Raw genomic sequence first — 40,782 nt, 5'->3', positions numbered from 1 at the left:
GGCGGCGTCGCGGCGGGCCTGCTCCTTCAGCTCCGCCTCGCGCTGCTTCGCCTCGACCTTGGCTTGGGCAGCGGCGGCCTTGTCGGCTTCCTCCTTCGCCTTGGCGGCCTGCGCAGCGGCGGCCGCGGCCTGTCCGCGCGCGGCCAGGATTTCCTGCGCCGACTCCCGGTTGACGGCGGTGTCGTACTTGTCCGCGCAGGGCGAGATCGACTGGATGATTGCCCGCTCCTTGGGCTCGACCGGCCCGACGCGCGATCGCGGCGGGGCGATCAGCGTGCGCTGGACTATGCCGGGCGACCCGTCCTCCTGCAGCAGCGATACCAGCGCCTCGCCGACCTTCAGCTCGGTAATGGCGGTCTCGACGTCGAGCTCGGGATTGACGCGGAAGGTCTCTGCCGCCGCCTTGATCGCGCGCTGGTCGCGCGGCGTAAAGGCGCGCAGCGCGTGCTGCACCCGGTTGCCCAGCTGCCCCGCGACATCCTCGGGAATGTCGATCGGATTCTGCGTCACGAAATAGACGCCCACGCCCTTCGACCGGATCAGGCGGACGACCTGCTCGATCTTGTCGGTCAGCGCCTTGGGCGCATCGTCGAACAGCAGATGCGCCTCGTCGAAGAAGAAGACCAGCACCGGCTTGTCGGGATCGCCCACCTCCGGCAGCGTCTCGAACAGTTCGGACAGCAGCCACAGCAGGAAGGTGGCGTAGAGCTTGGGGCTCTGCATCAGCTTGTCGGCGGCGAGGATGTTGACATATCCGCGCCCCTTTTCGTCCAGCTTCAGCATGTCGTGGATGTCGAGCGCGGGCTCGCCGAAGAAATGGTCGCCGCCTTGGGCTTCGAGCTGGAGCAGCTGGCGCTGGATCGCGCCGACGCTCGCCTTGGTGACGTTGCCGTAGCGGGCCGACAGGTCGTCGGCATTCTCGGCGCAATAGGCGAGCATCGACTGGAGATCGCCGAGGTCGAGCAGCAGCAGCCCTTCCTCGTCGGCATATTTGAAGGCGATGGACAGGACGCCTTCCTGCGTTTCATTGAGCCCCATCAGCCGCGCGAGCAGCAGCGGCCCCATCTCGCTGACGGTTGTGCGGATCGGATGGCCCTGCTCGCCGTAGAGATCCCAGAAGATCGCCGGATTGTCGGCATAGACGTAGTTCTCGACGCCGATCTCCTTGGCGCGCGCGGCCAGCTTGTCGGCGTTCTTCGCGGTGGGGGATCCGGCCATGGCGATGCCCGACAGGTCGCCCTTCACGTCGGCCATGAACACGGGAACGCCGAGCGCGGAGAAGCTTTCGGCGATGCCCTGAAGCGTGACGGTCTTGCCCGTGCCTGTCGCGCCCGCGATCAGGCCGTGGCGGTTCGCCCGGCGCAGGTTCAGCGTCTGCGGGATGCCGCCGTCCTTGTCCGGCGCGCCCAGCCCGATGAAGATGCCGTCGCTCATCTGCGTCCCCCCCAAAAGAAAACCCGTCCGTCCCGAGCCTGCCGAAGCCTGGTCCTTCTTTCAAGGACGAACGGGGCTTCGGCAGGCGCAGGCCGAACGGGCGTCATGTCGCGGAAACCGCGCCTTATTTGTCGCGCAGGCGTACCGGCAGGAAGATCGCCGGCTGGCCGCGCCGCAGCACCTGCAGCAGGATGGCGTTGCGGCCCTGGGCGGCGACCGCCTTCACCTGCGCGTCGAGGTCCGCCTGGCTGGCGACCGGGCGGTTGTTGGCGGTGATGATCACGTCGCCGCGACGCAGGCCCTTGGCGCCCGCATCGGTCGATCCGTCGACGGACGTGATGACGATGCCGCGCGTGTCATTCGGCACGCCCAGCTGGCGGATGATGCCGGGGGTCAGCGGGATCGCCGCGATGCCCAGCGACTGCTGGTTCGCCGCACCGCCATTGCCCGGCGCCTGCTGGCTGAAGTCCTCGTCGGGCTGCTGCGCGAAATTGGTGAGCTCATCCTCGGACGGGCGCTCGCCGACCACGGCATTCACGGTCTGGCGCTGACCGTTGCGGATGATGACGATCGGAACGCGCGCGCCGATCGGCTGACTGGCGACGATCGACGACAGGTTCTGCTCGGGCGTCACGTTCTGGCCGTTGACGCTGGCGATCACGTCGCCCGCCTTGATGCCGGCCTTGTCGGCGCCCTTGCCGGGCTCGACGCCCTGAACGAACTCACCCTGGTTCTTGGCGAGGCCGAGCGAATCGGCCATGTCCTCGCCCAGCGGCGTGATCTGGATGCCCAGATAGCCGCGACGTACCTTCTCGCCCTTGCGCAGCGTGTCCACGATCGGCGCCGCCTGCTCGGACGGAATGGCGAAACCGATGCCGACATTGCCGCCCGAAGGCGACAGGATCTGGCTGTTGATGCCGATCACATTGCCATGCATGTCGAACATCGGGCCACCCGAATTGCCCTGGTTGATCGAGGCGTCGGTCTGGATGAACTTGTCGTAGGCGGCGCCGGTCGAACGGTGGACGGCCGAGATGATGCCGGCGGTGACGGTACCCGACAGGGCGAAGGGATTGCCGATCGCGACCACCCAGTCGCCCACGCGCGCCTTGGTGCTGTCGCCGAACTTCACATAGGGCAGGGCCTTTTTCGGCTCGATCTTCAGCACAGCGATGTCGGTCGCCGCGTCGCGCCCGACCAGCTTGGCCGGATATTCCTCGCGGTTGGTGAGCGTCACGGTGATAGAATCCACCGTTGCGCCTTCGGCGCCGGCGGAGACCACGTGGTTATTGGTGACGATGTAGCCGTCGGCCGAAATCAGGAAGCCCGATCCCAGCGACTGCGCCTGCCGGGTCTGCGGTTGGCCACCGCCGCCTTGGCCGAAGCCGAACAGGTCGCCGAAGGGTGTGCCGGCGAAGGGGTTCTGCACCTGCACGCGCTGCTTGGTGGAGATGTTGACCACGGCGGGCTGCAGCTTTTCCACCATGTCGGCCAGGCTGGCGGGCGCGCCGGCCGGAGCGGCGGCCTGCATCCCCTCATTCTGTGCGGTCTGCGCGCCGACATTGCTGCTGGTGGTGACGGCGATGGCGGTGCCGCCGAGCAGCAGGGCGCCGGTAATGGCATAAGCGTAACGCACTCGTGACGGTCCTCTCATGATCTTCAGGAAATGGAAGGCGGGACTCTAAAGGAGAGCCCAAGATTGCGCCGCCGTCCCTTAACCCTCATTGAATGGCGCTGGTTCCGTAATGATCCCCGCGCAAAATGACTCATTGTTAACGTCGTCCCTGGAACTGGCGCAGGAATTCATTGTCCGGCGACAGGATGATCGACGTCTGCCCGCTCCGCTCCGGCGCGAAAGTATAGCGATAGCTCTGCATGGCCCGGTAGAAATCGTAGAAATCCGGATCCTTGCCGTAGCTTTCGGCATAGATGCGCGCGGCGTTCGCGTCGGCCTCGGCGCGGATGATCTGCGCCTGCTTGGCGCCCTGCGCGCGGATGGTGAGCGCCTCCTGCTCGCGCGCGGTGCGCATGCGGGTGAAGGCGCTTTCCAGTGGCGCGCCGTCGGGCAGGTCGGCGCGCTTGATCCGCACGTCGACGATCTGCGCGCCGTACTGGCGGGCGACGCGGTTCAGGCCCGCCTCGATATTGTCCATCACCTGCCCGCGCTCGGGGGAGAGCAGCGCGGCGAAGGGCCGCTTGCCCAGCTCGTTGCGCAGCGCCGAACCCAGGATCGGGCGCAGCGCGTCCGACACGCGCTCCTCGCTGCCCGCCGCGATGTACATGCGCAGCGGATCGACGATGCGATAACGGGCGAAGGCGTCGACCTGCAGCCGCAGCTGGTCGGTCGACAGCACCTGCTGCCGCTCCATCTCGACCGACAGCACGCGCTTGTCGATCCAGACGATCTGGTCGATGAACGGCCAGCGCCAGATGATGCCCGCGCCGGTCCTGCCGAAATCCTCATTGGGCTGATATCGGTTGAGGATCGTCTGCGGCTCGCCGAAGCGGACGATGACGCCCTGCTTGGTTTCCGGCACGATCGCGATGGTGCTGCCCAAGATCAGCAGCACGAAGATCGCGGCGAGGGCGAGGAGGATGGGATTGCGCATCACTGGCCCTCCGCCGTGGCCGAAGGCGTGGCCTGGGCTCGCTTCTTCATTTCGGGCAGCGGCAGATAGGGCGTGACGTTGTTGCCCTCGACGATGGTCTTGTCGACCGTGGACAGGACGCCCTCCATGGTTTCGTAATACATGCGGCGACGCGTCACATCGGGGGACAGGCGGTACTGCTCGTACACCTTGTCGAACGCGGCGGCCTCACCCTGCGCCTTGGCCGTCACCTGCTGCGCGGCGGCGCGGGCTTCGTTGAGATAGGTCTGCGCCGTCTGCTGCGCGGCCGACACCGCCTTGAAGGCGTCGTTGACGGCGGTCGGCGGATCGGCCTGCTTGATCGCGACGCCCTGGATGCGGATGCCCGATCGGTATCCGTCCAGTATCTCCTGCATCCGCTGCTCGACCTGCTGCTCGATCGCGGTGCGGCCGGCGCCCAGCGCATCGTCCAGGCTGACGCTGGCGAGCACGGAACGCATTGCGCTCTCGGCGACCTCACGCACGGTGGCGTCGGGGTCGGACAGCTGGAACAGGTAGAGTTCGGGATTGCGGATGTTCCAGCGCACCGAATAGGCGAGGTCGATGATGTTCTGGTCGCCGGTCAGCACCAGATTTTCGCTCTCCGCGCTCGCCGACCCGATGTCGATCGTGCGGATCTCCTCGACGTCCACCGTGGTCACGGTTTCGAACGGCGCGGGCAGCGTCAGGCTGATGCCCGGCGTGAGCGTGCGGCTGTACTTGCCCACGAAGGTCACGACGCCGCGCTCCTGCGGGCCAACCCGGTGGAAACAGGTGAGGACCAGCCACAGCACGATCAGGATGGCGATGGCCGCCGGCCACAGCGCCTTGCCCGACGGCCGGGGCGGCAGGTTGCCGAAGCCGCCACCGCCGCGATTGCCGAAGCTTTCCCGCCCGCGGCGCAGCAGTTCCTCGATCGTGGAGGGGCCCTTCTGCCCGGCCGGCCGACCCGGCTGGGTCCAGGGATTGCGCGGCCCGCCGCCGTCACTGCCCTTGCCCGGCCCGTCGTTTCCGTCCGGCCCGTCGCCTTTTCCGCCCCAGGGACCCTGGGCCATTGCGCTCGCGATGCCGGGTACCCACCCGAAAATTCTCTTCATGGGGTCTCTATAGGAAGCCCTGCGCGCGAAAAACAGTGCCCTTGTCGGGGAAACTTGCCTAAGGGGCCGCCATGACCGACATCGACAGCTTCGCCGCCCGCCTTCACGCCCTGACCGACGGGCGCGCCAGCCCCCCCCGGGTGAAGGATGGGGTGATGACGATCGCGCTCGACGTCGGCGGTCTGGGCGAGGCGCAGCGCGAGGGAGTTTCGGCCGCCATTCGCGAAGGCGCCTTGACGGTGGAGGGGGTGGAGGACGTGCGGATCGTCATGACCGCCGAGCGCCGCGCGCCACGCATCATAGCCGTCGCCTCCGGCAAGGGTGGGGTGGGGAAATCCACCCTCTCGGCCAATCTCGCGATCGCGCTGCAGCGCGCGGGCATGCGCGTCGGGCTGGTGGATGCCGACATCTACGGTCCCTCGCAGGCGAAGCTGATGGCGAGCGAAGGCAGGAAGCCCCAGGCGCGCGAGAAGAAGATGATCCCGGTGGAAAGCCTCCATGGCGTGCCGATGCTGTCGATGGCGCATCTGGTGGAACCGGGCAAGGCGCTCGCCTGGCGCGGGCCGATGGCGGGCAATGCCCTGGGGCAGCTGGTCGATGCCGAGTGGGGCGATGTCGACGTGCTGGTGGTGGACATGCCGCCCGGCACTGGCGACATCCAGCTTTCCATGGTCCAGAAGCACAAGCCGATGGGCGCGCTGATCGTCTCCACGCCGCAGGATCTGGCCTTGATCGACGCCGCCCGCGCCATCAGCCTGTTCGAACAGGCACAGGTCCCCGTGATCGGGCTGGTCGAGAACATGGCCGGCTATGTCTGCCCGCATTGCGGCGAGGCGTCCGATCCCTTCGGCCATGGCGGCGCGGAGATCGCGGCGGCGGAAATGGGCCTGCCTTTCCTCGGCCGCATCCCGCTCGCCATCGACATCCGCCGCCAGTCCGACGCGGGCGATCCCCCTGCGGCCGGGGATGGCCCCCATGCCAATGCCTTCCGCGCGATCGGAGAGCAGGTTGCTGCCTGGATAAGGGATCGGGCCGCCTGACCGATCAGCAGCGCCGGTGCAGGAACTGGTTGAAGGCGCTGGCCGTATAATCCCCGAACGCCGGTCCGTTCTCGAACCCGTGCGCCCTGTAGAGCGCCAGCGCCGGTTCGAACGCCGCCCCGCTCCCGGTCTCCAGGCTGAGCCGGGCCATGCCGCGCCCGCTCGCCTGCGCGACGATGTGCCGCAGCAACGCCGCGGCTACGCCCTTGCGCAGATGGTCGGGATGGGTGCGCATCGACTTGATCTCGCCATGGTTCGGGGCGAGTGCCCGCAGCGCCGCCACACCCGCGATGTTATCGCCGATCCATGCGGTCCAAACCGTGATGTCGGGCGCCCGCAACCCGGACAAGTCCAACGCGAACACGCTTTCCGCAGGCGAAGTGGTCCGCATCCCCCTAAGGTGCAGCGCCAGCAGCGCACGGGTCTGCGGATGGGTGAGGTCGTCTTCGCGAATGTCGAGCATCCGCGCCCTATAGGGCGGAGGTGAGCAGCCGGTCCAGCACGGCCCCCAGAACATGGTTCAGAAAGGGCTTCTCGATCCGGGAATGTCGGCGAAGCGTTCCGGCAAAGCCCGGTCGTCATAGCCGGTGGTGAAAGCGAAGGGAATGCCGCGCTCCCGCAGCAGGGCCGCGAGCGCGTTGTTCGTCGCGCCGTGGCTCGGCCCGGACGAGGAACCGGCGGTAGTCGCCGCCGCAGCCGCGCATGCGCTGTTCATGGTCATGGGATTTGCCTTCCGACATGGCCTCGGCCCAGGCGGCTGCGGACGCCGGCTGATCGACTGGATGAACAAGATCCATCCAGCCGGTCCCCATCGGCTCTTGCTGGGTCGATCGACCAAAGAGCAGGTAAAGCGAGGCAGGCTGCCCGATTGCGGGATTCCGGCGCCTGCGGGCTTTTCCGGGGCACCGGGGATGCCCTATTGCGTTTCATGCTCATGCCCGGCGAGTCCCTTCCCTGCCCAGGCGGCTTTCCCATGACGGACGAACTGGCGCGCCGGACCGCGCGCCTGTCGGACCATGCCTTGGAAAACAGGATGCTCTCCATCCTCGCGCGGCAGCTTGCCGAGCAGCCCGGCGAAGTGCTCCAGACGCTCACCGATCTCCTCGTCGCGAACGGCCTTGCCCAGTCCGCAGGCATCGGGATTGTGATGATGCAGCAAGGCGATGACCTTTTCCGATGGGACGCACTCTCCGGCGGCATCGCGCGCTTGAAAGGCGTCACGACGCCCGTCGATAAGGGCCCTTGCGGTGACGTGGTGCGGCAGAACCAGCTGCTGCTGCTCAGGCGCGCGGACGGCTCCGCGCAGGATGGCGCAAAAGGGGAGATGATGCTGGTCCCGCTCCAGATCGACGGCGTTCCGGTCGGTATGCTCTGGATGGCGCATGACCGCGCCTTCGACCAAGAAGATGCGCGGTTGCTGACGAGCCTTTCGGTGTTCGCCTCGGCGGCGTTGCGATGGCGCCATCATGCGCGGGACAACAGCGTAGCGGTCGACGCTCTAGTCGCGCGCGGCCTGCAGGAAAGGCAGCGACTGCTGCTCGCCGAGCTTCAGAACCGGGTCCGCAATATCCTGACGGTCGTGCGCTCCGTGTTCAGCCGCACGGTGGAGCATGGCGGGACACTCGAAGAGGTCGGCAGCCATTTTCGCGGCCGGCTGGATGCGCTCGCGCGTACGCAGCTCGGCATGACGCACAGCCTGGCGGGAAACATCGACCTGGAGAACCTGATCCGCGACGAACTGGTCAGCGTAGGCATTGGGGACGGGCCGCTTGTAGGGATCGAAGGACCCGATGTGGCGTTGGACCCCAATCAGGCGGAGTTGCTTGGCCTCGCCTTTCATGAGTTGACGATCAATGCCTTGAAATATGGCGCCTTGAGGGTGCCCGGTGCATCGCTGAAAATAAGCTGGGCAGTCAACATGGAACAGGGCGGCGGCAGGCGACTTGACCTTATATGGCAGGAACAGGGGGTTCCGGCCGTTTCGGTCCAGCCGCATCATGAAGGGTTCGGTCGCGAACTGATCGAGGATGCCCTGCCGTACCAGCTGGGAGCGACGACCCGCCTGGATATCGGGAGTGGCGGGATCCGCTGCTCGATCTCGGTGCCGCTTCGATCCGGCGCTGCAGGCGACAAGGAGTGACGACGATGGCCGGAGCATTGCAGGGCAAACGCATCCTCGTCGTGGAGGACGAATATTTCATCGCGGCCGACCTCAAGCGCGCGTTGTGTGGGACCGGCGCGGAGGTAATCGGACCGGCAGGCAATCTGGCCGAAGCGCAGCATCTCGCCGGGACCACCCGGCTCGACGCTGCGGTGCTCGACGTCAATCTGGGTGGCACGCCTTCCTTTTCCCTTGCCGAACAGCTCCGCAGCGACGCCGTACCGCACCTGTTCCTCACCGGCTACGACAGCTGGTCCATTCCCGCGGGACACCGCACCACGCCCCGCCTGCCCAAGCCCTTTGCCATGCCCGTCGTCATGGAGGCCATAGCGAAGCTCTTCGGCGGGGACCATGAGCCGCCCTTGCCCTTTTCCTCTTGATGCCCGGGTAGAGCGGCCGGGAAAAATGTCGACCCGCCGTCAGGCGGAGATCTTCTGTCACGGCCTGGAACGACTGGCAGCGGCGATGGTTGGTCGGCGTACAGCCCGGAGAAGACCATGCAGAAAATCCTTCCTCTCGCCGCGGGCGCTGCCCTTCTGGCCGCGTGCGCACCCACGGACCAAGCCGATTCCGGCGACTCCACTTTCGCCCCGAGCAACACCACGTCAGGTACCGTGCCGGACGGTATCCCCGGCGAAGGCGCGGGCAGCGCGAGAACGGATGGAGAGACCAGCACCCGCGGGGCCGTGTCGACCGACGACAGTCCGACCTCTGCTCCAGGGTCTTCCGCTGCGGGATCGGCGACCCAGAATGGATCGGGGCGTTAGGCGTGAGCAACGGCCCGAGCCCTCATGGATAAGGTCGGGGCCACCAACGGCTGGCGCGCCAGCCGTTGCAGAAGTCATGTTGGGTGGCCGATCCTATGCTGCACCTGCGCATGATAATGTCCAGAAGTATTCCGGAAACGATTTGGAATAATAGCGGGCGTTGGCTCCAGTCGCGAATGCATAATCCTTGAATTGATCGCAATATTGGCGGACAATCGTTCCGTTAACGACTCGGTTCATGGGAGGATGCCGTGAAGCTGAAGGTTAATGGCAAGGTTCACGAGATCGACTCCGAACCGGATACGCCGCTCCTCTGGGTGCTCCGCGACATCATTGGACTGACAGGGACCAAATTCGGCTGCGGCGTCGCGTTGTGCGGCGCCTGCACCGTCCATGTGGGCGGCGAGCCGCGTCGGTCCTGCATCCTGCCGGTATCCATGGTGGGGGATGCCGATGTTCTGACAATAGAGGCCGTGGGCGGAACGCCGGTCGGCAAGGCGGTCCAGGACGCCTGGCTGAAGGTCGAGGTCGTCCAGTGCGGCTATTGCCAGGCGGGGCAGATCATGCAGGCCGCCGCGCTGCTCACGGCCAATCCTGCCCCTGACGACGGCGCGATCGATCGCGCGATGTCTGGCAATATCTGCCGATGTGGAACTTATCCACGCATACGGGCGGCGATCCACGCCGCGGCGAAGCAGGGAGCCGTTTGACATGGCGACCCACGAACTGGACCGTCGCAGCTTCGTTGCGGTGTGCCTCGCCGGCACCGCAGGTCTCGCGCTCGGCTTTCCGCTGGGGGAGGGGAACCAGGCGCTGGCGGCGGAGGCGGCCTTCCGGCCCAATGCCATCCTCGCAATCGGCAGCGACGGCGCGATTACCGCCACCGTGCCCTATGCGGAGATGGGGCAGGGCGCGATGACGTCGATCGCGATGCTGGTGGCGGAGGAACTGGAAGTGGCGCCCGGCATGGTGAAGACCGTACTCGCGCCGGGCGAAAACAAACTCTACGCGCATCCTGTCCTTGCGGAACAGATCACCGGCGGATCGGCCAGCCTGCGCGGATCCTGGGCCCCGATCCGCAAGGCCGCCGCATCGGCCAGGATCATGATGATCGAGGCGGCAGCGCGCCAATGGGGCGTGAAAGCCGGCGACTGTACGCTTGCGGACGGCCGGGTGGTCCATGCGGCGAGCAAGCGGAGCGCCTCTTTCGGCGATCTCGCGCTCGCGGCGTCGAAAATGCCGGTCCCTGCCGATCCGCCGATCAAAACGGGCGGCTTCAAGGTCATCGGAACCAGCGCGCCGCGCGTCGATGCAGCGGCGAAAGTGGACGGCTCCGCGCTGTTCGGACTGGACGTGCGGCTGCCCGGCATGGTCTATGCCGCCGTTCAGGCGAGCCCGGTCATTGGCGGGAAATTGGCAGGCGTCGACCCGAAGCCGGCGCTGGCCGTGGGCGGCGTGACACAGGTGGTGACGCTGCCCAATGCCGTTGCGGTGGTGGGACGGCATACCGGCGCCGCGCGGAAGGGCTTGGCGGCGATCCAGCCGCAATGGGAAGGCGGTCTATCCTCCCTCTCGACCGCCGATCTGGTCAGCAAGGCCGATGCCGCCCTCGCTCAAAAGGGAGCCACCGCCTATACGAAGGGCGACGTCGCGAAGGCCTTTGCGGGCGCGGCGAGTACCTTTGAAGCCGACTATCGCATGCCGATGCTCGCGCATGCGGCCATGGAACCCCTCAATTGCACCGTCGAGGTGCGCAACGGCGCCTGCGAAATCTGGGTGGGAAGCCAGGTGCCCGGAAGGGCGCGGATCGACGTTGCCAAGGCGCTGGGGCTGGGCGAGGACCAGGTGAAGGTCAACAGCTATCTGATCGGCGGCGGCTTCGGGCGGCGGTTGCAATCCGAATGGATCGTCCAGGCCGCGCTGATCGCCCGTGATGTGAAGGCACCCGTCAAGGTCGTGTGGAGCCGCGAGGAAGACACGCGGCAGGACGCCTATCGATACCACAATCATAGCCGCGTGAAGGTCGCGCTCGACGCGCAGGGCAATCCGGTGGCGTTCGACCATCGCGTCGTCGCGCCGGCGATCATGCAGTGGTTCCTGCCATCGCTGCTGTGGAAGGACGGCGTCGACCTCGACGCCACCAACGCGGCGAGCGGGCCCTATGAATTTCCCAACCTGTTGGTCGACTATGTGCGCAACGATCCGCCCGAAGGCCTCTTGGTCGGCAACTGGCGCGGCGTGGGCGAAACGCGCAACGGCTTCGTCGTCGAAACGGTCATGGACCAGCTGGCGGCCAGGGCCGGTGTCGATCCCGTCGCCTATCGCCGGCGGCTATTGCCCCCGAACTCGCGCATCATGACGCTGCTGGACCGCCTCGCGCGGGAATCGGGATGGGGATCGCCGCTGCCGGCGGGAACGGCGCGCGGCATCGCCATCCAGTCCGGGTTCGGCAGTCATATGGGGTTGGTGGCGCAGGTCCGCATGGACGCCGGGAAGGTGCGGGTCGAGCGGATGACGGCGGTGATCGACTGCGGCATCGCGGTCAACCCCAATGTCGTCCGCCAGCAGATAGAAGGCGGCCTGCTGTTCGGCCTGACCGCCACGCTCTATTCGAACATCACGATCAAGGACGGTCGCGTCGTCCAATCCAATTTTCACGACAATCCCGTCGTCCGCATGGTCAACACACCGAAGATCGACGTGGTGATCATCGACAGCAAGGAGGATCCGGGCGGCGTCGGCGAGCCGGGCACCGCGATCGTCGCGCCGGCGATCGTCAACGCCGTTTTCGCGGCGACCGGAAAGCCGCTTCATGAACTCCCGCTCCCTCCTTCGATGGTGGAACGCGTATGAGCATGTCACCCAGCATGGCGCTTGGCGCCGCCGCCTTCGTCTTCGCCGCCAGTGCGGCCTGGTCCGCAGGAATATCGGCACCGGGCGCGCCGGAGAGGCCGCTCCGATCCGTCGCGAGTTTTGAGGGCATTCGGAACCAGGCGGAGCGTTCCGCGGCGCTGTTCACCGAGGCCGGGAAGGTTATCCAGAGCCCCCGCTGTCTCAATTGTCATCCCGCCACGCGCACGCCCACCCAGGGCGACGACATGCGCCAGCATGTGCCGCTGATGGTCGCTAACGACGGCAATCACGGCCCCAAGGGGCTTCCCTGCGCCGCATGCCACGGTAGCGACAATGCGCGAACCTTCGCTGCGGGTATTGCGAGCGTGCCGGGCAACGCCCATTGGCAATTGGCGCCGATCGAAATGGCATGGCAGGGACTGACACTGCCGCAGATTTGCGCGCAATTGAAAGACCCCAGGCGCAATGGATCGCGCAGCCTGGACCAGATCGTCACCCATATGAACACCGATCATCTGGTCGGCTGGGCCTGGGATCCCGGGGAGGGACGTACGAAGGCGCCCGGCACGCAGAAGGACTTCGGTGCCCTGATCGAAGCCTGGGTGAAGACCGGGGCGCATTGCCCGACCGCCTGACTGTGGCGTGGAGCGTGGTCGCGATCAATGCGCTGCGACTCGGACGGAAATCGGGCGCCCGGGCATCCTTTCCGGGATGACCGAAAAGGATGTAGAGGCGACCCGCGTCCATCTTCCGAAGACATATGGACCGCGCTGATCTGCCGAGAGTTCTGATCGCCGGCCACAGCGACGCACCGATTGCGTCGCTCATTTGTCCGACTATAAGGCCAGGGTCATTCGCGGCTGCCACGCGAGAACCTCAGGGGAGTGGGTCATCATGAAAAACGCAATCGCCACACTCGGCGCGGCCCTCGCCGCGATCGCGCTTAGCCCGGCCGTCGCGCAGGATGCGCCGATCGCCGTCAGGGTGGAGGCGAGCAAGCCCGGCGCGAAAGTCGACCGTCACATCTTCGGGCAGTTCGCGGAGCATCTGGGCACCGGCATCTATGGCGGCGTCTGGGTGGGCAAGGATTCGCCCATTCCAAATGTGCGCGGCATCCGCAGCGACGTCGTGGCCGCGCTCAAGGCGATCAGGGTTCCCAATGTCCGCTGGCCCGGCGGCTGCTTCGCCGACGAATATCACTGGCGCGACGGCATCGGCGATCCCAAGAAGCGCCGAGTCACGGTCAACGCCAACTGGGGCGGGTCGATCGAGGACAATGCGTTCGGCACCCACGAGTTTTTCGACTTTGCCGAGCAGATCGGGGCCGAGGCCTATGTCTCGGTCAATGTCGGATCGGGCACCTATCAGGAAGCGTCCGACTGGGTCGCCTATATGACGGCCGACACCCGCAACACCGCCGGGCAGGAACGCGCCGCCAACGGCCGGAAGGAACCGTGGAAGGTCGCCTTCCTGGGGATCGGCAACGAAAGCTGGGGCTGCGGCGGCAACATGCGGCCGGAAACCTATATCGACGAACTGAAGCGTTTCGGCCGCTTCTCGCGCAACTACAACCCGGCGCAGCAGGGGGAGAACAACCCGCTCGCCATGCGCCGCATCGCCGTCGGCCCGGACGACAAGGATACCCGCTATACCGAAGCGGTGATGAAGGCGTGGAAGGAGCGCGACTGGACCTGGAGCATCGAGGGCCTGTCGATGCATAGCTATACGGTTATCAAATTTCCGGCGTCCTACGACAGTGTGAACTTTGGCGAGAAGGAATATGCGGAGATCACCAAGGCGACGCTGCGGATGGAGGATCTCATCAACACCCACTCGGCGATCATGGACAAATATGATCCCGAGAAGAAGGTGCCGCTGATCGTCGACGAATGGGGCACCTGGTATGCGAAGCTGCCCGGCAGCCCGGAAGGCTTCCTGCAGCAGCAGAACTCGATGCGCGACGCGATCGTCGCCGCGCTCAACTTCAACATCTTCGCGCGGCACGCCGATCGCGTCCGTGGCGCCAACATCGCGCAGATGGTCAATGTCCTCCAGGCGATGATCCTGACCGACAAGGAGAAGATGGTCCTTACCCCGACCTATTACATCCACAAGATGTACCTGCCGTTCCAGGACGCGACCTTCGTGCCCGTTGCCTATGATGCGGGCCAGTATCGCCAGGGCGACATCGAACTGCCCCGCGTGGACGCGGTCGCGGTGCGCGATTCCGCTGGCAAATTGTGGGTGTCGCTGGTCAATGTCGATCCAAACCGTCCCGCCACGATGCGCCTGCAGATACCGGGCGTGCGGGTAAAGGGGGCCACCGGACAGCTGTTGACGGCGCCCAAGGTCAATTCCGTCAACACTTTCGATGCGCCGGATACGGTCTCACCCCGTCCCTTCCAAGGCCGTGTCGGCGGCGAGGGCGTGACGGTCGAACTGCCCGCAAAATCCGTGGCGATGCTGGCGATCGACGAACGGTGAGGAAACTGTCTCAAGGCGTGAAGCGGGCGCTGACTTCGGACGGGGCGCACCGCGATTGGCACGACCTTGCCAATGCCACAGATGCAAGCTGATCGCGGAAAGGGCGGCGGCGCCGCAAAGCGCCCCGAACTGCCGCCGTTCCTGAAACCAATGCGTCGATGGTCGGGGGCGGCTAACAGAGAGTGAAGGCTCGCCGACGCGCCAGTTTGCCCGCGCGGACATCTCGTGCGTCGGGGGAGACCTCGTCTTCGCTATGAGTGGCGCGGGTTGTTCCGCCTCCGCACGTTATTCCTCAGGCGATCCTGAGCCCGGCTCCGCCAAGCCGCGATGCTGCTCGGCCATGACGGCGGCAGGCGTCACATGGGCGGCCGTGGCTTGCAGCTTGTTCTTCCATCCCGACACGATATGCGGGCGGCCGGCCATCAGCGCGTCCCAGCCATCTTTCGCGACCTTGGCCGGATCATCCTTCTTCTGCGTGCCGACCTTGGTGTCGAGCATGTCCGCGCGATCGAAAAACTCCGTTTCTGTCGGGCCGGGCATGAGCGTCGTAACGCTAACCCCGTCCGCCTCCTTGATCTCGTTCCGGATCGCGTCGGCGAAACTGTCGATGAACGCCTTGGTGCCGTTGTAGACCGCCTGAAAGCTGCCGGGGATGAAGCCCGCGATCGATCCGGTGACAAGGACCTTGCCTTCGTTCCGTGCGACCATCGGCCGCAGCACCTTCTGGAGCAGATAGAGCGTTCCGGTGATGTTGGTATCGATCACCCGGCGCCAGTCCGCCACCTCCTGATCCAGAAAGCCGTGGCCCAGGCCGCGCCCTGCATTGGCGCAGAGCAGGTCGATCTGCCGCCCGCCCGCGGCTGCCAACAGCGCGTCCACGCCTTCCAACGTCGCCAGATCGGCTTCGACAGACTCCACCACGACGCCATGTCGCCGAAAGTCGCTGGCGGAAGCATCGATCAGTGGTTCGTCCGCAACGACAAGAAGGTCGTATCCGTCTCTAGCAGCGAGATGGGCCAGTTCAAAGCCGATGCCGGTGGATGCGCCGGTCACGATCGCGAATTTGCTGGAAGCCATGGGTTTTTCCTTCCGATCAGGCGGCCCGTGCCAGGTCCATGCCGGGCTTGAGCACCACCTTCGTCACTTCGTCCTGTTGGTCGTGGAACATGCGGTAGCCTTCCGCCGCCTGTTCGAGCGGCAGGCGGTTGCTGATCAGGAAGGTGGTGTCGATCTTCCCTTCCAGCACCGCGTTCAGCAGCCCGGGCATATAGTGCTGCACATGCGTCTGACCGGTTTTGAGGGTCAGGCCCTTCTCCATCAGGGCGCCGAGCGGGAACTTGTCGATGAAGCCGCCATAGACCGCCGGCATGGAAACGCGCCCGCCCTTGCGGCAGGCAAGGATCGCCTGGCGGATGGAATGGGCGCGGTCGGTGCCCAGGAAGGTGGATGCCTTGATCTGGTCGATGACATTGTCGGCGAAGAAGCCGTGCGCTTCCAGGCCGACGGCGTCGATGCAGGCGTCCGGGCCAATCCCGCCGGTCATTTCCAGCAACGCTTCATAGGTCTTGCTGTCCTCGAAATTGATGGTCTCCGCGCCGAACCGCCGGGCCAGTTCAAGCCGGTGCGGGAAATGGTCGATGGCGATGACCCGCTCGGCTCCCATCAGAAAGGCCGACTGGACGGAAAACAGGCCGACCGGGCCGCAGCCCCAGACGGCGACCGTGTCGCCCGGCTCGATCTGCGCATATTCCGCCGCCTGCCAGCCGGTCGGCAGGATGTCGGACAGGAACAGCACCTTGTCGTCGTCCACCCCCTCGGGAATCACGATCGGCCCCACATCGGAAAAGGGAACGCGGACATATTCGGCCTGGCCCCCGGCATAGCCGCCGGTCATGTGGCTGTAGCCGAACAGCCCGGCCATCGGATGACCATAGATGGTCTGCGCGATATCCTGATTGTCCGCCGGCAAGCCATTGTCGCAGGCTGAATATTGATGCTTGCCGCAGTGAAAGCAGGAACCGCAGGCAATGGTGAAGGGCACCACCACGCGCTGCCCCTTCTTCAGCGTGGAACCGGACCCGACTTCCACCACCTCGCCCATGAATTCATGGCCCAATATGTCGCCCGCCTTCATGGTCGGGATATAGCCGTCATAGAGGTGGAGGTCCGACCCGCAGATGGCGGTGGAGGTTACGCGGATGATCGCATCGCGGGGATTGATGATCTCGGGGTCGTCCACGGTGTCGACGCGAACATCGTGCTTTCCGTGCCAGGTGAGCGCCCGCATCAGTCGATCTCCTCTTCATATTGGCGGCGGGTCCATGCGGACGTCGCGATCTCGCCTGTTTCCATCAGTTGCTTGAAGCGGCGCAGGTCGCGCCGGGCCTGGATCGCGGGTTCCCGCTGGAACATCTTGGCGATCACCTTGCCGATGAATCCGCCGGGTGGATCGTAAGCGATGGTCGCCGTGACCCAGGTGCCACGACCGCCCGGTGCGTCGCGAAAATCGATCCGCCCGCTATTGGGCACGTCCGCCCCGTCTTCCGATGCCCAGGCGATCAGTTCGCCCGGCCGATCCTCCGTGATGGTCGACGTCCACTCCACCGTTTTTCCGGCCGGGGCCTTCACGGTCCAGCGGGACCGGCCTTCGTCCACCGGTTCCACGGACACCACATTGTCCAGAAAGGCGGGAAGATTGCTGAAGTCGCGCCAAAAGCGATAGAGTTGCTCCCGCGGCCGGTTGATGGTGACCGTCTTGCCCACCAGGCTGTCGCCCTTCGGCTTACCCAGGGGGCCGGTCGCGTCGGTCGGCTCCAGGTCCTTGGCGGTGGTAAGCGGCGCGTCATCGCCCCGGAAGGTCCGGATATCCGACATGCTGTGCCTCCTTGAATGGGAATGGCCTAAGCAACCCTGTCGAGGGCGCAGCCGTTCCCCGACATGACGCGAAAGCCGGTCAAAGCGTCTTCCCGCTAACATAGGTAAATGCCCGTCGCCCTCGCTCCAGCGGCCACGGAACGCGACCGAAGGGCGCATCGTTGAGCCCCCATCATTCTCGGGAGGACGCCATGGCAACACACGCACATATGTCCCGTTTCAAGGCCGCGACCGGCGGCAATGCGCTGGTCGGCGCGGGTGTCGGCGCCACGCTGGCCCTGCTCGCCGCCTTCGGGCGCAAGCTTGCGGTGCAGGCGCCCACGGCGCTGGCGGGCGACTGGGACAAGGCGCTGGCGCTGGAGCACAAGATGACCCTCGCCCTGTTCGACAAGCTGCGCGATACCGAGCCGGGCGCGAGCGGCAGGCGGACGGTTCTGCTGACGCAACTGAAGCATGCGCTCGGCAAGCATGCGCTGGAAGAAGAGAACGCCATCTATCCCGCGCTGCGCCTCGCCGGGATGGACGCGGAGGCCGACGCCCTCAACGACGATCACGGCTATGTGAAGCAATATCTCTACGAGCTCCCCGACCTGGTGAAGGACGACGAGACGTTCAGGGAAAAGCTTGCCGCGTTCCGCGCCGATATCGAGCGCCATATGCGGCAGGAGGAAAACGATCTCTTCCCCCGGCTCAAGGCGGCACTCGACGAGGCGGGGACAAGCCGCCTCACCCGGCGGATGAACCAGGAGGGCCTGAAGCTGGCCTGACAGAACGGCCCGCATAGGGCTTGGAGAGACATGATGAGCGAACAGTTCCGCAGCGAGCGTCCGCTTCCCACGGAACGGACGCGCGACCCCAACCTGTCGACCGAGAACCAGCCCGAAGGTGGGGCGCGGCGTCCCAGCGACACGCTGGATCGCGAACCGGCCCGTGACCCGGAAAGCGGCGGGTCGATCCCATCCAACTATAATCCCGAGACGATGACCCGTCGCGGCGAGGAGCAGGATAGCCGGGCGGGCCAGGAAAAGGCCGGCGAACGCAGTCGGGAGGCCGGCGATGAGTAGGCCATCTTCTTCGGGCAACAAACCCTTCTCCGCGCCCATCTACCAAGGCGACGAGGATGAGAATATCGAGAGCGCCAGGCCCACGCCCCTCGCGCAGGGCAGCGACCACAACCGGGGCCGTCGCCCGAGCGAGGGATCGGGCGTGGTGGAAGGCAGTGGCGCGGCGGCTGGCGGCGGCGGCAATCCGGAGGATTATGACAGCGACGCCACCGCCGGAGGAGCCGCGGAGGAAGAACGGCCTTGACCCACCATCAGCGAGCGCGGGACTGAACCGCAATGGGTGCGCAAAACGGCGGCGGCCCCGCCGAAACCCTTTCTCCCGCCCTGCCGACATGGGTCGAGGAAGCAGCCGAGGCGCTGCTCAGCGCCTGCTGCGATGCGGAACTGAAGATTGCGACCGCCGAGAGCTGCACCGGCGGGCTGCTTGCCTCGCTCCTTACCGATGTCGAAGGGGCGAGCCACGCCTTTGAGCGCGGCTTCGTGGTCTATAGCGAGGAAGCCAAATGCGAGTTGCTGGGGGTTGCGCGGGAGCGGATCGACGCCTGCGGTGCCGTGAGCCGCGACGTTGCTGTCGCCATGGCCGAAGGGTCACTCGCCCAGTCGCACGCCGACATCGCGCTTGCGGTGACGGGCTATGCCGGCAGCGCGCCGCCGGGCGAGGAGCCGGGCCTGGTTCACTTTGCCTGCGCACGCCGCGGCGGGGGGACGGTGCATCGGGAAGAGCATTTCGGTGACATCGGCCGTGGACCGGTTCGGATCAAGACGATTGCGGTGGCGCTGGAGATGATGGACGATGCCGTCCGTGACCAGTGATCGCTTCGCCTCCATCGAAACCCATGGACTTGTCCGACTTGCCGCCGCGACCCCGGCGGCCAGCGTCGGGGATGTCGGCGCGAACGCGGCCGCCATCTTGTCGCTGGCACAAGAGGCGGCGGCCGGCGGCGCCGATCTGGTCCTGTTTCCCGAACTGTCGCTTTCCTCCTACGCGCTCGACGACCTGCATCTGCAGGAGGCGCTGCTTGATCGGGTCGAGGCAGAGATCGGTCGGCTTGTGGCGGCGAGCGCCGACCTGCCGGTGCTGCTCATCGGCGCTCCGGTTCGCCGCGCCGGGCGGCTCTATAATACGGCGCTGGTGATCGGCGGCGGCAGGCTGCTGGGTGTCGTGCCGAAAAGCTATCTGCCGAACTACCGGGAATATTATGAAAAGCGCTGGTTCGCGCCGGGCGCTGGGCTGGCGGGGCTGGAGGTGGAGGTCGCCGGCCATCGCGCGCCCTTCGGCACGGACCTGCTCTTCGCCGCGGCGGACCGGCCGGACTTCCTCTTCAACGTGGAGATCTGCGAGGATTATTGGGCACCGCTGCCGCCATCGACCTTCGGGGCGCTAGCGGGAGCGCTGATCCTCTGCAATCTTTCGGCCTCCAACATCACGATCGGCAAGGCGCGCGACCGGCATCTGCTGTCGGCGGCCCAGTCCGCACGATGCATTGCGGCCTATGCCTATTCGGCGGCGGGTCCGGGCGAAAGCACCACCGACATGGCGTGGGACGGGCAGGCGATGGTTCACGAGATGGGCGATCTGCTGGCGGAATCGACGCGTTTCGGCGACGCGCCGGAACTGACCTTCGCCGACATCGACACGCAGCGGCTGCGGCTGGAGCGGATGCGGAACGGCACCTTCAACGACACGGCGGCTGCCATGGGCCATCCCGAACAGCGCTTCCGTCGCATTGCCTTTCCTTTCCGGCCGCTCGGCGACCGTTCGGGTCTCCATCGCCCGGTCCGCCGTTTCCCCTTCGTGCCGGCCGATCCGCGCGAACTCGACGCCGATTGCTATGAAGCGTTCAATATCCAGGTGGAGGGGCTCGTCACTCGCTTCCGGGCAACCGCGGGCAGGCATTTCGTCATCGGGGTGTCGGGCGGGCTCGATTCCACCCATGCGTTGATCGTCGCTGCCAAGGCCTGCGACCGGCTGGGACTGCCGCGTTCCGCGATCCTCGGCTACACCATGCCGGGCTTCGCCACCGGGGAGCAGACCAAATCCAACGCCTGGGCACTGATGAATGCGCTGGGCGTCACGGGGGAGGAAATCGACATCCGCCCCGCCGCGCGACAGATGCTGGCCGACATGGACCATCCCTATGCGAAGGGAGAGCCGGTCTATGACGTGACGTTCGAGAATGTGCAGGCCGGGCTGCGCACCGATTATCTGTTCCGTCTGGCCAACCGGCATGGCGGCTTTGTCGTAGGGACGGGCGACCTGTCGGAGCTGGGGCTGGGCTGGTGCACCTATGGCGTCGGCGACCAGATGAGCCATTATGCGGTCAATAGCGGCGTCCCCAAGACGCTGATCCAGTATCTCATCCGCTGGTGCATCGCGACCGACCAGTTCGATGCGCCGACGCAGGCGATCCTGACCGCCATATTGGGCACGGAAATCTCGCCCGAGCTGGTGCCCGCGGATGCCGACGGCGCGCTCCAGAGCACCGAGAGCAAGGTCGGACCCTATGCGCTCAACGACTTCTTCCTGCATCATATCGTGCGCGCGGGCCAGCCGCCCTCGAAGGTCGCCTATCTCGCCTGGCATGCCTGGCGCGATCCCGCCGCGGGCGACTGGCCGCCCGGCTATCCCGACAGCGCGAAGCTGGCTTACGACCTGCCCACGATCCGGCGCTGGCTCGACAATTTCCTGTTCCGTTTCTTCACCATCAGCCAGTTCAAGCGTTCCGCCCTGCCGAACGGGCCCAAGGTCTCGTCCGGCGGCGCCCTGTCGCCGCGCGGCGACTGGCGGGCCCCGTCCGATGGAACGGCCGCCCTTTGGCTGGACGAGCTTGCTGCCGCGCTGGGGCCGGCGCCGCCTAGTTAGACATTTCCACCGGTCGGTCCAACGCGATATCGCTTCTGCTGGCCCAGGCGGTGGGTCGAAAGTCGGCCAGTTCCGTCAGCCGCCGCCAATCGGGAATGGTGATCTGCCGCCGATGGCGCCGGATGAAGCCCTGCTCCTCCAGAACACGCAGGGTGCGGTTCACATGGACCGTGGTCATTCCGGTGGCATCGGCCAGCTCGATCTGGGTCAACGGCAATGTCATCATGCAGCCGTCGGCGCCCCCGGCAGGGTGGCTGCGCATCACCAGTTCGCAGAACAGGTGCGCGATGCGCCCACGCGCATCCCGCCTCCCCATATTGGATATCCAGGCCCGGAACACCGAAACCTCGGCCGTGATTTCCAGCCACAGCGCATTGGCGATGGCCGGGTGCATGCTGTTGAGCTCCAGCATCGCGTCGATCGGAACGGCCGCCGTCCGGACCGGCGTCAGCGCCTGGACGAAGTCGTCCGAGGGGACGGGCGGCAGGGACGGGAGGTTCAGGATGTCGCCCTCTGCCTGGATGCCCAGGATATGGCGGTCACCCCCGGCCGATATGCGGTGGCGATGCGCAAAGCCCGACAGCAGGATGTGGCAGGAGGAACTCTTGTCCCCCTCCTTGACGATATAATCTCCGGCGTCCGCCTGTCGGACCTGATGCGGAAGCGCGACGAGCGCCATCCTGTCTTCTTCGGAGAGCGTGATCCTTCCGGTGAGCCGCGCGACAAGAGGCCACAGTGTATGATCTGATATCCTCATGGTCGTTGGAAGTTGAAATGGTCGCAGCTGTTATCCTTTTGGGGGGAGCCGCATGAAGACGGCTGAAAGGCTAATCCTTGAAGGGGGGCGTTGTTCCATGAGCAGCCGGAAAGGCTCGGCGCCAGTCATCGGGCGTTAAACTCGGGATGATACGCAAGCCCATGGTTTATGCGCTCTTATATGTCAGCCAGAGCAATCTGGACGGTCCTGGCGGCTTGGGCGCGGTCAAGGACATGGTGGCGGCGGCTCGCCTCCGTAACGCCTCGCTGGGCGTCACGGGCGCCCTGATCTTCGCCGAAAGCCATTTCGTCCAGGTGCTGGAGGGCAGCCGGGAGGCGGTGGACGAACTGATGCGCAGCATCGAGCGGGACGCGCGCCACCGGGACGTGCGCATCGTGCGGGAAGGGGCGGTCGCCGCACGCCGTTTTTCGGGATGGTCGCTGGCTTATGCGGGACCGCCGGCCTTGCTCGGCACATTGCTGCTGCCCGACAGAGAGCAAGACGGCGAGTGGGCGGACCGGCTGATCGCGACGATGATCCGCTTCGCCGCCGCGGCCTAGGGCAGGACACACCGGCCGTTGCTGCCGCCGGTCAGCCATCCTCTTCGCCGTCCTTAGGCCAGGACCTCATTGGGGGTCAGCACCGCCGTTTCCCGCAACGCCTGCATATCAGGGATGCGCAGCCACTTGGCCTGCAACTCGACCAGGCCCCTTGCCCGCATGGACTGCAGCGTCCGGTTGACGTGCACGGGCGTCAGTCCGGTGAGGTCGGCAATATCCATCTGTGTCAGGGGCAGGGCGCACTGCTGCCCATAGGCAAGGCCCGCCCTGCGCATCCGTTCGAACAGTTCGAGCAGCAGGTGCGCCAGTCTTTCCAGGGCCGTCTTGCGCCCGAGCGTGACAAGCCAGCTTGCCTGGCGCTCGCAGCTTTCACCCAGGCTTCTCCACAGCCGCTTCTGACCGTCGGTCATGGCGCCCGTGGGAAGCCGGCATGGCATTCTCGCCGCCCGAACGTTGGTGAGCGCCACCACCGGCTGGGAAGGAAGGCGTCCCAGGATCCAATAGGGCTCGCAGAAATCGCCCGGCAGGTACACTGCGGTGATCTGCCGACGGCCGTCGCCAAGCAGGCGGTAGCGGCAGGCCCATCCTTCCTGCAGATGGAAAAGGCCATCGGGCGGCTCGCCTTCCCGCGCCAGAAACTGGTGGGGGCGGAAAAACGCGAAATCCTCGCCTAGCGGTGCAGCCTGACCCATGTTGTTATCCCTGTTGCTTACCCCGCAACCCATCTTATCCAAAAGAAAATCCCTCGGATTCACTTATGTTCAGTTTTCCGAAATTTGCGGCGGTGGGAGCCATGAAGGCGACGAGGGGAAGCAAACCCGCAGTTGTTCGGTGCTTGCCGCGCGACCTCTATAATCCAGGTTATCTTCTGGCGGGTTTCCGCCGGAACCCGGACTCTCTTCGGCTGCTTGTCTGGGCAGGAAGAGGAGATTCCAACATGTTGATCAGATCCTTGCTCGTGGTGCCGTTCGCGCTGACGCTTTCCTTTGCCGCCCAGGCCCAGACGACCCCCGGCGATTATCTTGCCAAGGCGGCGGCATCGGACCTTTATGAGCAGACTTCGAGCAAGCTGATGCTCGAAAGCAGCAAGGACCAGAAGGTCCGCTCCTTTGCGACGATGATGGTCAACGATCACAGCAAGAGCACCGCGATGCTGAAGGCGGCCGCCGCCAAGGCGCAGGTCAAGCCGACGCCGCCACAGCTGTCGCCCGACCAGAAAGCCAAGGTGGCCGCCCTGACGAAGGCGACCGGCACGGCGCGCGATACGCTGTATTGGGAGCAGCAGAAGGCGGCGCATGCTCAGGCGCTGTCCCTGCACCAGTCCTATGCGCAGGGCGGAGACGCGCCCGCCCTGAAGGCGGCGGCCGGTGAAATCGTGCCGGTGGTGCAACATCATATCGATATGCTCAACGGCGGCACGCACGCAGGCCGCTGATGTCGAAGGAAGACACTCCCCAGCATCCCGCGGCCCCGAAGAAGCCCGACGAGGACGAAGAAAAGGGTGGGGCGAGCCGCACGGAAAAGGGCCAGCCGAGCCGTGCCAATCCGCTCGCTCCGCCTATCAACAACCGGCCGGGCAGTTGAGGGCCCGACTTCAAGGCAGGCTTTCACCCTTCCACCTTACAGGCGGATGACGCTGTCGTCCGCCTCTTTGTCAGGTCGTGATATCATCGTCAGGTCGGCGATATCATCGGAAACGCCGGCGAAGGTGCCAGGCCGCCGCCGTCGCGGCGCTGCCCAGAACGGCCCACGTCACGGCGGGATGCAGGCGTGCCGTCAAGGACAGGCTCGCCTTCCGGCCATGTTCCGTGGGGGACCGCATGGCGCCGTCCTCACCCGGTCTGTCCAGATTGTTTCCCGGAGTGGGCGCTCGCGACCGGTCGGAAAGGAAAGGGACCACGATCGGTGCCAGCCGCTCGAACAGGGCAGGGAAGTGCGCGGCGAACAGGACTTCCATCCGGCCGAGGCCACCCACGGTCATGTCGCGGACCCGATGGGTGGCGGCATGGAGTATCGCGTTCGCGGTCAGTTCGGGATCATAGGGCGGCGGCGGTATCCGCGCTTCGCCGGCCTGATGGTTGGCCGCATGACCGGCGATCGGCGTCGTCATGCCCGACGGTTTGATCAGCGTTACGGAAACCGGCTGGCCGGCGGCCTTCAGCTCGATGCGCAACGCCGTGATGAAGGCATGGATCGCGTGCTTGGATGCGGCATAGGCTCCCATGATCGGCGAAGGCATGTCGCCTGCGATCGAGCCGACCGATATGAGCGCACCCCTTTCGGCGGCCAGATAGGGCACCGCGACCTGCGCGCCGTTGACGACGCCGAAATAATTGGTGCGGAACAGCCGCTCATGCTCGTCAAGGGGCGTTTCGAGCAGGGGCGCATAGATCGCCACGCCCGCATTGTTGACCCAGCTGTCGATCCTGCCGAAGCGATCGACCACGGCGTCCGCGGCACGGCGGAGCTGGTCGCGGTCTCCCACATCGGCGGCGTGCCATGCCGCGACGCCGCCTTCGGCCTCGATGGCGCGGGTGGCCTGCTCCAGCGCCGTCGCGTTCCTGCTGATGAGGAAGACGCGCGCCCCGCCGGCCGCTGCCTTGCGCGCCGTGAGGAGGCCGATCCCCGAACTGGCGCCGGTAATCGCAATGACCTGTTGATGGAGCGGCTTGAGATGCATCGGCTGTCCGGGGAGGCGTAGAGTGCCTGAACTCGTGCGTCGGATGACCGTTCCGGGGCGCTGGATGATGAGCCACCTGCTCCACGGCGGTTCGCAATCGTCACGGTCACGCAACTTTTCGCAATGTTCGCCGTTGCTAGAAGCAAACATGGGCTGGTCTGCGCTGGCCGCATGACAGTCGCAGAAGAGGACCTGGATGACAGCGATTGAGAAGGCCAAGTTCGGTATAGCCGGACTGGATAAAATCACCGAGGGCGGCCTTGCCCGCGGGCGTCTCTATCTGCTGGAAGGGAGCCCGGGCACCGGCAAGACCACCATCGCGACCCAGTTTCTGATCGAAGGCGCAGCCGTCGGGGAACCCTGCCTGTATATCACATTGTCCGAGACGGAGAACGAGTTCCGGGCAGGCGCTGAGTCCCACGGCTGGAACCTGGACGGCATCGACATCTTCGAACTGCTGCCGCCGGAGGAACTGCTGGACGAAGACCAGCAGCAAAGCCTGCTCTATTCCTCCGATCTGGAACTTGGCGAAACGACGAAGCGCATCTTTGAGGCATTCGAGCGGGTCAAGCCGATGCGCGTCGTGGTCGACAGCCTTTCCGAAATCATGCTGCTGGCGCAAAGCCCGTTGCGTTACCGCAGGCAAATCCTGGCCCTCAAACATAATTTCGCCCGCAATGGGGCCACGGTCCTGATGCTCGACGATCTGACCGCGGATCAGAACGACCGGACGATGCACAGCATCGCGCACGGGGTAATCCATCTTGACGAGCTTTCCCCCGATTACGGGTCGGAAAGGCGGCGCGCCCGCATCATCAAATATCGCGGTCAGAAATATCGCGGTGGTTACCATGACTTCGTTATCGGCGCCGGCGGTGTGCGCGTATTTCCGCGGTTGGTGTCCTCCGAACATCGTACGACGTTCGATCGCGCTCTCGTGACGACCGGGTCGACAGAGCTGAATGCGCTGCTGGGCGGTGGCATCGAACGCGGATCGAGCGTGTTGATCCTGGGGCCGGCCGGGACCGGCAAATCGGTCCTTGCCCTGACGTTCATCGCGACTGCGGTGGCGCGTGGCGAATGCGCCGCCATGTTCGTCTTCGACGAGGAACTGGGCCTGCTGTTCAACCGGGCGCTGGGCCTCGGCATCGACCTCAGGGCCATGGTCGATGCTGGGCAACTGATCATCCAGCAGTTCGACGCAGCCGAACTCAGCCCAGGCGAATTTTCCGAACATGTCCGCCGCTCGGTGGAAACCTACAACGCCCAGACCGTCGTGATTGACAGCGTCAACGGGTTCCAGGCGGCCATGCCGCAGGAGCAGGAGCTGATCCTGCATATGCACGAGCTTCTTCAATATCTGAACCGGCAGGGGACCACGACATTCCTCACCGTGGCGCAGCATGGGCTGGTCGGCGACATGAAGACGCCGGTCGACGTGACCTATCTGGCCGACACCGTCATCCTGCTGCGCTATTTCGAGGCCCTGGGACAGGTGCGCCGCGCCATGTCCATCATCAAGAAGCGCACTGGTCCCCATGAAAATACCATCCGAGAATATGTGATCGACACACGGGGGATCACCCTCGGCGCCCCGCTGACCGGCTTTCACGGCGTGCTGCGCGGGGTTCCCTCCCTGGTGAACGAGGCCGGCGTGCCCCTGCTGGATGTGGAGGATTGACACCAGACCGTTCCGAACGAGCGCTGATCCTGGCCCCGCGCGGCCGCGACAGCGAAGTCGCAGAGGCGATGCTGCGCGAGGCGGGACTGACCAGCCTGCGCTGCGCCTCGATCGAAGATCTCGTCCGCGAGATGGAGATCGGCGCCGGCTTCGGCCTCATTACCGAGGAATCCCTCAGGAACGCGAATCTCCAGGCGCTTGCCCGCTGGATCGACCAGCAGCCCGACTGGTCGGACTTTCCCTTCATCCTGCTGACACTGCGCGGCGGCGGGCTGGAGCGGAATCCGGCGGCCGCGCGCTACCTCCAGATGCTGGGCAATGTAACCTTCCTGGAGCGGCCCTTTCATCCGACGACCCTCATCAGCCTCGCGCAGTCGGCGCGGCGCGCCCGGCGGCGGCAATATGACGCCAGGGCGCGGCTTGAGGAATTGCGCAGCCTGACCGCCGAGCTCGAACGGCGGGTCGAGCAGCGGACGGCCGAGCGCCAGGCGGCGCTCGAGCAGTTGCACGAGGCGCAGAAGCTCGAAACGCTCGGTCAGCTGACCGGCGGTGTCGCGCATGATTTCAACAATCTGCTGATGCCCATCATCGGCGCGTTGGACATGCTTCAGCGCAAGCTGGAGATCAAGGACGAGCGCATGCAGCGCTGGATCGCGAACGCCATGCAGTCGAGCGAGCGGGCGAAGACTCTCGTCCAGCGCCTGCTCGGCTTCGCCCGGCGGCAGGAGCTTCAGCGCAGGCCGATCGATGTGGGGGCGCTGGTCAGCGGCATGCGTGACCTGATCGCCAGTTCAGTCGGGCCGACGATCATTCTGCAGCTGAAGGCCGACGCCGACTTGCCCCAAGCCATGGCCGATCCCAACCAGCTTGAGCTTGCGATACTCAATCTCTGCGTCAACGCCCGCGACGCCATGCCCGACGGCGGATCGCTGACGATCCAGACGCAGGTCATGACCACGGGCCCCCGACCCGGCCTCCGGCTTGCGGCCGGCGAATATGTTCAGCTGTCGGTGATCGACACCGGCGCTGGCATGGATGCCGAAACGCTTGCCCGCGCGGTGGAGCCTTTCTTCTCCACGAAGGAGGTCGGGCGGGGCACGGGCCTCGGCCTGTCGATGGTTCATGGCTTGGCGGCCCAGCTCGGCGGCGCGTTCGCGCTGAGCAGTGAACCGGGGATGGGCACGAAGGCCGAATTGTTCCTTCCTGTATCGTCGGAACAGCGTCCGGCCGATGCCGGTCCTTCTGCCGACATCCCCATCATGACCCAGCGGCCGCTCTCCATCCTCCTCGTCGATGACGAAGATCTGGTCCGGGGAGCGACGGCCGACATGCTGCGCATGCTCGGCCATGAAGTGGTGGAGGCGGAAGGGGGCGCGCAGGCGCTCAGGATGCTGGAGTCCGAAAAGCAGGTCGAAGCCGTCGTGACGGATTACAAGATGCCGGGAATGGACGGCGCGGAGCTTGCAGACCTCATTCGCAACGCCCGACCCGGCATGCCCATGCTGCTGATTTCCGGATATACCGGGACCGCCGACCCGATCGCCGGCCTTCCGCGATTGAACAAGCCCTTCGGCCTCGGTGAACTGGCCCATGCGCTGCATGAACTCGGCATGCAGCCTTGATCCTGCCCAAAGCCCTGCAACCCTTAACCTAAGCTCCCTTCCCAGGAACTGAGGCGCCGCAGTCCTGGCGGCAGCTTCTCGATCGACTGTACCAGCCGCGCCGCAGCGACGGCGTGATCCCGTCGCATGACGGTTTCCATATCAGCGAGCCCAAGGGCGCCACGCCGTCGCCGCTGGCGGGCTTCTTTCCGCTGGATTATCCGGCGTCACGACGGGAGCGAGAAGCCACGCTGGCCCTCTTCCTTGCGCGCTGGCGGGACTATGTCGGCTCGCCGATGCTGCCTGCCTTCTATCCGGCCTGGGCGGCAATGGCGGGGGACAGGCAACTGGCCCTCGACCTGTTCGAGGAGGGTTATGCGGCCTATGACGCCGGCCGGTTCCACCAGTGCCTGGAATATCGGACCGACCATCCGGACTCTCAGGTTCCGGCGGGGCCCTTCATGGCCAATATCGGCGCGATGCTCACCACCATGTTGCTGGGCCTGCCCGGCCTGCAGATCGACGATGGCGATCCGAGCGACTGGGCGAAGCGGTCCGTCGTTCTGCCGGCCGGCTGGTCGGCGATCACCGTCGATCGGATATGGATCAGGGGAGAGCCGATGCGCCTCGTCGCCGGGCAGGGAGACGACCGCGCTCAGATCCTGCCGGCATAGCCCGCCGTCGCGGAAAACCCGATCCGCTAAAGCAGGTTAGCGCGCCGTTCCTATCGCAGGAACGGAAGTCCGCGCCGAAGCCTTCCCCTCCTGTTCCATCATGGAGGCACCATGGCCATCATCACGGGTTCCGCCGCCCGGACCTTCCGTCTGCTGGTCGGCATATCGATCGTCGGCGCCGGCGTGTCGATCGCGCTGACCCTCTTCTATCTCTGGCTCAGCGGCGCGCCGATGCGGCCCGCGGTAGTACTGGTCGCCATATTCGGCGTGGGACTTACCGTCCTCGTCGCGGGCGGGCTCATGGCCCTCATCTACTACAGCGCGCAGAGCGGCCACGACAGCCGCGCCGCGGGCCCGACGCCGGGGAAAGGCTAGGCCGCGGCCTCTTCCTTCCCTGTATTCACCAAGGAGACGCCAGCATGTTCATGCACAACAAACGCCTGCAATATACGGTCCGCGTGTCGGAGCCCAATCCTGCTCTCGGCTCGCTTCTGCTGGAGCAGTTCGGCGGGCCGGACGGCGAGCTGGCGGCAGCGATGCGCTATTTCACGCAAGGGCTTGCCGAGGACGATCCAGGCCGCAAGGACATGCTGCTCGACATCGCGACCGAGGAACTGAGCCATCTCGAAGTGATCGGGTCCATCGTCTCCATGCTCAACAAGGGCGCCAAGAGCGCTCTCAGCGAAGCGTCGCTGGAAGAGGCCGATCTCTACATGTCGCTCAATGCGGGCGGGAACAGCCACACCCAGTCGATCCTCTACGGCGGCGGGCCGTCGCTCACCAATTCGTCGGGGGTTCCCTGGACGGCCGCCTATATCGACAGCCGCGGCGATCCGACCTGCGACCTGCGGTCAAACATCGCCGCCGAAAGCCGGGCGAAGATCATCTACGAACGGCTCATCAACATCACCGACGACCCCGGCATCAAGGACGCGCTCGGCTTCCTGATGACGCGGGAGGTGTCGCACCAGAAGAGCTTCGAGAAGGCGCTCTATTCGATCAGGGACAATTTCCCTCCCGGCAAGCTGCCCGGCCTCGCGCCTTACGCCAACCTCTACGTGAACGCCTCGCAGGGCGAGGGCGACGCGGTGGGACCGTGGAACGAGGGCGAGCAGTGGGAGAAGCTGGACGATGTCGCTGGCAACCTGCCTCTGGACGGCGGCGACGGCCAGGCGAGCGTGTCGCTCGGCGATCAGGAGATGCAGGACTATGCGGCGATGGTCGGCCGCCTCGCCTCCGATCCCGGCGCCAGCCCCACCACCGGTGCCGATCTGGGCGGTGGCCCCGGGGCAGGCAAGCTCAGCGACGAGGACATGGGCGGCGCGTCCGACATGGCGGAGGCCAAGTCCATGGCCCGCGCCCAGTCGCCGGCATAGGAGGGGGACGATGGAACAGGACACCGTCCGCCACATCTTCATCGTCGGCCTGCGGGATGCCCATGCGGTGGAGAACCAGGCGCTGGGCATCATGGACCGGCAGATCGAGCATCTCGCCCAATATGCGGAGGTCGAGGCGCGACTCCGCGCGCACCGGGGAGAAACGGAGAGGCAGATCGACCGGCTGGAAACGATCCTCGACACGCTGGGGGACTCCCCCTCGGCGATCAAGGATGCGGCGCTCAAATTCTCGGGCAGCGTCGCCGCGCTCGCCCATGCCCTGTCCCCCGACGAGATCGTCAAGAACAGCCTCGCCAACTTCGCCTTCGAAAATTTCGAGGTGGCGACCTACAAGTCGCTCATCACTATGGCGCAGGCCGGCGGCTTCGAAGCGGCCATCCCTCTGCTGGAGGAAAGCCTGCGCGAGGAACAGGCGATGGTCGCCTTCCTGGATGAGACGCTCCCGGTCATCATCCGGAAATTCCTCGCCCTGCGCAGCGAGGGCGCACAGGCGAGCCATTGAGCCTGGCATGGTCGCCGGCCCTCGCCGGATCGATTGCCAGCCTGCTGGCGGGGCTGGCGACCGCGGTCGGCGCCCTGCCGATCCTGGGGATCGGCCGGGGTGCGCAACGCCATCAGGGGACATTGCTGGGGTTCGCGGCGGGCATCATGCTCGCCGCGTCCTTCTTTTCCCTGATCATCCCGGCGCTCGATCATCTGCAGGATGCGGGCGCTGGCCGGTGGCATGCCGCATCGGTCGCCACCGCTTCCGTGGCCGCGGGCGCTGCGATCATCATGGCGCTCGGCCGGTTGCTGCCGCAGGACGGGATCGAGCCCGCTCCGGTCGCGGGCCGCATGTCGCACCGGTCGGTGTGGCTGTTCGTGCTGGCTATCACGTTGCACAACCTGCCCGAGGGGCTGGCGGTGGGGGTCAGCTTCGCGGGAGGGGCCTATGCCCAGGGCAGCACAACGGCGCTCGGCATCGGCATCCAGAATATTCCGGAGGGTTTTGCCGTGGGATGCGCGCTCGGGTTGCGCTATCCGCCGGGCATCTCCTTCCTGGGCGCGCTGTTGTCAGGCCTGGTCGAGCCGATAGCCGGAACCGCAGGCGCGCTGCTGGTCGCCCATTTCAGGCCGCTGCTTCCCTGGGCGCTGTGCCTCGCGGCTGGCGCGATGATCAGCGTGATCATGAGCCAGATCGTGCCGGAACTCGGTCGCGAGCCCGCAGGCAGGCCGCAGGTCGGCCTGATCCTGGGGCTTTGCCTGATGATGCTGCTGGATGTTGCTTTGAGCTGATCAGAAGGAGGAAGAGAAATGATGCTGAGAATAGTCATGACTGCGGGCCTGCTGATGGCCGCCGCCTGCTCCGACCGAAGCGCTGACAACGATGTGGGCAATGGCGGGTCGGACACCGGCATGGCGATCAACCGGGCGGACGATGCCCCCGGCAATGCCGCCTCTGCGCCCGTCCCGGTCAGCGGATCGGGCGACGTGCCGCCCAACGCGCCGGCGAACGACGCCGGGGGCTGAGGCGGGCGGCCCTCGCACCTCCATGGGCTGATGGTGCCTGGGTGCCGCTGCCTATTTGAGGTTTATCTCCAGCGAGTGGTCGACCATCGACGCACGGGGAGGGGGGGAGGCGGGCTTCGGAGCTGCGGGGGACGGCGTGTAGCTCGCCTGCATCGGCGCGGGCTGCACCATCATCGGCGCCGGGCGGCGCGGCGGTGCCAGGGCGATGTCATTCTGGGTGAAAGCCTTCAGTTCGCGCCCAGCGGGAATGACCGCGGTCTTGCCGGTGATGAACCCGGCGAAGACGCCGGCGGCGATCACGCCGCCGATCGTCGCTGCGGTGTTACCTTCGCCTTCCTGCCGGTACGATCCCTTGACGGGAATGCGGCGCCCAGCGACCTCGATATAGCGCAGCTCGATGTTCATTTTCCCCGATTTGCCGAAGGCGCCCTTGCCCGTGAGCCAGGTGACTTCGCCCACCGCGCGCGCGTTCATGGGAATGACTACAAAGCCTTCCACCATCACCGGCGTAGCCACGGACAGGTCGAACATCGTGCCTTCCCGCGCCGTCTTGCTGGACAGGTCGCTGTTCATGCGGAGCATGACTTCGGTGTTGGCGGGCAGAGTCATCGCGGCGCTGCCTGCCTCGGGCGTCGGCGCCACGGGCAGCGGCGCGGCGGTCTGCGCAGTGGTGGGTTGCGCGACGGTGCAAAGAATGGCGACTGAGCAGGCGATTGCAGATTTCATGTCTTACCCCCCTAAAAACCGGCCCTCCCTACGGGCCGGTGCGAATCACGCTGGCTCTTTCTCGCCACCTTTGATTAGGAATTGGTTAGGAACTCGGCCCGCTGAGGGTGACTTGTTCCCTGCATCGGACGGCCCATATCGGGTCGCCGGAAAAGGAGGACCCCTGCATGCCGATGACCGCCGACCAGGACATTGCCGACCTGCTGAAGGAAACCCGCACGATCGCCTTGGTGGGCATTTCCGACCGGCCGGAGCGCCCGAGCTACAGTGTGATGAAGACGCTGCAGGACCATGGCTATCGCGTGCTGCCGGTCAATCCCCAGATCGCGGGCGAGCATGTCCATGGCGAATTCGTCTGGGCCAGCCTCTCCGACATCGGCGTGCCGATCGACATGGTCGATATCTTCCGCAACAGCGAGGCGGCCGGCGAGGCCGTGGACGATGCGATCGCGGCCGGGGCGAAGGCGGTCTGGATGCAGCTCGGCGTCGTCAACCCGCAAGCGGCGGCGCGGGCCGAGGCGGCCGGGCTCAAGGTCGTGATGGACTATTGCCCCGCGATCGAGATCCGCCGACTCGCCATCCCGCCGGTTCCCGCGCAATAACGCTAGGCACGTCCGCCGCATCCTTCTATCAGGCCGCCATGGGGCGCAGACCGCGAAAGCAGAAGACGCTGGGGCAGGGCCTCGACCGGCGCACGCTGCTGGTGGGCGGCGGCGCTGCGGCGGGGCTGCTGCTGGCCTGGGGCGTCTGGCCCCGCAGCTATGCGCCCAATCTCAACGCCGCGCCGGGTGAGACCGTGTTCGACGCCTTCCTCAAGATCGACCGCGCCGGACAGGTCATCGTCATCGTGCCGCAGACCGAGACCGGGCAGGGCGTCACCACTCTGCTGCCGCAGATCCTCGCCGATGAGCTGGGTGCCGACTGGCGCACCGTGGCGGTACAGGGCGCGCCGGTCAGCCCGCTCTACGCCAACACGCTGCTGGCGCGCGAATGGCTGGCGGGCGACGGCACGCGCCTGCTCGGGGGCGCCGGAGATTGGGCGATTGACCAATATGCGACCCGCCGCGCCCTGATGCTGACGGGCGGCGGCACGTCGGTGCCGATGTTCCACGACGCCTATCGCGACGCGGGCGCGGCGGCGCGGGTGCTGCTGTGCAAGGCGGCGGCGGCGCGCTGGAACGTCCCCTGGGAAAGCTGCGACATTGCCGAGGGCATCGTCTCCGACGGCGGTGAGCGGCGGCTGAAGCTGGGCGAACTGGCGGAGGAGGCCGCGACCTTCGACCTGCCCGACATCCTGCCGCTGCGCCAGGGACAGGACGGGCTCGCCGGTCAGGATCTCCCCCGGCTCGACACGCCCTCGAAGATCGACGGCAGCCATAATTTCGCTGCCGACATCCGCCTGCCCGACATGGTCTATGCCTCGATCCGCCAGGGGCCGATCGGCGACGCGCGGTTCAGGAGCGCGAACGAGGACGCTGCGCGCACCGTCACCGGCTTCCTGAAGCTGGTGAAGCAGGATCGCTGGGTCGCCGCCGTCGCCAGCAACTGGTGGGCGGCGAACAAGGCGCTCGACCTCGCCGACCCCGTCTTCGATCTGCACGGCCCCCCGGTCGACAGCGCGATGATCGATGACCGGCTGGAGGCGGCCTTTTCGAGCGACGACGGGCGGCGGCTCTACAGCCAGGGTGCGCTGCTGCCGGTGTTCGACAAGGCGACGATCCTTGCCAGCGAATATCGGGTCGATCCGGGCCTTCATCTCGCGATCGAGCCGCCCTGCGCCACCGCGCGCGTCACCGACACGGGGGCGGAAGTGTGGATAGCGACCCAGGCGCCCAGCCTTGCGCGCGCCGCCATCGCCGACGCGCTCGGCCTGGCGGATACCGCCGTCACCCTCTATCCCCTCCACGCCGGCGGCTCCTTCGGGCGGAAGATGGATTTCGAGGCCGGGGTGCAGGCCGCCCTCATCGCCCGCGACATGGGCCGCCCGGTCCAGCTTCTCTGGTCGCGGCTGGAGGATGTCGTCCACGATCGCCCCAGCGCCCCCGCCCATGCCCGCATGGCGGCGAAGCTCGGCCGCAACGGCGCGATCGACGGCTGGCTGGCGAAGGTCGCCGCCCCCTGCGCGCTCAGCCAGACCTGGGCGCGCATCGCCGACGGCGCCCTGCCGCATCAGGCCGCGGCAGACGCGGCCGACAAGGCGACCCGCCTCGCGGTCGAGGGCATGGTGCCGCCCTATGCCATCGCCAACTGGGCGGTCGATCATTATCCGGCCGATGTCGGCCTGCCGCTTGGCTTCGTGCGCGGCAATGCCCGGCTCTACGGCGCCTTCTTCACCGAAAGCTTCATCGACGAACTCGCCCATCTTTCGGGAATCGAGGCAATGTCCTTCCGGATCCAGATGCTCGGCGGCAACCCGCGTCTCGCCCATTGCCTGACCACGGCGGCGGCGATGGGCGGCTGGCAGGGCGGCATCGCCGGCAGCGGGCAGGGGCTGGCGGCGCATATGATGGACGGCGCCTATGCGGCGGTGATGGTGGAGGCAGGGATGGAAGGCAGCAGGCTCAGTGTGGGACGGATCATCGCGGCGGTGGACTGTGGCGACCAGGTCAATCCCGACATCGCCCGCCAGCAGATCGAAAGCGGCCTCATCTATGGCCTCGCCTGCGCCATGGGGGCTTCCGTCCCCTATGCGAAGGGCCTGCCGACCCGTGCCATCCTCGGCCGCATGGATTTGCCGCGCCTCGCCGACATCGGGGAGGTGACGGTGGAACTGATCCGCAGCACCGCGCCCGCCGCCGGCGTCACCGATGTCGCCGCGCCGCTGGTGGCCCCCGCCATCGCCGGCGCGCTCTTCACCGTCACCGGCCAGCGTTTCCGCAGCCTGCCTCTGCTGGGGCGCGCATGAACCGCCCGACCGGCCATCCCGCAATCCCCGCGCCCCGCGTCGGCGTGCTGCTGATCAACCTCGGCACCCCGGACGCGCCGGACGCGCGCTCGGTCCGGCGCTACCTCGCCCAGTTCCTGTCCGACCGCCGGGTGGTGGAAATCCCGCCGCTGATCTGGCAGCCCATCCTGCGCGGCGCGGTGCTCACCACCCGCCCGCGCAAGTCGGCCCATGCCTATGGGCAGGTGTGGATGGAGGGCGGCTCGCCGCTCGCCGTCCACACGCGCGCCACGGCGGAAGAGTTGCAACGGGCGCTGGGCGACACGGCGATGGTGGACTGGGCGATGCGCTACGGCAACCCATCCATCGCGTCGCGGCTGGAGGCGATGAAGGCGCAGGGCTGCGATCGCATCTTGCTCGCCGCGCTCTATCCGCAATATTCCGCCGCCACCACTGCGACCGCCCATGACGCGGCCTTCGCCGCGCTGGCGCGCATGCGCTGGCAGCCGGCGATCCGCACCTTGCCGCCCTATCATGACGACCCGGCCTATATCGCCGCGCTCGCGGCCTCGGTCGAACGGCATCTGGCCGCGCTCGACTTCACGCCGGATGCGCTGCTCGCCAGCTTCCACGGCATGCCGGAACGGACGCTGCACCTGGGCGACCCCTATCACTGCCAGGCGGTGAAGACCGCGCGGCTTTTGGGAGAGGCGCTTCCCCTGCCGGTGCATCTCAGCTTCCAGTCGCGCTTCGGCCGGGCGAAATGGCTGGAGCCGGAAACGGAGGCGACCCTGGGGAAGCTGGTGTCCGAAGGTGTCCGCAACATTGCTGTCCTGACACCGGGTTTTTCCGCCGATTGCCTGGAGACGCTGGAGGAGATCGCGCTCCGCGCACGGGACGCTTTTCTGCGCCAAGGCGGCGAGAAATTTGCCTTTTTGCCCTGTCTAAACGCATCGGCGGAGGCTATCAGTCTCTACCATATCCTGATCGGCCGGGAACTGGCGGGCTGGGTGGACGAAACCTCTTTTTAGGAGAGCATCATGTCGAGAGTGGCGATCGTGACCGGCGGAACCCGTGGCATCGGGGAGGCGATCAGCCTCGCGCTGCGCGACATGGGATATACCGTCGCCGCCAACTATGCGGGCAACGACGCCAAGGCTCAGGCGTTCACCGACGCGACCGGAATCGCCGCTTTCAAATGGGACGTGGGTGACCATCAGGCCTGCCTGGACGGTGTCGCGGCGGTGGCCGAGGCGCTCGGCCCGGTGGACATCGTCGTCAATAATGCCGGCATCACCCGCGACGGCGTGCTTGCTAAGATGAGCTTCGACGACTGGAACGAGGTGATGCGCATCAACCTGGGCGGTTGCTTCAACATGGCGAAGGCGAGCTTCGGCGGCATGCGGGAGCGCGGCTGGGGCCGCATCGTCAACATCGGCTCGATCAACGGCCAGGCGGGCCAGTACGGCCAGGTCAACTATGCCGCCGCCAAGTCGGGCATCCACGGCTTCACCAAGGCGCTGGCGCAGGAAGGCGCCAAATATGGTGTCACCGTCAACGCCATCGCGCCGGGCTATATCGACACCGACATGGTCGCCGCCGTGCCGGCCCCGGTGCTGGAGAAGATCGTCGCGAAGATCCCCGTGGGCCGGCTCGGCCAGGCGAGCGAGATCGCGCGCGGCGTCGCCTTTCTCTGCAGCGACGCGGCCGGCTTCGTCACCGGCAGCACCCTGTCGATCAACGGCGGCCAGCACATGTATTGATGGGCGAGGGGGACGCCTCGCCGCTCTTCGCGCCGCCGGTCAAGCGCAGCGTCACCATCGCGGGCCACCAGACCGCGATCAGCCTGGAACCGCTGTTCTGGGAGGCCCTGCGCACGGCCGCCGTGCGGGAGGGCCTGCCCCTCAACGCGCTCATCGCGCGCATCGACGTCGCGCGGATGGAAGCGGACGATCCCCCCAATCTCGCCAGCGCGATCCGCTGCTGGCTGTTCGCCCGGAGAGGTGATGGGGGTCGATTACAGATATAAGAATTATTCGCATTAGCGTTGACAGTAAGAACGATTCGCAATAGCAGCGGCCCCGACAAAAAAAGGGGAACACTGCTCCATGACCAAAATCGCGACTGCACCGTCCTTCCTCGCGCTCGGCTGCGTCGGCGCGCTGGCCTTCGCCACCGCCGCCCATGCGCAGCAGGAAGAGCCCGGCAGGAAGCTGGGCGGCATGACCGTCACCGATACCGCGATCGAGGAAGAGTCGATCAAGGTCGAAAAGGCGGAATCGCCCAAATATGTGCGGCCGCTGCTCGACATGCCGCAGACCGTGACAGTCATCGGCAACCAGACGATCAGCAAGCAGAACCTGCTGACCTTGCGCGACGTCCTGTCCACCATCCCGGGCATCACCTTCGGCGCGGGCGAAGGCGGCGGCGGCTATGGCGACAGCATCAACCTGCGCGGCCAGAGCGCCAATACCGACATCAGCATCGACGGCGTGCGCGACAGCGCCCAGTACAGCCGCACCGACCCGTTCAACATCGAACAGATAGAGGTCACGAACGGCGCGAACTCGGTCTATAGCGGCTCGGGGGCGATCGGCGGCAACATCAACATCGTCACCAAGCGCCCGAAGGCGGAGGACGAGACGCTGGTTCAGGCCGGCATCGGCACGTCGGATTATTATCGCGCCACCATCGACAGCAATGTCCGCGTGTCGGACTTCGTCGCCGTGCGCCTCAACGCCATGTATCATGAAAATGACGTGCCGCGCCGCCAGGTCGATCGCTACGAGCGCTGGGGCGTCGCGCCAACGGTCAAGATCGGCGTCGATGGCCCGACCTCGCTGACGCTGCTTTACACGCATCAGGAGGACAAGAATACGCCGCTCTACGGCGTCCCCTATTATAAAAACGGCCGCTTCGAAGGGCCGCTGCCCGGCGTGCCCTACAGCGGCTATTATGGCTACAGGAACATCGACCGGCAGGACCAGACGATCGACCAGGCGACGGCGATCTTCGACCATCGCTTCAGCGACCTGCTGGCCATCCGCAACCTGTCCCGCTGGCAGAGGGTCGAACAGAAGCTGATCGTCGATCCGCCGCAGGGTACCTATTGCCTCGCCGACGGTACGCTGCCGACCGGTGTCGCATGTGGGACGGGCCAGGTGCCCGGCACCTATTATCCGAGCGGCCCGCGCGGCGGCTTCCGCAATTCGGAGAACCAGACGCTCTACAACCAGCTGGACCTGACCTTCTCCATCCCCGGCGGACATTCGCTGGTGCTCGGCACGTCGATGCTTCAGGAGGACTACGCCCTCGACAACGGCAACGTCCTGCGGAACGCGGGTGGTGCCACCCCCAATCCGGCGCTCGACCCGATCAGCATCGGCAATCCCAACGGCATCTATACCGGGCCGGTCAATGCGATCCGCACGGGCCATCAGGACGGCGACCTGTTCAACATCGCTGCCTATGCCTTCGCGGCCGTCAAGATCGTCGACCAGTTAGAGTTGAACGGCGGCGTCCGCTACGAACATAACCGCGCCCGCTTCCGTGCCGATACCATCGCCACGCCGGCCGCAGGCGGCGTCTATACGACGGGGGGCCGGCAGGATTCGACCGACGACCTGTTCTCCTACCGCATCGGCCTGGTCTACAAGCCGGCGGAGAATGCCAGCCTCTACGTCGCCTATGGCAATTCGCGGAACCCGACCAGCACCACCGTCCGCGCCGGTTGCGGGCTCGCGGCGGCGGCGAACCTCAACATCGATCCGTGCGACCTGTCGCCCGAACAGGCGAAGAATTACGAGATCGGCGGCAAGATCGACCTGTTCGATGGCGGCCTGCAGCTCACCGCCGCGCTGTTCCGCAATGAACGCACCAATTACCGCGTGGCCAGCAACGATCCCTTTGTCGGCAATCTGCCGGTGGGCGACGGCCGCAACAAGGTGGACGGCATCACGCTCGGTGCGTCGGGCAACATCACGCCGGACTGGACGATCTTCGCCAACTACACCTATCTCGACAGCAAGGTGAAGCAGTCGATCTCCGACTACTGCCTCGAACATCCGAGCACCAGCTACACGCCGCCCAACACGACCACGGCGCTGACCTGCCCCGCCTTCGATCCGCAGGCCGGCAATTCGATGACCAACACGCCCAAGCATTCGGGCAGCCTGTTCACCACCTACACCCTGCCGTTCGGCCTGCAGCTGGGCTACGGCCTGACCTATCAGGGCAGCTTCTATCTGAGCAACGTGACCGGCGCGCCGATGTATAAGTCGGACTCCTACCTGATCCATCGGGCGATGCTGTCCTATCCGATCACGGACAAGTTCAGCGCGCAGCTCAACGTTCAGAACTTCACCAACAAGAAATACTACACCAGCATCCGCAACAACGGCTGGGCCAATCCCGGCGAAGGGCGGTCCTGGGTGCTGACTCTGGGCTACAAGCTATAGGGTTCGACACTTCCCCCGGCATCGTCCCTTGCCGGGGGACTGCGGGCGGGCGGCGGCAGCTCCAACCTCCTCGGGCCGCCGCCCGTCCGGTCTTCGCGAAGCATCATGGCTATACGTAATGTCTGCAATTGATTCGCATTAATGTTTGCGATAGGGCGTGGCTGAACGGCGGAGAGCAAGGGCTGTCATGTTGCAACTGGCAGAAAGCAGAGCGGAGGAGCTGGGTCTGGACTTCGAGCGGGCCGAGCCCGTCCGCATCGCTCCTCCCGCGATGCCCGTACCGGCGCCTGCCGTCGCGGTGGATCGCTATGGCGCCCGGTCCCGCCCCAACCTGCCGGTCATCCTCCTCATCCTGTTGTTGCATGCCGCTGTCATCCTCGCGCTGGTGCAGGTGCGGCAGAATTATATCCGGGCGAAGGAAGCGAAGCTGACTGTGGTCAACCTCACGCCTCCCCCGCCACCGCCCGCCGCGCAGCAGGACACGCCTCCGCCCTCGAAGCCGGAGGTCGTCGCTCCGCCGCCGATCGTCCAGACGCCGGCCCCCGCACCGCAGATCGCGACCACGCCTGATCCCGCGCCGCGCCCGATCCCC

Annotated in this window: 42 protein-coding genes and 1 pseudogene; 30 read left to right on the top strand and 13 right to left on the bottom strand. The window is 66.0% G+C overall.

Annotated elements, in window-relative coordinates; all coding sequences use genetic code 11:
- The 4 genes from M529_RS36725 to hflK form a co-directional block, all read right to left on the bottom strand.
- Positions 1-1,434 (bottom strand): helicase HerA-like domain-containing protein (locus M529_RS36725; RefSeq protein ID WP_021318260.1); only part of this gene is annotated, 1,434 nt, incomplete at its 3' end.
- Between the two features lie 124 nt (positions 1,435-1,558).
- Positions 1,559-3,070 carry a Do family serine endopeptidase gene (locus M529_RS36720; protein ID WP_021318259.1) on the bottom strand — a complete coding sequence of 504 codons (1,512 nt, stop codon included), beginning with the start codon at positions 3,068-3,070 and terminating at the stop codon, positions 1,559-1,561.
- Between the two features lie 136 nt (positions 3,071-3,206).
- The gene (hflC, locus tag M529_RS36715) at positions 3,207-4,043 is read right to left on the bottom strand and encodes a protease modulator HflC (RefSeq protein WP_021318258.1); all 837 of its coding nucleotides are present in this window, start codon (positions 4,041-4,043) and stop codon (positions 3,207-3,209) included.
- On the bottom strand, positions 4,043-5,158 hold the full coding sequence (gene hflK, locus M529_RS36710) for an FtsH protease activity modulator HflK (protein WP_031295025.1): 1,116 nt from the start codon (positions 5,156-5,158) through the stop codon (positions 4,043-4,045). The genes hflC and hflK overlap by 1 nt, the downstream gene beginning before the upstream one ends.
- 71 nt (positions 5,159-5,229) lie before the next feature.
- On the opposite strand from hflK, the gene M529_RS36705 reads away from it, so the two are divergent.
- Complete coding sequence (locus tag M529_RS36705; RefSeq protein WP_021318256.1) at positions 5,230-6,198, top strand: Mrp/NBP35 family ATP-binding protein; 969 nt, start codon at positions 5,230-5,232, stop codon at positions 6,196-6,198.
- A 4-nt stretch (positions 6,199-6,202) separates the two neighbouring features.
- On the opposite strand, the gene M529_RS36700 is transcribed toward M529_RS36705, so the two are convergent.
- Both M529_RS36700 and M529_RS50310 read right to left on the bottom strand, forming a co-directional pair.
- Positions 6,203-6,661: a GNAT family N-acetyltransferase gene (locus tag M529_RS36700; protein ID WP_021318255.1), complete on the bottom strand. Its 459-nt coding sequence runs from the start codon at positions 6,659-6,661 to the stop codon at positions 6,203-6,205.
- Positions 6,662-6,776: 115 nt separating this feature from the next.
- Complete coding sequence (locus M529_RS50310; RefSeq protein WP_408021277.1) at positions 6,777-6,995, bottom strand: PAS domain-containing protein; 219 nt, start codon at positions 6,993-6,995, stop codon at positions 6,777-6,779.
- A 176-nt stretch (positions 6,996-7,171) separates the two neighbouring features.
- Between M529_RS50310 and M529_RS47785 the strand changes: the two genes are divergently transcribed.
- The 6 genes from M529_RS47785 to M529_RS36670 all read left to right on the top strand — a co-directional run bounded on the left by M529_RS47785 (position 7,172) and on the right by M529_RS36670 (position 14,463).
- Complete coding sequence (locus M529_RS47785) at positions 7,172-8,338, top strand: sensor histidine kinase (RefSeq protein WP_051184052.1); 1,167 nt, start codon at positions 7,172-7,174, stop codon at positions 8,336-8,338.
- Positions 8,339-8,343: 5 nt separating this feature from the next.
- A complete protein-coding gene (locus tag M529_RS36690) occupies positions 8,344-8,739 on the top strand; it encodes a response regulator (RefSeq protein WP_021318252.1) in 396 nt (131 codons plus the stop codon).
- Between the two features lie 638 nt (positions 8,740-9,377).
- Positions 9,378-9,836 carry a (2Fe-2S)-binding protein gene (locus M529_RS36685; RefSeq protein ID WP_021318251.1) on the top strand — a complete coding sequence of 153 codons (459 nt, stop codon included), beginning with the start codon at positions 9,378-9,380 and terminating at the stop codon, positions 9,834-9,836.
- Position 9,837: 1 nt separating this feature from the next.
- Complete coding sequence (locus M529_RS36680) at positions 9,838-11,979, top strand: xanthine dehydrogenase family protein molybdopterin-binding subunit (RefSeq protein ID WP_021318250.1); 2,142 nt, start codon at positions 9,838-9,840, stop codon at positions 11,977-11,979.
- Complete coding sequence (locus tag M529_RS36675) at positions 11,976-12,614, top strand: hypothetical protein (RefSeq protein ID WP_021318249.1); 639 nt, start codon at positions 11,976-11,978, stop codon at positions 12,612-12,614. Before M529_RS36680 ends, M529_RS36675 begins: the two co-directional genes overlap by 4 nt.
- Positions 12,615-12,873: 259 nt before the next feature.
- Positions 12,874-14,463 carry an alpha-N-arabinofuranosidase gene (locus tag M529_RS36670; protein ID WP_021318248.1) on the top strand — a complete coding sequence of 530 codons (1,590 nt, stop codon included), beginning with the start codon at positions 12,874-12,876 and terminating at the stop codon, positions 14,461-14,463.
- Positions 14,464-14,748: 285 nt separating this feature from the next.
- On the opposite strand, the gene M529_RS36665 is transcribed toward M529_RS36670, so the two are convergent.
- The 3 genes from M529_RS36665 to M529_RS36655 are packed head-to-tail and all read right to left on the bottom strand — an operon-like array spanning position 14,749 to position 17,337.
- Complete coding sequence (locus M529_RS36665) at positions 14,749-15,540, bottom strand: SDR family NAD(P)-dependent oxidoreductase (RefSeq protein ID WP_021318247.1); 792 nt, start codon at positions 15,538-15,540, stop codon at positions 14,749-14,751.
- A gap of 16 nt (positions 15,541-15,556) precedes the next feature.
- Complete coding sequence (locus M529_RS36660) at positions 15,557-16,750, bottom strand: zinc-dependent alcohol dehydrogenase (protein ID WP_021318246.1); 1,194 nt, start codon at positions 16,748-16,750, stop codon at positions 15,557-15,559.
- Positions 16,750-17,337, bottom strand: coding sequence for an SRPBCC family protein (locus tag M529_RS36655; protein WP_021318245.1), 588 nt, complete (start codon positions 17,335-17,337; stop codon positions 16,750-16,752). Before M529_RS36655 ends, M529_RS36660 begins: the two co-directional genes overlap by 1 nt.
- Positions 17,338-17,546: 209 nt before the next feature.
- Here M529_RS36655 and M529_RS36650 point away from each other — a divergent pair, with 209 nt between their 5' ends.
- The 5 genes from M529_RS36650 to M529_RS36630 are packed head-to-tail and all read left to right on the top strand — an operon-like array spanning position 17,547 to position 21,264.
- Positions 17,547-18,104: a hemerythrin domain-containing protein gene (locus M529_RS36650; protein WP_021318244.1), complete on the top strand. Its 558-nt coding sequence runs from the start codon at positions 17,547-17,549 to the stop codon at positions 18,102-18,104.
- A gap of 30 nt (positions 18,105-18,134) precedes the next feature.
- The gene (locus tag M529_RS36645) at positions 18,135-18,401 is read left to right on the top strand and encodes a hypothetical protein (RefSeq protein ID WP_021318243.1); all 267 of its coding nucleotides are present in this window, start codon (positions 18,135-18,137) and stop codon (positions 18,399-18,401) included.
- The gene (locus M529_RS36640) at positions 18,394-18,645 is read left to right on the top strand and encodes a hypothetical protein (RefSeq protein ID WP_021318242.1); all 252 of its coding nucleotides are present in this window, start codon (positions 18,394-18,396) and stop codon (positions 18,643-18,645) included. The genes M529_RS36645 and M529_RS36640 overlap by 8 nt, the downstream gene beginning before the upstream one ends.
- 32 nt (positions 18,646-18,677) lie before the next feature.
- Positions 18,678-19,214 carry a CinA family protein gene (locus M529_RS36635; protein WP_021318241.1) on the top strand — a complete coding sequence of 179 codons (537 nt, stop codon included), beginning with the start codon at positions 18,678-18,680 and terminating at the stop codon, positions 19,212-19,214.
- Positions 19,195-21,264, top strand: a complete 2,070-nt coding sequence (locus M529_RS36630; RefSeq protein WP_021318240.1) for an NAD(+) synthase — start codon at positions 19,195-19,197, stop codon at positions 21,262-21,264. The genes M529_RS36635 and M529_RS36630 overlap by 20 nt, the downstream gene beginning before the upstream one ends.
- Here the strand turns inward: M529_RS36630 and M529_RS36625 are convergent.
- Positions 21,257-21,943 (bottom strand): Crp/Fnr family transcriptional regulator, encoded by a 687-nt coding sequence (locus M529_RS36625; RefSeq protein WP_021318239.1) that lies wholly within the window; start codon positions 21,941-21,943, stop codon positions 21,257-21,259. The two genes, M529_RS36630 and M529_RS36625, sit on opposite strands and share 8 nt — an antisense overlap.
- A 239-nt stretch (positions 21,944-22,182) precedes the next feature.
- Here M529_RS36625 and M529_RS36620 point away from each other — a divergent pair, with 239 nt between their 5' ends.
- Complete coding sequence (locus M529_RS36620; RefSeq protein WP_031295018.1) at positions 22,183-22,581, top strand: BLUF domain-containing protein; 399 nt, start codon at positions 22,183-22,185, stop codon at positions 22,579-22,581.
- A 53-nt stretch (positions 22,582-22,634) separates the two neighbouring features.
- Here M529_RS36620 and M529_RS36615 read toward each other — a convergent pair whose 3' ends face one another.
- A complete protein-coding gene (locus tag M529_RS36615) occupies positions 22,635-23,273 on the bottom strand; it encodes a Crp/Fnr family transcriptional regulator (RefSeq protein ID WP_021318237.1) in 639 nt (212 codons plus the stop codon).
- A 65-nt stretch (positions 23,274-23,338) separates the two neighbouring features.
- On the opposite strand from M529_RS36615, the gene M529_RS36610 reads away from it, so the two are divergent.
- Together M529_RS36610 and M529_RS49745 are read left to right on the top strand one after the other, a co-directional pair.
- Positions 23,339-24,016 (top strand): DUF4142 domain-containing protein, encoded by a 678-nt coding sequence (locus tag M529_RS36610; protein WP_236617685.1) that lies wholly within the window; start codon positions 23,339-23,341, stop codon positions 24,014-24,016.
- Positions 24,016-24,165: a hypothetical protein gene (locus M529_RS49745; RefSeq protein WP_021318235.1), complete on the top strand. Its 150-nt coding sequence runs from the start codon at positions 24,016-24,018 to the stop codon at positions 24,163-24,165. Before M529_RS36610 ends, M529_RS49745 begins: the two co-directional genes overlap by 1 nt.
- A 103-nt stretch (positions 24,166-24,268) precedes the next feature.
- Here the strand turns inward: M529_RS49745 and M529_RS36605 are convergent, their stop codons facing one another.
- Complete coding sequence (locus M529_RS36605) at positions 24,269-25,261, bottom strand: SDR family oxidoreductase (protein WP_021318234.1); 993 nt, start codon at positions 25,259-25,261, stop codon at positions 24,269-24,271.
- Positions 25,262-25,457: 196 nt separating this feature from the next.
- On the opposite strand from M529_RS36605, the gene M529_RS36600 reads away from it, so the two are divergent.
- From M529_RS36600 to M529_RS36570, 8 genes are all read left to right on the top strand, one after another.
- Positions 25,458-26,942, top strand: coding sequence for an ATPase domain-containing protein (locus M529_RS36600; RefSeq protein WP_021318233.1), 1,485 nt, complete (start codon positions 25,458-25,460; stop codon positions 26,940-26,942).
- Positions 26,939-28,564, top strand: a complete 1,626-nt coding sequence (locus M529_RS36595; RefSeq protein ID WP_021318232.1) for an ATP-binding protein — start codon at positions 26,939-26,941, stop codon at positions 28,562-28,564. Before M529_RS36600 ends, M529_RS36595 begins: the two co-directional genes overlap by 4 nt.
- Positions 28,565-28,677: 113 nt before the next feature.
- Entirely contained in the window at positions 28,678-29,217 is a 540-nt protein-coding gene (locus M529_RS36590; protein WP_021318231.1) for a hypothetical protein, read from the top strand.
- Between the two features lie 111 nt (positions 29,218-29,328).
- Entirely contained in the window at positions 29,329-29,592 is a 264-nt protein-coding gene (locus M529_RS0124720) for a hypothetical protein (RefSeq protein ID WP_021318230.1), read from the top strand.
- Positions 29,593-29,642: 50 nt separating this feature from the next.
- Positions 29,643-30,593, top strand: a complete 951-nt coding sequence (locus tag M529_RS36585) for a manganese catalase family protein (protein WP_236617684.1) — start codon at positions 29,643-29,645, stop codon at positions 30,591-30,593.
- 10 nt (positions 30,594-30,603) lie between these two features.
- Positions 30,604-31,116, top strand: a complete 513-nt coding sequence (locus M529_RS36580; RefSeq protein WP_021318228.1) for a ferritin-like domain-containing protein — start codon at positions 30,604-30,606, stop codon at positions 31,114-31,116.
- Positions 31,113-31,889, top strand: a complete 777-nt coding sequence (locus M529_RS36575; RefSeq protein WP_021318227.1) for a ZIP family metal transporter — start codon at positions 31,113-31,115, stop codon at positions 31,887-31,889. Before M529_RS36580 ends, M529_RS36575 begins: the two co-directional genes overlap by 4 nt.
- An 18-nt stretch (positions 31,890-31,907) precedes the next feature.
- Complete coding sequence (locus M529_RS36570; RefSeq protein ID WP_152522598.1) at positions 31,908-32,123, top strand: hypothetical protein; 216 nt, start codon at positions 31,908-31,910, stop codon at positions 32,121-32,123.
- 51 nt (positions 32,124-32,174) lie between these two features.
- Here the strand turns inward: M529_RS36570 and M529_RS36565 are convergent, their stop codons facing one another.
- The gene (locus M529_RS36565) at positions 32,175-32,849 is read right to left on the bottom strand and encodes a hypothetical protein (RefSeq protein WP_021318225.1); all 675 of its coding nucleotides are present in this window, start codon (positions 32,847-32,849) and stop codon (positions 32,175-32,177) included.
- A gap of 167 nt (positions 32,850-33,016) precedes the next feature.
- Here M529_RS36565 and M529_RS36560 point away from each other — a divergent pair, with 167 nt between their 5' ends.
- From M529_RS36560 to M529_RS36530, 7 genes and pseudogenes are all read left to right on the top strand, one after another.
- Positions 33,017-33,451, top strand: a complete 435-nt coding sequence (locus tag M529_RS36560) for a CoA-binding protein (protein WP_021318224.1) — start codon at positions 33,017-33,019, stop codon at positions 33,449-33,451.
- A gap of 38 nt (positions 33,452-33,489) precedes the next feature.
- Entirely contained in the window at positions 33,490-35,754 is a 2,265-nt protein-coding gene (locus M529_RS36555; RefSeq protein ID WP_021318223.1) for a molybdopterin cofactor-binding domain-containing protein, read from the top strand.
- The gene (gene hemH, locus M529_RS36550; protein ID WP_021318222.1) at positions 35,751-36,764 is read left to right on the top strand and encodes a ferrochelatase; all 1,014 of its coding nucleotides are present in this window, start codon (positions 35,751-35,753) and stop codon (positions 36,762-36,764) included. The genes M529_RS36555 and hemH overlap by 4 nt, the downstream gene beginning before the upstream one ends.
- 9 nt (positions 36,765-36,773) lie before the next feature.
- Complete coding sequence (gene phbB / locus M529_RS36545) at positions 36,774-37,496, top strand: acetoacetyl-CoA reductase (protein WP_021318221.1); 723 nt, start codon at positions 36,774-36,776, stop codon at positions 37,494-37,496.
- On the top strand, positions 37,496-37,762 hold the full coding sequence (locus tag M529_RS36540) for a ribbon-helix-helix domain-containing protein (RefSeq protein ID WP_021318220.1): 267 nt from the start codon (positions 37,496-37,498) through the stop codon (positions 37,760-37,762). Before phbB ends, M529_RS36540 begins: the two co-directional genes overlap by 1 nt.
- Positions 37,763-37,841: 79 nt before the next feature.
- The gene (locus M529_RS36535; RefSeq protein ID WP_021318219.1) at positions 37,842-40,190 is read left to right on the top strand and encodes a TonB-dependent receptor; all 2,349 of its coding nucleotides are present in this window, start codon (positions 37,842-37,844) and stop codon (positions 40,188-40,190) included.
- A 187-nt stretch (positions 40,191-40,377) separates the two neighbouring features.
- Positions 40,378-40,782, top strand: a pseudogene (locus tag M529_RS36530) (energy transducer TonB); the annotation flags it as partial.

The sequence above is a fragment of the Sphingobium ummariense RL-3 genome (genome assembly GCF_000447205.1).
In the GTDB taxonomy this organism is placed as follows: Bacteria; Pseudomonadota; Alphaproteobacteria; order Sphingomonadales; family Sphingomonadaceae; genus Sphingobium; species Sphingobium ummariense.
Note: the sequence above shows the minus strand (reverse complement) of the source record. Positions and strands in the feature narration are given on the sequence as shown.

Bases quoted from the DNA above. Each gene is read 5' to 3' on its own strand.
- hflC (WP_021318258.1), bottom strand. From the start codon at position 4,043: ATGCGCAATCCCATCCTCCTCGCCCTCGCCGCGATCTTCGTGCTGCTG.
- hflK (WP_031295025.1), bottom strand. From the start codon at position 5,158: ATGAAGAGAATTTTCGGGTGGGTACCCGGCATCGCGAGCGCAATGGCC.
- M529_RS36705 (WP_021318256.1), top strand. From the start codon at position 5,230: ATGACCGACATCGACAGCTTCGCCGCCCGCCTTCACGCCCTGACCGAC.
- M529_RS36700 (WP_021318255.1), bottom strand. From the start codon at position 6,661: ATGCTCGACATTCGCGAAGACGACCTCACCCATCCGCAGACCCGTGCG.
- M529_RS50310 (WP_408021277.1), bottom strand. From the start codon at position 6,995: ATGGATCTTGTTCATCCAGTCGATCAGCCGGCGTCCGCAGCCGCCTGG.
- M529_RS47785 (WP_051184052.1), top strand. From the start codon at position 7,172: ATGACGGACGAACTGGCGCGCCGGACCGCGCGCCTGTCGGACCATGCC.
- M529_RS36690 (WP_021318252.1), top strand. From the start codon at position 8,344: ATGGCCGGAGCATTGCAGGGCAAACGCATCCTCGTCGTGGAGGACGAA.
- M529_RS36680 (WP_021318250.1), top strand. From the start codon at position 9,838: ATGGCGACCCACGAACTGGACCGTCGCAGCTTCGTTGCGGTGTGCCTC.
- M529_RS36675 (WP_021318249.1), top strand. From the start codon at position 11,976: ATGAGCATGTCACCCAGCATGGCGCTTGGCGCCGCCGCCTTCGTCTTC.
- M529_RS36670 (WP_021318248.1), top strand. From the start codon at position 12,874: ATGAAAAACGCAATCGCCACACTCGGCGCGGCCCTCGCCGCGATCGCG.
- M529_RS36665 (WP_021318247.1), bottom strand. From the start codon at position 15,540: ATGGCTTCCAGCAAATTCGCGATCGTGACCGGCGCATCCACCGGCATC.
- M529_RS36660 (WP_021318246.1), bottom strand. From the start codon at position 16,750: ATGCGGGCGCTCACCTGGCACGGAAAGCACGATGTTCGCGTCGACACC.
- M529_RS36655 (WP_021318245.1), bottom strand. From the start codon at position 17,337: ATGTCGGATATCCGGACCTTCCGGGGCGATGACGCGCCGCTTACCACC.
- M529_RS36650 (WP_021318244.1), top strand. From the start codon at position 17,547: ATGTCCCGTTTCAAGGCCGCGACCGGCGGCAATGCGCTGGTCGGCGCG.
- M529_RS36645 (WP_021318243.1), top strand. From the start codon at position 18,135: ATGATGAGCGAACAGTTCCGCAGCGAGCGTCCGCTTCCCACGGAACGG.
- M529_RS36640 (WP_021318242.1), top strand. From the start codon at position 18,394: ATGAGTAGGCCATCTTCTTCGGGCAACAAACCCTTCTCCGCGCCCATC.
- M529_RS36635 (WP_021318241.1), top strand. From the start codon at position 18,678: ATGGGTGCGCAAAACGGCGGCGGCCCCGCCGAAACCCTTTCTCCCGCC.
- M529_RS36630 (WP_021318240.1), top strand. From the start codon at position 19,195: ATGCCGTCCGTGACCAGTGATCGCTTCGCCTCCATCGAAACCCATGGA.
- M529_RS36625 (WP_021318239.1), bottom strand. From the start codon at position 21,943: ATGGCGCTCGTCGCGCTTCCGCATCAGGTCCGACAGGCGGACGCCGGA.
- M529_RS36620 (WP_031295018.1), top strand. From the start codon at position 22,183: ATGGTTTATGCGCTCTTATATGTCAGCCAGAGCAATCTGGACGGTCCT.
- M529_RS36615 (WP_021318237.1), bottom strand. From the start codon at position 23,273: ATGGGTCAGGCTGCACCGCTAGGCGAGGATTTCGCGTTTTTCCGCCCC.
- M529_RS36610 (WP_236617685.1), top strand. From the start codon at position 23,339: ATGTTCAGTTTTCCGAAATTTGCGGCGGTGGGAGCCATGAAGGCGACG.
- M529_RS49745 (WP_021318235.1), top strand. From the start codon at position 24,016: ATGTCGAAGGAAGACACTCCCCAGCATCCCGCGGCCCCGAAGAAGCCC.
- M529_RS36605 (WP_021318234.1), bottom strand. From the start codon at position 25,261: ATGCATCTCAAGCCGCTCCATCAACAGGTCATTGCGATTACCGGCGCC.
- M529_RS36600 (WP_021318233.1), top strand. From the start codon at position 25,458: ATGACAGCGATTGAGAAGGCCAAGTTCGGTATAGCCGGACTGGATAAA.
- M529_RS0124720 (WP_021318230.1), top strand. From the start codon at position 29,329: ATGGCCATCATCACGGGTTCCGCCGCCCGGACCTTCCGTCTGCTGGTC.
- M529_RS36585 (WP_236617684.1), top strand. From the start codon at position 29,643: ATGCACAACAAACGCCTGCAATATACGGTCCGCGTGTCGGAGCCCAAT.
- M529_RS36580 (WP_021318228.1), top strand. From the start codon at position 30,604: ATGGAACAGGACACCGTCCGCCACATCTTCATCGTCGGCCTGCGGGAT.
- M529_RS36570 (WP_152522598.1), top strand. From the start codon at position 31,908: ATGATGCTGAGAATAGTCATGACTGCGGGCCTGCTGATGGCCGCCGCC.
- M529_RS36565 (WP_021318225.1), bottom strand. From the start codon at position 32,849: ATGAAATCTGCAATCGCCTGCTCAGTCGCCATTCTTTGCACCGTCGCG.
- M529_RS36560 (WP_021318224.1), top strand. From the start codon at position 33,017: ATGCCGATGACCGCCGACCAGGACATTGCCGACCTGCTGAAGGAAACC.
- M529_RS36555 (WP_021318223.1), top strand. From the start codon at position 33,490: ATGGGGCGCAGACCGCGAAAGCAGAAGACGCTGGGGCAGGGCCTCGAC.
- hemH (WP_021318222.1), top strand. From the start codon at position 35,751: ATGAACCGCCCGACCGGCCATCCCGCAATCCCCGCGCCCCGCGTCGGC.
- phbB (WP_021318221.1), top strand. From the start codon at position 36,774: ATGTCGAGAGTGGCGATCGTGACCGGCGGAACCCGTGGCATCGGGGAG.
- M529_RS36540 (WP_021318220.1), top strand. From the start codon at position 37,496: ATGGGCGAGGGGGACGCCTCGCCGCTCTTCGCGCCGCCGGTCAAGCGC.
- M529_RS36535 (WP_021318219.1), top strand. From the start codon at position 37,842: ATGACCAAAATCGCGACTGCACCGTCCTTCCTCGCGCTCGGCTGCGTC.